Source organism: Aeromonas sp. s7(2024) (assembly GCF_040907825.1).
GTDB classification, from domain to species: Bacteria; Pseudomonadota; Gammaproteobacteria; order Enterobacterales; family Aeromonadaceae; genus Aeromonas; species Aeromonas veronii.
Genome location: NZ_JBFOCM010000041.1, coordinates 1 through 56,099 on the forward strand (window position 1 = coordinate 1; position 56,099 = coordinate 56,099).

54 protein-coding genes and 1 riboswitch (1 of these 55 running past the window's edge) are annotated in these 56,099 nt (G+C 58.9%); of the genes, 15 read left to right on the forward strand and 39 right to left on the reverse strand.

Translation table 11 applies throughout. The features are described 5' to 3' along the window. Positions 1 to 3 precede the first annotated feature (3 nt). Both AB5Y73_RS19770 and AB5Y73_RS19775 read right to left on the reverse strand, forming a co-directional pair. Positions 4 to 966: an IS1595 family transposase gene (locus AB5Y73_RS19770; RefSeq protein WP_279499216.1), complete on the reverse strand. Its 963-nt coding sequence runs from the start codon at positions 964 to 966 to the stop codon at positions 4 to 6. A gap of 147 nt (positions 967 to 1,113) precedes the next feature. Further along, positions 1,114 to 1,602 carry a C40 family peptidase gene (locus AB5Y73_RS19775; RefSeq protein WP_005334331.1) on the reverse strand — a complete coding sequence of 163 codons (489 nt, stop codon included), beginning with the start codon at positions 1,600 to 1,602 and terminating at the stop codon, positions 1,114 to 1,116. A 275-nt stretch (positions 1,603 to 1,877) separates the two neighbouring features. Here AB5Y73_RS19775 and AB5Y73_RS19780 point away from each other — a divergent pair, with 275 nt between their 5' ends. Beyond that, positions 1,878 to 2,600 (forward strand): 4'-phosphopantetheinyl transferase superfamily protein, encoded by a 723-nt coding sequence (locus AB5Y73_RS19780; RefSeq protein ID WP_107685116.1) that lies wholly within the window; start codon positions 1,878 to 1,880, stop codon positions 2,598 to 2,600. Further along, positions 2,597 to 3,445: a tetratricopeptide repeat protein gene (locus AB5Y73_RS19785; RefSeq protein ID WP_107685115.1), complete on the forward strand. Its 849-nt coding sequence runs from the start codon at positions 2,597 to 2,599 to the stop codon at positions 3,443 to 3,445. The genes AB5Y73_RS19780 and AB5Y73_RS19785 overlap by 4 nt, the downstream gene beginning before the upstream one ends. 172 nt (positions 3,446 to 3,617) lie before the next feature. On the opposite strand, the gene AB5Y73_RS19790 is transcribed toward AB5Y73_RS19785, so the two are convergent. Continuing rightward, complete coding sequence (locus tag AB5Y73_RS19790) at positions 3,618 to 3,860, reverse strand: Lpp/OprI family alanine-zipper lipoprotein (RefSeq protein WP_005334342.1); 243 nt, start codon at positions 3,858 to 3,860, stop codon at positions 3,618 to 3,620. A gap of 225 nt (positions 3,861 to 4,085) precedes the next feature. After that, the gene (gene ribB, locus AB5Y73_RS19795) at positions 4,086 to 4,739 is read right to left on the reverse strand and encodes a 3,4-dihydroxy-2-butanone-4-phosphate synthase (RefSeq protein ID WP_107685114.1); all 654 of its coding nucleotides are present in this window, start codon (positions 4,737 to 4,739) and stop codon (positions 4,086 to 4,088) included. 104 nt (positions 4,740 to 4,843) lie between these two features. Next, positions 4,844 to 5,000: riboswitch (FMN riboswitch) on the reverse strand. Positions 5,001 to 5,259: 259 nt separating this feature from the next. Here ribB and purU point away from each other — a divergent pair. Beyond that, a complete protein-coding gene (gene purU, locus AB5Y73_RS19800; RefSeq protein WP_107685113.1) occupies positions 5,260 to 6,096 on the forward strand; it encodes a formyltetrahydrofolate deformylase in 837 nt (278 codons plus the stop codon). 79 nt (positions 6,097 to 6,175) lie between these two features. Here purU and AB5Y73_RS19805 read toward each other — a convergent pair whose 3' ends face one another. Together AB5Y73_RS19805 and cls are read right to left on the reverse strand one after the other, a co-directional pair. Then, on the reverse strand, positions 6,176 to 7,438 hold the full coding sequence (locus AB5Y73_RS19805) for a DUF945 family protein (RefSeq protein WP_076495198.1): 1,263 nt from the start codon (positions 7,436 to 7,438) through the stop codon (positions 6,176 to 6,178). A 107-nt stretch (positions 7,439 to 7,545) separates the two neighbouring features. Then, the gene (gene cls / locus AB5Y73_RS19810; RefSeq protein ID WP_005361740.1) at positions 7,546 to 9,027 is read right to left on the reverse strand and encodes a cardiolipin synthase; all 1,482 of its coding nucleotides are present in this window, start codon (positions 9,025 to 9,027) and stop codon (positions 7,546 to 7,548) included. Positions 9,028 to 9,124: 97 nt separating this feature from the next. On the opposite strand from cls, the gene AB5Y73_RS19815 reads away from it, so the two are divergent. Further along, positions 9,125 to 9,667 carry a DUF1439 domain-containing protein gene (locus AB5Y73_RS19815; protein ID WP_162504396.1) on the forward strand — a complete coding sequence of 181 codons (543 nt, stop codon included), beginning with the start codon at positions 9,125 to 9,127 and terminating at the stop codon, positions 9,665 to 9,667. Between the two features lie 5 nt (positions 9,668 to 9,672). Here AB5Y73_RS19815 and AB5Y73_RS19820 read toward each other — a convergent pair whose 3' ends face one another. Further along, positions 9,673 to 10,113: a GNAT family N-acetyltransferase gene (locus tag AB5Y73_RS19820; RefSeq protein WP_041980377.1), complete on the reverse strand. Its 441-nt coding sequence runs from the start codon at positions 10,111 to 10,113 to the stop codon at positions 9,673 to 9,675. Between the two features lie 340 nt (positions 10,114 to 10,453). Between AB5Y73_RS19820 and AB5Y73_RS19825 the strand changes: the two genes are divergently transcribed. Next, positions 10,454 to 11,191 carry a lytic transglycosylase domain-containing protein gene (locus AB5Y73_RS19825; protein WP_162895463.1) on the forward strand — a complete coding sequence of 246 codons (738 nt, stop codon included), beginning with the start codon at positions 10,454 to 10,456 and terminating at the stop codon, positions 11,189 to 11,191. Between the two features lie 92 nt (positions 11,192 to 11,283). On the opposite strand, the gene aqpZ is transcribed toward AB5Y73_RS19825, so the two are convergent. Continuing rightward, positions 11,284 to 11,973 carry an aquaporin Z gene (gene aqpZ, locus AB5Y73_RS19830; protein ID WP_005361747.1) on the reverse strand — a complete coding sequence of 230 codons (690 nt, stop codon included), beginning with the start codon at positions 11,971 to 11,973 and terminating at the stop codon, positions 11,284 to 11,286. Between the two features lie 270 nt (positions 11,974 to 12,243). Beyond that, entirely contained in the window at positions 12,244 to 12,456 is a 213-nt protein-coding gene (locus AB5Y73_RS19835) for a DUF1653 domain-containing protein (protein ID WP_107685111.1), read from the reverse strand. A 381-nt stretch (positions 12,457 to 12,837) separates the two neighbouring features. On the opposite strand from AB5Y73_RS19835, the gene AB5Y73_RS19840 reads away from it, so the two are divergent. Further along, positions 12,838 to 14,052 (forward strand): pyridoxal phosphate-dependent aminotransferase, encoded by a 1,215-nt coding sequence (locus AB5Y73_RS19840; RefSeq protein ID WP_005334367.1) that lies wholly within the window; start codon positions 12,838 to 12,840, stop codon positions 14,050 to 14,052. Between the two features lie 62 nt (positions 14,053 to 14,114). Here the strand turns inward: AB5Y73_RS19840 and AB5Y73_RS19845 are convergent, their stop codons facing one another. The 7 genes from AB5Y73_RS19845 to AB5Y73_RS19875 all read right to left on the reverse strand — a co-directional run bounded on the left by AB5Y73_RS19845 (position 14,115) and on the right by AB5Y73_RS19875 (position 22,338). Continuing rightward, positions 14,115 to 15,590, reverse strand: a complete 1,476-nt coding sequence (locus tag AB5Y73_RS19845; RefSeq protein ID WP_107685110.1) for a YfcC family protein — start codon at positions 15,588 to 15,590, stop codon at positions 14,115 to 14,117. A 163-nt stretch (positions 15,591 to 15,753) separates the two neighbouring features. Beyond that, positions 15,754 to 16,947: an enoyl-ACP reductase FabV gene (fabV, locus tag AB5Y73_RS19850; RefSeq protein WP_005361765.1), complete on the reverse strand. Its 1,194-nt coding sequence runs from the start codon at positions 16,945 to 16,947 to the stop codon at positions 15,754 to 15,756. Positions 16,948 to 17,234: 287 nt separating this feature from the next. Next, positions 17,235 to 18,860, reverse strand: coding sequence for a methyl-accepting chemotaxis protein (locus AB5Y73_RS19855; protein ID WP_019445953.1), 1,626 nt, complete (start codon positions 18,858 to 18,860; stop codon positions 17,235 to 17,237). Positions 18,861 to 19,183: 323 nt separating this feature from the next. Continuing rightward, a complete protein-coding gene (locus AB5Y73_RS19860) occupies positions 19,184 to 19,771 on the reverse strand; it encodes a histidine phosphatase family protein (RefSeq protein ID WP_107685108.1) in 588 nt (195 codons plus the stop codon). Positions 19,772 to 19,924: 153 nt separating this feature from the next. Next, positions 19,925 to 20,578 (reverse strand): transcriptional regulator, encoded by a 654-nt coding sequence (locus AB5Y73_RS19865; protein WP_005334376.1) that lies wholly within the window; start codon positions 20,576 to 20,578, stop codon positions 19,925 to 19,927. A gap of 64 nt (positions 20,579 to 20,642) precedes the next feature. After that, on the reverse strand, positions 20,643 to 21,932 hold the full coding sequence (locus AB5Y73_RS19870; RefSeq protein ID WP_107685107.1) for a serine dehydratase subunit alpha family protein: 1,290 nt from the start codon (positions 21,930 to 21,932) through the stop codon (positions 20,643 to 20,645). Between the two features lie 22 nt (positions 21,933 to 21,954). Next, positions 21,955 to 22,338, reverse strand: a complete 384-nt coding sequence (locus AB5Y73_RS19875) for a Rid family detoxifying hydrolase (protein WP_005344164.1) — start codon at positions 22,336 to 22,338, stop codon at positions 21,955 to 21,957. A 251-nt stretch (positions 22,339 to 22,589) separates the two neighbouring features. Between AB5Y73_RS19875 and AB5Y73_RS19880 the strand changes: the two genes are divergently transcribed. The 3 genes from AB5Y73_RS19880 to AB5Y73_RS19890 all read left to right on the forward strand — a co-directional run bounded on the left by AB5Y73_RS19880 (position 22,590) and on the right by AB5Y73_RS19890 (position 26,639). Beyond that, positions 22,590 to 23,885 (forward strand): amino acid permease, encoded by a 1,296-nt coding sequence (locus AB5Y73_RS19880; RefSeq protein ID WP_005344163.1) that lies wholly within the window; start codon positions 22,590 to 22,592, stop codon positions 23,883 to 23,885. Between the two features lie 192 nt (positions 23,886 to 24,077). Next, on the forward strand, positions 24,078 to 26,084 hold the full coding sequence (locus tag AB5Y73_RS19885; protein WP_107685106.1) for a methyl-accepting chemotaxis protein: 2,007 nt from the start codon (positions 24,078 to 24,080) through the stop codon (positions 26,082 to 26,084). 267 nt (positions 26,085 to 26,351) lie between these two features. Beyond that, positions 26,352 to 26,639, forward strand: coding sequence for a hypothetical protein (locus AB5Y73_RS19890; RefSeq protein ID WP_107685105.1), 288 nt, complete (start codon positions 26,352 to 26,354; stop codon positions 26,637 to 26,639). A gap of 80 nt (positions 26,640 to 26,719) precedes the next feature. Here AB5Y73_RS19890 and AB5Y73_RS19895 read toward each other — a convergent pair whose 3' ends face one another. Both AB5Y73_RS19895 and speA read right to left on the reverse strand, forming a co-directional pair. After that, complete coding sequence (locus tag AB5Y73_RS19895) at positions 26,720 to 26,908, reverse strand: hypothetical protein (RefSeq protein ID WP_107685104.1); 189 nt, start codon at positions 26,906 to 26,908, stop codon at positions 26,720 to 26,722. Positions 26,909 to 27,179: 271 nt separating this feature from the next. Next, positions 27,180 to 29,081 (reverse strand): biosynthetic arginine decarboxylase, encoded by a 1,902-nt coding sequence (speA, locus tag AB5Y73_RS19900; protein WP_005344160.1) that lies wholly within the window; start codon positions 29,079 to 29,081, stop codon positions 27,180 to 27,182. A 1,014-nt stretch (positions 29,082 to 30,095) separates the two neighbouring features. Between speA and pepT the strand changes: the two genes are divergently transcribed. Together pepT and AB5Y73_RS19910 are read left to right on the forward strand one after the other, a co-directional pair. Next, positions 30,096 to 31,319, forward strand: coding sequence for a peptidase T (gene pepT, locus AB5Y73_RS19905; RefSeq protein WP_107685103.1), 1,224 nt, complete (start codon positions 30,096 to 30,098; stop codon positions 31,317 to 31,319). A 212-nt stretch (positions 31,320 to 31,531) separates the two neighbouring features. Further along, the gene (locus AB5Y73_RS19910) at positions 31,532 to 33,241 is read left to right on the forward strand and encodes a lysophospholipid acyltransferase family protein (RefSeq protein WP_181497175.1); all 1,710 of its coding nucleotides are present in this window, start codon (positions 31,532 to 31,534) and stop codon (positions 33,239 to 33,241) included. Between the two features lie 114 nt (positions 33,242 to 33,355). Here AB5Y73_RS19910 and AB5Y73_RS19915 read toward each other — a convergent pair whose 3' ends face one another. The 4 genes from AB5Y73_RS19915 to AB5Y73_RS19930 form a co-directional block, all read right to left on the reverse strand. Further along, positions 33,356 to 33,664 (reverse strand): SelT/SelW/SelH family protein, encoded by a 309-nt coding sequence (locus tag AB5Y73_RS19915; protein ID WP_106842650.1) that lies wholly within the window; start codon positions 33,662 to 33,664, stop codon positions 33,356 to 33,358. Between the two features lie 76 nt (positions 33,665 to 33,740). Continuing rightward, positions 33,741 to 34,865 (reverse strand): adenosylhomocysteinase, encoded by a 1,125-nt coding sequence (locus tag AB5Y73_RS19920; RefSeq protein ID WP_107685101.1) that lies wholly within the window; start codon positions 34,863 to 34,865, stop codon positions 33,741 to 33,743. A gap of 182 nt (positions 34,866 to 35,047) precedes the next feature. Further along, entirely contained in the window at positions 35,048 to 35,785 is a 738-nt protein-coding gene (locus AB5Y73_RS19925) for a hypothetical protein (RefSeq protein WP_107685100.1), read from the reverse strand. Next, a complete protein-coding gene (locus AB5Y73_RS19930) occupies positions 35,785 to 36,345 on the reverse strand; it encodes a YceI family protein (protein ID WP_107685099.1) in 561 nt (186 codons plus the stop codon). Before AB5Y73_RS19930 ends, AB5Y73_RS19925 begins: the two co-directional genes overlap by 1 nt. Before the next feature lie 109 nt (positions 36,346 to 36,454). Between AB5Y73_RS19930 and AB5Y73_RS19935 the strand changes: the two genes are divergently transcribed. Further along, positions 36,455 to 37,357 carry a LysR family transcriptional regulator gene (locus tag AB5Y73_RS19935; protein WP_107685098.1) on the forward strand — a complete coding sequence of 301 codons (903 nt, stop codon included), beginning with the start codon at positions 36,455 to 36,457 and terminating at the stop codon, positions 37,355 to 37,357. A gap of 55 nt (positions 37,358 to 37,412) precedes the next feature. Here AB5Y73_RS19935 and AB5Y73_RS19940 read toward each other — a convergent pair whose 3' ends face one another. After that, positions 37,413 to 37,841, reverse strand: a complete 429-nt coding sequence (locus AB5Y73_RS19940) for a hypothetical protein (RefSeq protein WP_042054625.1) — start codon at positions 37,839 to 37,841, stop codon at positions 37,413 to 37,415. Positions 37,842 to 37,908: 67 nt separating this feature from the next. Between AB5Y73_RS19940 and AB5Y73_RS19945 the strand changes: the two genes are divergently transcribed. Beyond that, a complete protein-coding gene (locus AB5Y73_RS19945; RefSeq protein ID WP_107685097.1) occupies positions 37,909 to 39,639 on the forward strand; it encodes a formate--tetrahydrofolate ligase in 1,731 nt (576 codons plus the stop codon). A 125-nt stretch (positions 39,640 to 39,764) separates the two neighbouring features. On the opposite strand, the gene AB5Y73_RS19950 is transcribed toward AB5Y73_RS19945, so the two are convergent. The 3 genes from AB5Y73_RS19950 to folE all read right to left on the reverse strand — a co-directional run bounded on the left by AB5Y73_RS19950 (position 39,765) and on the right by folE (position 44,693). After that, the gene (locus AB5Y73_RS19950) at positions 39,765 to 41,420 is read right to left on the reverse strand and encodes a methyl-accepting chemotaxis protein (RefSeq protein WP_107685096.1); all 1,656 of its coding nucleotides are present in this window, start codon (positions 41,418 to 41,420) and stop codon (positions 39,765 to 39,767) included. A 272-nt stretch (positions 41,421 to 41,692) separates the two neighbouring features. Then, the gene (locus AB5Y73_RS19955; protein ID WP_107685095.1) at positions 41,693 to 43,780 is read right to left on the reverse strand and encodes a methyl-accepting chemotaxis protein; all 2,088 of its coding nucleotides are present in this window, start codon (positions 43,778 to 43,780) and stop codon (positions 41,693 to 41,695) included. A 256-nt stretch (positions 43,781 to 44,036) separates the two neighbouring features. Next, complete coding sequence (folE, locus tag AB5Y73_RS19960; protein ID WP_005334419.1) at positions 44,037 to 44,693, reverse strand: GTP cyclohydrolase I FolE; 657 nt, start codon at positions 44,691 to 44,693, stop codon at positions 44,037 to 44,039. A gap of 309 nt (positions 44,694 to 45,002) precedes the next feature. Here folE and moeA point away from each other — a divergent pair, with 309 nt between their 5' ends. Together moeA and moeB are read left to right on the forward strand one after the other, a co-directional pair. Continuing rightward, positions 45,003 to 46,229, forward strand: coding sequence for a molybdopterin molybdotransferase MoeA (gene moeA, locus AB5Y73_RS19965; RefSeq protein ID WP_272955815.1), 1,227 nt, complete (start codon positions 45,003 to 45,005; stop codon positions 46,227 to 46,229). After that, entirely contained in the window at positions 46,226 to 46,981 is a 756-nt protein-coding gene (gene moeB / locus AB5Y73_RS19970) for a molybdopterin-synthase adenylyltransferase MoeB (RefSeq protein ID WP_181497171.1), read from the forward strand. Before moeA ends, moeB begins: the two co-directional genes overlap by 4 nt. 72 nt (positions 46,982 to 47,053) lie before the next feature. Here the strand turns inward: moeB and AB5Y73_RS19975 are convergent, their stop codons facing one another. The 13 genes from AB5Y73_RS19975 to napH form a co-directional block, all read right to left on the reverse strand. After that, positions 47,054 to 47,812 carry a hypothetical protein gene (locus AB5Y73_RS19975; RefSeq protein ID WP_235686274.1) on the reverse strand — a complete coding sequence of 253 codons (759 nt, stop codon included), beginning with the start codon at positions 47,810 to 47,812 and terminating at the stop codon, positions 47,054 to 47,056. Further along, positions 47,805 to 48,848, reverse strand: coding sequence for a plasmid segregation protein ParM domain-containing protein (gene parM, locus AB5Y73_RS19980; RefSeq protein WP_181497170.1), 1,044 nt, complete (start codon positions 48,846 to 48,848; stop codon positions 47,805 to 47,807). The genes AB5Y73_RS19975 and parM overlap by 8 nt, the downstream gene beginning before the upstream one ends. 105 nt (positions 48,849 to 48,953) lie before the next feature. Further along, the gene (locus AB5Y73_RS19985; protein ID WP_181497169.1) at positions 48,954 to 49,730 is read right to left on the reverse strand and encodes an alpha/beta fold hydrolase; all 777 of its coding nucleotides are present in this window, start codon (positions 49,728 to 49,730) and stop codon (positions 48,954 to 48,956) included. A 91-nt stretch (positions 49,731 to 49,821) separates the two neighbouring features. Continuing rightward, complete coding sequence (gene modC / locus AB5Y73_RS19990; RefSeq protein ID WP_181295012.1) at positions 49,822 to 50,904, reverse strand: molybdenum ABC transporter ATP-binding protein; 1,083 nt, start codon at positions 50,902 to 50,904, stop codon at positions 49,822 to 49,824. A 14-nt stretch (positions 50,905 to 50,918) separates the two neighbouring features. After that, positions 50,919 to 51,599, reverse strand: coding sequence for a molybdate ABC transporter permease subunit (gene modB / locus AB5Y73_RS19995; protein ID WP_005361814.1), 681 nt, complete (start codon positions 51,597 to 51,599; stop codon positions 50,919 to 50,921). Between the two features lie 111 nt (positions 51,600 to 51,710). After that, positions 51,711 to 52,439, reverse strand: a complete 729-nt coding sequence (modA, locus tag AB5Y73_RS20000) for a molybdate ABC transporter substrate-binding protein (RefSeq protein ID WP_151287291.1) — start codon at positions 52,437 to 52,439, stop codon at positions 51,711 to 51,713. An 87-nt stretch (positions 52,440 to 52,526) separates the two neighbouring features. Further along, entirely contained in the window at positions 52,527 to 53,000 is a 474-nt protein-coding gene (moaE, locus tag AB5Y73_RS20005; protein WP_110302478.1) for a molybdopterin synthase catalytic subunit MoaE, read from the reverse strand. A 100-nt stretch (positions 53,001 to 53,100) separates the two neighbouring features. Next, positions 53,101 to 53,346 (reverse strand): molybdopterin synthase sulfur carrier subunit, encoded by a 246-nt coding sequence (moaD, locus tag AB5Y73_RS20010; protein ID WP_123172677.1) that lies wholly within the window; start codon positions 53,344 to 53,346, stop codon positions 53,101 to 53,103. Further along, positions 53,343 to 53,867 (reverse strand): cyclic pyranopterin monophosphate synthase MoaC, encoded by a 525-nt coding sequence (gene moaC, locus AB5Y73_RS20015; protein WP_151287292.1) that lies wholly within the window; start codon positions 53,865 to 53,867, stop codon positions 53,343 to 53,345. The genes moaD and moaC overlap by 4 nt, the downstream gene beginning before the upstream one ends. A gap of 9 nt (positions 53,868 to 53,876) precedes the next feature. Further along, positions 53,877 to 54,383, reverse strand: a complete 507-nt coding sequence (moaB, locus tag AB5Y73_RS20020) for a molybdenum cofactor biosynthesis protein B (RefSeq protein ID WP_005344126.1) — start codon at positions 54,381 to 54,383, stop codon at positions 53,877 to 53,879. Between the two features lie 242 nt (positions 54,384 to 54,625). Further along, complete coding sequence (locus tag AB5Y73_RS20025) at positions 54,626 to 55,216, reverse strand: cytochrome c3 family protein (protein ID WP_151287293.1); 591 nt, start codon at positions 55,214 to 55,216, stop codon at positions 54,626 to 54,628. 11 nt (positions 55,217 to 55,227) lie between these two features. Beyond that, entirely contained in the window at positions 55,228 to 55,683 is a 456-nt protein-coding gene (locus AB5Y73_RS20030; RefSeq protein WP_005334452.1) for a nitrate reductase cytochrome c-type subunit, read from the reverse strand. Further along, positions 55,683 to 56,099 carry the final stretch of a quinol dehydrogenase ferredoxin subunit NapH gene (gene napH, locus AB5Y73_RS20035; RefSeq protein ID WP_181497168.1) on the reverse strand. The gene runs 459 nt beyond the window's last position, so the window shows 417 of its 876 coding nt (coding positions 460-876); its start codon lies beyond the right edge, outside the window — the gene reads right to left on this strand; its stop codon occupies positions 55,683 to 55,685. Before napH ends, AB5Y73_RS20030 begins: the two co-directional genes overlap by 1 nt.

The window sequence follows — 56,099 nt, forward strand, 5'->3', positions numbered from 1 at the left end:
AGGTTATGTCCCAATTACGTGTTGCATGGGGCGCCCCAGCGCCTCATGCAAACATGTTTTGATATTTACGCCTTTTCCGTAACGCTCCAGCATCCGGCGCCAACCCAAGTAGTTCTTCAGGTAGTGCGTCGCCACGCCATGGAACCGCTCCATCCACTCTTTCAACCGATGGTGATATCCGTTCACATGCTGGATGTGATACGCACCGACTACCCGTTCGCCTTGACGATTGCGCACCACCTGATGGGTTATACCCTGTTCCTTGCTGAAACAGGCATACACACCCGCCCCATCGCTACACAGCACCGCATCCGGTGACACCAACGGCTTCAACACTGCGATGACCGTATCGGCATTTATTTTCTCCAACTGGAAATCCGCATGGTGGCCTGCACGGTCTTGTACCACCATCACCGGGATGTAATCTGGCCCGGTTCCACGAGTTCGACCTTTACCACCGCGATGACGTGGTGGACGCGGCAGTCCCCGCTGCCCCTTGAACGATTCAAGGAAGAAGGTCTCATCCACCTCAACAATGCCCTCTTCCCGGGTGGCCTGATGGGTTGCCATCGCGCGCAAGAATCGGTGACGCCAGAGGAACGCGGTGTTTTTGCTGACCCCACAGCGCCGCGCGGCCTGGCGGACAGTCAGTCCTTCGATGAGAGCTTGCGCGTAGTCTTCCCAGCACTGTGCTTTACGCAATCTGGCCAAGGGCGTCTTGGTCAGAACGGTGCTGGTGCGCAGACACAGTTTGCAACGGTAGCGGCGCAGTCCCCGACTCCATCCCCAAGGCGCCAGCTGGGTAACATCGGCCTGACAATGGGGGCAGCCACTGCATGCCGGTAACTGAGTATTGAGCGAGGTAATGGTGTGGGGTGCAGTAAGCTCCTGCTGAGCAACACGGCGCTGGCGCAGGGTTAACTGGGGAAAAAGGGACAACAGGTGTTGAAAGGCTGGGGTATCCATGATGGTAGACCTCAAGGTGATGGCCTACTTCAAGATTAGCCTTTCAACACGTAATTGGGACAGAGCCATAAAAAACCGGGCTATCGAGCCCGGTTCAAGTGAGGTTGGAAAAACAGTCCGTACTGCGAGCCGTTTGTCCAGCCTGACTCAGATATCGATCCGGCGAGCTTGCCAGAACTTGTTGCGCCAATATTGGCTATCCAACTTGGAACGCGTCACACCGGCTCGAGTCGAGGCGTGGATGAATTCACCATTGCCAACATAGATACCAACGTGGTTGAGACGACGATTGATTTTGAAGAAGACCAAGTCACCCTCGACCAGATCCTGCTTGGAAACGCGCGTCCCTTCATGGACTTGGGAGCGGGTATCGCGGGGTAATTCGATACCGACGGCATTGCGGAACACTTCACGGGCAAAGGCGGAACAATCGATACCGCGCTGGCTGCTGCCACCCATCCGGTACGGAACACCACGCCACTCTTTATATACAGTCAGGATTTCATTCACATCAGGTGTCTGGGAAGCTTCCGGTTCGATGACAGGTTCAACCATGGAAACTTCGATCTTGCTCGCGACCTCGGGTTGGGGTGCCGAGGCACAACCCACCATTCCGAGCGCGACCAGCAGTAGCATCAGGTGGCGCAATCCTTTATCCCCGCTAAATAGTAAATCTTGTTAAAATACGGCCCCAAAGGGCAATTTATAAGGCAACAGCACCCGACTATATCCAAGAATTCTATCGAGGCAAGTGAAAATCCCTATCAAGCTCACATTTTTGCAAGGAAATGCACGATTTTTCATAATTAATGTGATCATGCCCAAACAATATACAATCGCAAAAAGAGCCTTGGGCCTCCTAGATAACTGGCTTTTATCCCTGCTTCAGCACCTTTTTAAAGTGAAAAATCATGATCGAAACCGATCTTTTTTTGTTAAAACCGGCCAGGGTATGCCAGGAACTGCTTGCTCAATTGCCTGAATGGCTGTCAACCGATGAGCAACATATCTGGCAAGCCATGACCCATCCTGAACGGCGTCAGGAATATCTGGTGAGCCGCGCCCTGCTGCGCCAGCTATTGGCTGAGCGGCTGCAACAACCTGCCGCCAGTCTGCAATTTTGCAACGGCCCCCACGGCAAGCCCGGACTGCATGATGATGCTTGGCAGTTCAATCTGAGCCACAGTGGCAGCTGGCTGGTGTTGGCGCTCTGCCCGCAGGGGCCGCTTGGAGTGGATATCGAACTGGGCAAACGGCGGCATCATCCCCTCCCCCTGGCCCGCCGCTTTTATGCACAGAGTGAATATGAGTGGCTCTGCGCACAGCCTGCTCAAGAGCAGGAGAGCGCCTTCTACCGGCTCTGGTCACGCAAGGAGGCGGTACTGAAAGCCCACGGTGGCGGCATAGCGGCGGGGCTGGAGAAGGTACGATTTATCCCGGAGGAAGGATGGCGACTCGACAACCGGCTCGATGAGACCCCTTATCAGGTACAGGATTGGCCCTTTGCCAGCGGCTGGCTCAGCCTCGCAGCGGCGGCAGCCCCTGTGACCTTTTACCGGCTGGATGAGCGCTTGAATTGCCACTCGCTTAACCCCATGTTACTCAACACCCTTTCTGAAGAGTCCAACTCATGATCGTCGACATTACTCCCCAGAATTTTCACGCTGAACTTATCGATGCGTCCATGAAGAAGCCGGTCGTCATCTATTTCCATGCTCCGCAGATGCCGGAGTGCCAGGGGATGACACCGCTGATCGAATCACTGGTTGGGCCCGCCAATGAGCAGGTCACCCTGGCCAAGGTGGATATGAACGATCCCCAGTTGCAGCCGCTGGCCAGTCAGCTCGGCCTGCGCGCCCTGCCCGCATTGGTGCTGTTCCATCAGGGTCGCCCTGACGAACAGGGGATCATCGAAGGGCCGCAGGATGAAACCACCCTGCGCCAGTATTTCGCCGCCTTCGCCCCCAAAGAAGAGGAAGAGTTGCTGGCCAAGGGGCAACAAGCACTGGCTGACGAGCAGCCCAGCATCGCCTATGCCCATCTGACCAAGGCACACCAGCTGGCTCCTGAACGCCACGACATCAGCCTGTGGCTCATTCAAGCTGCGCTCGACCTCAACCTGCTGGATGAAGCACAGGAGCGCCTCGGCACCATCCCGATGGCGGCGCAGGACAGCCACTTCCATACCCTGAGCTCACGACTGGCGCTGGCCCTGCAAGCAGCAGACAGCCCGGAACTGCGCGCGCTGGAAGCCCGTCATACAGAACAGCCTGATGATTTTGCCCTGACTCAGGAGCTGGCGGTGCAATACAACCAGGCTGGTCGTCAGGAAGAGGCGTTGGGACTGCTGCTGGAGATCCTCAAGCGGGATTTGGCATTCGGCGATGCCAGAAAGACCTATCTCGATATTCTGGCGACCATGGGAAGCACTCCGGCGGCGCAGAGCTACCGTCGCAAACTCTATAGTCTGCTCTACTGAGCGGAATCGAACTGGCTGGTAATGATGGGGGAGTGTCGGGAGACCGGCATGACCTCATGGGTCAAGTACGAAGAAGGTATTGTGGGAATAAGGTGCTGTGGGAATAGTGGAGATACGGTGAATTTCAGGCAAAAAAAAATGGCGCAAAACTGCGCCATTTTTTTCGCATGGATTACTTCTTGTAGGAAGTAGCCATGTTGTCGATGCGCTGGTTAGCACGCATAGCTTCTTGCTTGGCTTCGGCAACATCAGCAGCGATTTTGGACTGATCAGCACGAACTGCGCTAACATCTTGAGCCAGTTGGTCAACTTTGTTAGACAGATTCTGAACGGAAGTTTCCAGTTCGCTGGTGTTTGCACAACCGCCCAGCAGAGCGGACAGACCAACAACACCTACCAACAACAATTTTTTCATTTTTAAAGCTCCCTTGAACTCGCCAGACGTTTAGCAAGCGGCGTGATTATGGCACAAAAAAATCCTACTTTGCATAGTCCCCACCACAGATAAATGCATTAAAACCCTCATTTTTTTTTGAATGAACAGTTTTTGTCCAGATTCGTCTAAAAAATGAGTGCCGTGTGGTGGGGGCACGGACAAAGGTTAACCAAATTTTTGTCTTATTACAATTTCGTATGAGGCTCAGGCTGTACGTTCTGACAACAATTGACGATATTGCACCAGATCCTCGATGGTCAGCACTGGCATACGGTGCTTGCGACCGAACGCAACCAGATCTGGCAGACGCGCCATCGAGCCATCTTCTTTGGTCAATTCACACAACACACCAAACGGTTTGAGGCCGGCCAGCTGCATCAGATCGACCGTCGCTTCGGTATGACCACGGCGGGTAAGCACCCCACCGGTTCGCGCCCGCAGCGGGAAAACATGACCCGGGCGGTGCAGATCTCCCGGTTTGGCACCGTCAGCGATAGCCGCGCGGATGGTGGTGATGCGATCAGCCGCCGAGACACCGGTCGTGACACCCTGCGCCGCTTCGATAGTCACGGTAAAGGCGGTCTGGTAGTGGCTGGAGTTGGCCTCCACCATCATCGGCAGTTCGAGCTGGCGAACCCGCTCGTCGGGCAGGCAGAGGCAGACGATACCGGAGCACTCGCGGATCATCATCGCCATCTGTTCATTGGTCATGGATTCGGCGGCGAAAATGAGGTCGCCCTCGTTCTCCCGATCTTCATCGTCGGCCACCAGCACGCCGCCTCCGGCACGCAAGGCAAACAGAGCCGCTTCGACACGGGCAACGGGATCACCGAATTCACTGAGTAGAGACTGATTCATGGTAAAACTCCTAAACAAGACAAGGACCAGAATCAGGGCATGGAAAGGCAGACAGAGATGGGCATGCAGCGGCCAGCCCACAAGGGCCAACGCGGCAAGGTCTGTCTTATCCTCTTTCATCCGGACTATGACCGTCGGCTCCGGCATCTCACCGGATCTGCTGACCCCGACCTGGCAATCAGCCAAGTCGGGCGCTCGCGGGCTCCCCGAGTCAATCGGGATACCGCCGGTGGGGAATTGCACCCCGCCCTGAGAATAAGCGCAGACAGCCTAAAGAAAAACGGTTGCAGATACCAGCCAAAATCCCCCGCAGGCTGAAAAGCGTTTCAACATTGCGCCCGGGATCCCGCTCTGCGGCCTGCTCGCCAGCGCGAGAGGCTATGACTGGCGAATTTCTTTATGGCGCGGATCGGTTTATGGCATAGTTCCCGAAACCAAAAAACAGGGCCCGAAAAGAGAGCCTGAACAACGCTGCCGGCGCAGACAGCAGCGCCAACACCACAAACGGAAAATGACAGAGATGGAAAAGAAAATACTGCTCACGGATTGCCCGGATGCCAAAGGGCTCATCGCCAAGATCACCAACATCTGCTATAAGCACCAGCTCAACATCATCAAGAACGATGAGTTTGTGGATCACGAGAATGGCCGCTTCTTTATGCGTACCGAGCTGGAGGGACGCTTCAACGACGAGACTCTGCTGGCCGACCTCGATGATGCCCTGCCCACCGGTGCCCAACGCCGTCTGGTCAAGGCGGGCAAGAAGCGCATCGTCATCCTGGTTACCAAGGAGACCCACTGCCTCGGCGATATTCTGATGAAGAACTACGCGGGCGCGCTGGATATGGATATCGTCGCGGTAATCGGTAACTACGACACCCTGGCCGAGCTCACCGGCAAGTTCGATATCCCGTTCCACACCGTCAGTCACGAGGGGCTGAGCCGGACAGAGCATGAGGAACAGGTACGCGCCATCATCGACGGCTATGAGCCTGACTATGTGATCCTGGCCAAGTACATGCGGGTACTGACCCCGAGCTTCGTCGAGGCCTATCCGCGCAAGATCCTCAACATCCACCACTCCTTCCTGCCCGCCTTCATCGGTGCCCGCCCCTACCGGCAGGCGTTCGACCGTGGCGTAAAGCTGATCGGCGCCACCGCCCACTTCGTGACCGACGATCTGGATGAAGGCCCCATCGTCGAACAGGACGTGATCCACGTCGGTCACACCTTCAGTGCGGACGACATGGCCAAGGCGGGTCGGGATGTGGAGAAATCGGTGCTGAGCCGCGCGCTGGAGCTGGTACTGAACGAGCGGGTGTTCGTCTACGGCAACAAAACGGTGGTCTTCAAGTAATCCGCCCACACGACTCGTATGCAAACGCCAGAAACAACAACGGCTCCCGCGGGAGCCGTTGTTGTTTCTGCGCCGAGTGTCAGAGCGGCAGATCGTTTACCGTCACCGCGCCCTTCTCCAGCTTCAGCTCGGAGGTCAGCGCTTGCTTGTCGGCCTTCAGATAACCCATCAGGGTCAGCTGATCGAGCATGGGGGCCAGTTGCGGCACCGCCTTGCCCAACTTGTCGCTGAGGCTGGCATGCAGCACGCCGGAGAGGGCCTGCATTCCCGCGTCGCTGTTGAACAGCTGCTCCAGCGAGGTGGAGGCCAGCTTCACGTCCCCCTTCATGGTCACCGCCTCACCATTGAGCTTGGTGCTGAGATCGGCCAGTTCAAGGGTCGCGCCACGTTTGAGCATCTTGTCCAGCGCCTGCTGGATGGCGGCATCTTCAACTCCCTTGCCACCGGCAGCCTGCAGCCCCTGATACCCTTCCAGATCCAGACCGTTGAGGTTGAGCGCCAACTTGCTGTCGGTCACCGCCAGGGTGTCGGTCTCGTTCTCCAGATCCAGCTTGGCAATTTTCATCTGATAACTGCTGGAGAGGGTCTGGGCATCATCACCAGTCAGCTGAGTCTCGGTAGTCATCCCCTGCAGGGCAACCTTGACGCTGTCAGGAAGTTGTACCGTGAGGGCCGAGAGGGTCATCTCGCTCTGGGGCGAGAGGAGCACACCGCTGATCTCGGCAATGTCGGCACTCCCTTTCAGATCGGCCAGCACCAAGTCCATCTTGCTCTGCTCTTCATGGACCGTCATCCCCTGCCAGGTCATGGTGAGGTGACCATTCCCCTCCAGATTGCCGTGGAACTCGCCGCTCAGAGGCAGGAAGCTGAACTCGTCCAGCCCCTGTTTGATCTTGAATTCATTGGCCCAGAAACGGCTGCTGTTACCCTGGGTCCAGAGACTGGTGACCGACTCCAGACCGAGTTCCCACTGCTCCATACCCAGTGCGGTAAAGACCGGAGCCAAAGTGCCGTTATGGGTATCGAGCAGGAAGTGGCTCTTGATATAGAGCGGCAGGATCTGGCTCTTAACCACAAGTTGCAACTCGATGGGCTGACTGCCCTCCAGCTCGCTGTCGATGGCAGCCAGCTCCTCCGGCGTCACCACGACCTTCAGGATCCCGTCACGGGTGAAGAGGTTGCTGCTGCCCGGCTGCCACTGCATGTCGATGCCAGTCTCTTGCTCTACCTTGGCGATTTGCTCCGCCATGATGTTGTCGAAGCTGTTGCCCGTGTACCAGCACGCAGCCAGACCACCACCTACCAGTGCCGCACCCACGGCGAGGGCCACTATCTTTTTCATATATCCATGTGTCTCCAGGGAGTTGTCACTGCACTCTACGGGGCGGACTCGGGGCTAGGCAAGTCCAATCAGATGGCGAGTCCACTTTCTTGCGGCTCGCCACAACATCACAGCAAGGGGCTGAAGAGATAGAAGATGTTCTCCATCGCCTTCTTGTACCAAGGGCGGGCCTGCCATTGGGCCAGGGTCATCGGGGTGGCTTCCGCCATATAGCCCTGTACCAGCCGGGTCATCTGAGCCACGAACGAGGGGTTGTCCACCAACAGGGTCACCTCGAAGTTGAGCCAGAGGCTGCGCCGATCCAGATTGACCGTCCCCACCAGCGCGAAGTCATCATCCACCAGCACGCTCTTGGTATGGAGCAGACCGGCATCGTAGCGGTAGATCTCCACCCCGGCCGCCAGCAGCTCCTCCATAAAGGCGTTGCAGGCGTAATTGGCCATGATGGAGTCGTTGCGTGCCGGCAACACCAGCTGCACCTGCACCCCGCGCGCCGCTGCCGAACTGAGTGCCGCCGCCAGCGGATCGTCGGGTACAAAGTAAGGGGTCGTCAGCACCAGATGGCTGCGCGCCTGATAGATGGCCAGCAGCAGGCTCTGCTGGATGCAGTCGCCGCCGACGAAGGGGCCGGACGGGATCAGCTGGGCGCGGTAGTTGGTCTGGGGCCAGGCCTCCGGCTCATGCTGCAGACTGTCGAGCAGCCGCTCGCCGGTCTCCATCTCCCAGTCCCAGACAAAGATCGACCACATCAGCGGCACCATGGGCCCCTGCACCCGGATCATGATGTCGACCCACTGGCCGACCCCGGCATCCTGTTTGAAGAAACGGGGATCCACCATGTTCATGGAGCCGGTGTACCCCACCCTGTCATCGATCACCACCAGCTTGCGGTGCATCCGCAGATCCTGACGCTGGAACAGAATGCGCCAGGCGCCGACCGGCAGCACCTCCACCAGCTTGACCCCCGCCTTGCGCAGCTTTTTGGGCCAGTGGGAGCGGAAGAACTGCTTGCTGCCCACCGAATCGAGCAGCAAGCGACAATCCACGCCGCGTTGCGCCACTTCAATCAGCGCCTCGCACACCTCGTCGGCATCGCCGCCCGGATGCCAGATATAGAACTCCAGATAGCAGGAGAGCGTCGAGCGACGGATATCCTGGGCAATCTCGCGCAAGATCCAGTCCGGCTTGTTGAGCAAGGTCATGCGGTTGCCTGAGAGCATCGGCATGGCGAGCCGTCCCTGGATGAGATCGTGCAGCGGTTGCGCCTTGGCGCCCACTTCGCAGCAGTGCTGCGGGAACAGACGGGCCAGTTGCCGGATCCAGATGGCATAAGGGCGATACATGGCCTGGGCGCGCTCGGCACGGCGGCGCCCCAGCTTTATTTCACCAAACAACACATAGAAGCCTACCCCGGCAAACGGAATGGCATAGATCAGCGCCAGCCAGGCCAGCGACACCCCAATGGGACGGCGTTTCATCACCACCCGAAACGACACACCGGTGACAATCACGGTATGAAAAAGCAGTAGCAGCCAACCCAGAAAACGGGAAAACAGCAGTTGAAGATCGTGTTCCAGACCGTTAAACAACGGGGACTCCTTCTAATCGACAAACAGCGCGGTGGGCAGATCCCAACCGGCCGGGATGGTATGCTGTAAGGCAAATCCATTCTATCAGGTCGCACGCATGATCCTGCAATCTATGCTGCTCAGCCTGGCCATGCTAGGCCAAGGCTCATATGACATCAATGAGCAACAGATAAACCAGTACCTGCAATCTCAGGTGCAAGTCGACAAACAGCTGGAGCTGCCGGGCATCATCAAGGCCCATGTGACGCTTGAGCAGAGCGATGTCCAGGTCGGTCGCCAACGCCCCGATACCGCCCGGGTCTATGGCAAGGGCAAGCTCAAAATCGCCCTGCCAGACAATACCGAATATGACGCCCGCCTGCAGATGACCTATGAGGCGAGACCCCGCTATGACAAGAGCCAGAGCGCGCTGTTTCTCGATAACATGAAGCTGGTGGAGTACAAGCTGGAGCCGGAGGCGGCCGAGAAAAAATTCGGGCTGATGCTCAACATGCTGCTGCAGAGCATGGAGAAGCGGCTCGAGACCAAACCGGTCTACAAACTCAATGACAAGGATCCGGATCAGGCGTGGCTGAAGGAGAATCTGCTGGGGCTGGAGCTGTCACCGGGCAAGATCCACCTGCTGACCAAACCCCGCTAAACCGCTCAATTCAGGAGGGGCTGGGTGGTATCCCGTACCAGCAGCTCCACCTGATAACCCTGCTGCTGCTGCCGCTCGTAGAGGGAGAAAAGCGACCCGCTCAATTGATTGAGGGGCATATCGGCAAACCCGGCCTTGAGATAGAAAGGCTTCTCGAAGGGCAGCGCCTGACAGACCACAGGTTTGTCCAACAGACCGTGGCAGGCGTGCTGCAACAGCCGAGATCCCAATCCCAGCGACTGGTAATGGGGCAACAGGCGAAAGCCGCACAGATGGTAAAACTCCTCCTCGTCCCGCAGCCGTACCGCCCCCACCAGCCAGTGAGCATCACGCACGACAAAGATCCGCTCGGCCAGATCCGGCACATAGTGGGAAAACGTCGTCTCGTAATAGTCCCTGATAAGGGAGAGGTCGGCGTCGCAGTACTCTTCGAAAGTGAGTTCCATCGCCAGCTTGCTTGTCACAGACAAATCCTTTGATAATCAGTTATTAGTGCCAGATACGGTGCGCTAATCCGACCACATGACGCCAGCACGATAGCATGCCTTTCGTCAACAAAAAAGCGGACGTCGTGGGCAGCTTGCTTACCCGGTGGAAGAGGCCATGACCCACCGCCCGACTGGCAAAACCGTGCTTTATGATGACAATCCTTTATTGCGGCGGATACTTTGATCCCGGTCACCGAATCGGATCATTTGCCCCCTGTTGGCCGCTTGTTCTGCCCTCGTCATGATGCTTTACTCAACATGGTCATCACAAGAAGGAGTATTAGGGTTGAAAGCATGGATGCTGGCAGGCCATATGTTGTTGATCCCTCTGAGCGGATGGAGCCAGACTCCCCCACCCGCGGAGGTGATTTTCCTGACCGCAGCGCCCTCCCCCTTGCGTCCGAGCAAAGATGCCACTCCAGCCTCACAACCCGACACCGCTCAAACAGCAGCAGTCGCCACCAACGGCAAGAAGCAGATCCAGGTCTATAAATCGGTGCAACAGAACGGGGTGGTTCGCTACTCCGATATGGCACCCGAACAGGGCCATTACGAGCTGCTGCTGTTCAACGACTGCTTCGCCTGCGATCCCAAATCCAGCGTCAACTGGCAGACCACAGGGCTGTTTCTCTATGACTATGCCAGCACCATCAAGGCGGCCGCCAAAACCTATCAGGTTGAGCCTGCGCTGATCCGGGCGCTGATCCATGCGGAATCCGCTTTCAATCCGCTGGCGGTCTCCCGCAAGGGGGCGATGGGGCTGACCCAGCTGATGCCCGCCACGGCGCGGGAGTTGGGGGTCGGCAATGCCTTGCTGGCGGAGCCGAATATCTTCGGCGGGGTGAAATACCTGGCGGGACTGCTCAAGCAGTATGATGGCAACGTGGCGCTGGCGACCGCGGCCTACAACGCCGGCGCGGGCGCCGTACAAAAACATGGCGGTATCCCGCCCTATGCGGAAACCCGTGCCTATGTGGAGCGCGTCCAGCTCCTCCACCTGCGCTACAAAGAGATGCTGCAGGCCAAAGGGCTCTGAGGTTAGCCTCGGTTAATGCTCTTTTCTCGCCCCTCCAGAAACAAAAAACACGCCCGCAGGCGTGTCGATACCACACTTTGTTTCGCAAATGATTACTTCTGCTCAGTCGCCACCAGGCGATAAGCCAGCGCACCCAGAATGGCACCGACAATCGGGGCAACCCAGAACAGCCACAGCTGGCTGATAGCCCAGTCACCGACAAACAGCGCAACACCGGTACTGCGGGCCGGGTTGACCGAGGTATTGGTCACCGGAATGCTGACGAGGTGGATCAGGGTCAGGCACAGACCGATGGCGATCGGCGCGAAACCGGCAGGCGCACGGCTATCGGTGGCGCCCATGATGACGAACAGGAAGAAACCGGTCATCACCACTTCACACACCAGTGCGGCAGTCAGGCTATAACCACCCGGAGAGTGCTCGCCGTAGCCGTTGGAAGCAAAACCGGCAGAGAGATCAAACCCGGCCTGACCGCTGGCAATCACGTAAAGCACGGCAGCGGCGGCAATGCCACCCAACACTTGCGCCACGATATAAGGCAGTACACCGGATGCAGGAAAACGGCCACCCGCCCACAGACCGACGGTCACGGCCGGATTGAGGTGGCAACCGGAGATATGGCCGATGGCAAACGCCATGGTCAGCACGGTCAGACCGAAAGCCAGCGAGACCCCCAGCAGACCAATCCCGACGTGAGGAAAGGCCGCAGCCAGCACGGCGCTGCCGCACCCGCCCAATACCAGCCAGAAAGTGCCCATAAACTCAGCAGCAACAGGTTTCACATTATTTCTCCCATTTGAGATAACACCGAACAAGACCCGAGAAGGGCCCATGCTTGAACAAGCGCAGCATTATGGGAGTGTGAGTCCAGATTGCGAACCCGGCAGGCAGAGCTCACTCAATGTGACGTTCGTCACAATTAGTTGATTAGATAAGGGATTTATCATTAAGACAGCTGGCTGCACATCTCATACCCAAGGGCGTCATGCGACAACTTGTGACACCATTTAGCTCGAGTGCTCATCCCTTGAACGATAAAAACAGAGGCGTGGTCAGTCTCCTACAGGGGCAAAACGGCTGACAACCTGCCCCTGATGCTCAATCCACTCCATAAACATGGCGACGGGACGGGCATAGACCTGACCATCCTGCTCGGATTGATAAATGACCAACTGCTCCTGGGTTTCGGTATGCAAAGCCAGGGCAAGCACTTGATAGTAACCCCCCTTGAAGTGGCGATAGCGGCCTGGAACGGGTGCTTGCATGGGAAAACCTCGCAGAAGTGAACACCGATGAGCGAACCACATAAAGATGACACCATGAGTGCCAGTCAACTCATCGAAAAGGGGGACGAAGACGATTTTTTACACAAGCCAATCGTGCCACAGGATCCGGATATTGCAACACAGTCAGGCAGCTTTGTTAATTCGTTCCCCATGTTTCACTAGTTAACCTTGGTTAGCACCAAAGATTGTGCTGAATTTAACGTTCTAGCAACCCTGTTTTAGGGCTAAAAATCAGGGAATTCTTCTAAAAAGAGGATTGTTCTAGCATTCAATTCTGTGAAGAATAGGGGAAAAGAAATTTGATACTAAAAATCGCCTTTTTCGCCAACGCGTCCCTGTGGGGAAGGAATCACACTCACCATGTTCACAATCGACAAGTCGCACAAGCTCGACGATGTCTGCTATGACATCCGCGGCCCGGTGCATAAAGAGGCTCGCCGTCTCGAAGACGAAGGCCACCGCATTCTCAAGCTCAACATCGGCAACCCGGCCCCGTTCGGCTTTGATGCGCCGGAAGAGATCATCAAGGATGTGATCCTCAACATGCCGCTGAGCCAAGGCTACTGCGACTCCAAGGGGCTCTTCTCTGCCCGTAAAGCGGTGATGCAGTACTACCAGCAAAAAGGGATGCGCAAGGTCGATATCGACGATATCTACATAGGCAATGGCGCCAGCGAGCTGATCGTGATGGCGATGCAGGCGCTGCTCAACAATGGCGACGAGATGCTGGTGCCCTCCCCCGACTACCCGCTCTGGACCGCCGCCGTCACTCTCTCCGGTGGCCATGCGGTGCACTATCGCTGCGACGAAGGGGCTGACTGGTACCCGGATCTCGACGATATCCGCGCCCGCATTACCCCGCGCACCCGCGGCCTGGTGCTGATCAACCCCAACAACCCGACCGGTGCCGTCTACGGCAGCGAGTTCCTGCTGGAAGTGATCGAGATTGCCCGCCAGCACAACCTCATCATTTTCGCCGACGAGATCTACGACAAGATCCTCTACGACGATATCTCCCACACCAGCGTCTGCACCCTGTGTGACGATGTGATGGTGGTGACCTTCAACGGCCTCTCCAAGGCCTACCGTGCCTGCGGCTTCCGTCAGGGCTGGATGGTCATCACCGGTCCAAAAGGCCGTGCCCGCGGTTACATTGAAGGGCTGGAGATGCTGGCCTCCATGCGGCTGTGTGCCAACGTGCCGATGCAGCACGCCATCCAGACAGCCCTTGGCGGCTACCAGAGCATCAACGAGCTGATCCTGCCGGGTGGCCGCCTGCGCAAGCAGCGGGACAAGGCGTGGGAGCTCTTGAACGAGATCCCTGGGGTTTCCTGCGTCAAACCCAAGGGAGCGCTCTACATGTTCCCGCGCCTCGACCCCAAGGTGTATGACATCCGCGATGACCAGAAGATGGTGTTCGACCTGCTGCAGCAGGAGAAGCTGCTGCTGGTACAGGGCACCGGTTTCAACTGGCCGGCGCCGGATCACTTCCGGCTGGTGTTCCTGCCCCGCGAAGAGGAGCTGGAGGATGCCATCGGCCGCCTCGCCCGCTTCCTCAAGGGCTACAAACAGTAAGCAAAGCTCATGAAAAAGGCTCCCGCGGGAGCCTTTTGTTATCTGTGGTTTTATTCGTGCCATCAGCCGTGCAGCAGGGCACCGGCCACCAGCACCGCCATGGTGATGAGGGCTACGCCGATGATAAAGGGCAGCACCCAGCGCACAAAGCGATCGTAGGGGATCTTGGCGAGCGCCAGACCTGCCACCAGATGGGCGGCGGTAGGGGCGAACAGGTTGATCCAGCCGGAGGCGGACTGATAGGCGGTGATCACCAGATCCCGGGAGATGCCGGAGAAGTCCGCCAGCGGCCCCATCAGCGGCATGGAGACGGTCGCCAGCCCCGAGGTGGAGGGGATGAAGAAGCTCAGGATGATGTGCACCAGATAGGCCATCAGGATGAAGACCGACGAGGAGAGTCCGGTCACCAGCCCCTCGGCCCAATGCAAAATGGTGTCGATGATGACGCCCTGCTCCATCACCACATAGATGCCGCGCGCCACCGCCACCACCAGTGCCACCCCGATAAGATCCCGAGCGCCGCTCAGGAAAGTCGCCACATAGTTGGACTCCGGCATCCGGTTGAGCAGCGCAATCAGAATGGAAGCGCTGAAAAACAGGGTCGAGAGCTCGTCAAACCACCAGCCAAAGGTGGGCAGCACGTCGATCCCCAAATCCGACCAGGGCACCACCGCATAGATCATCAGCAGGAAGGTGCCGAAGAAGACCAGCATGGTGAGTTTCTGCTTGCCGGTGAAGGCGAGGTTGCCGCTCTTCATCTGGGAGAACTCGTCGTCATAGACGATGTCGGCCAGCACGGAGCGGGACTTGTCCTGCTGCACCTGCTTGGCGTAGCGCATCACGAACCAGGAGGCGAAGATCACCAGCAGCAGCCACTGGATGACCCGCAAACCGATCCCTTCGCCGATGGGGATACCGGCAAAACCGGAGGCGATGCCGGTAGCAAACGGGTTGACGGTGGAGGCGAGCACCCCGACCCCGGAGCCGAGCAGGATAATGCCCGCCGCCACCATGCGATCGAAGCCGGCCGCCATCATGACCGGCACGATCAGCGCCCAGAAGGCCACCGTCTCCTCTGCCATGCCGAAGGTGGAGCCACCGAGGGCAAAGAGAGCGATCAGCACAGGGATAAGCAGCCGCTCACGGCCGGCAAAGCCGCGCACGATGGCTCCCACCCCGGCATCCAGTGCCCCGCTCTGCATGGTCACCGCGAGAAAACCGCCGATGATGAGCACGAACAGCGCCACATCGGCCGCCTTGTGAAAACCCTGGATGGGCGCCTTGAGCACCTCGAATACCCCTTGCGGGTGGGAGGGGAGTTCGGTGTAGCTGCCGGGCACCGGCAACAGCCGCTCGTCGCCGCTGTAATCGGCCACGGCCGCTGCCGCCACCGGCTGCTGGGTCTTGGCGGTGACATAGTCATATTTGCCCGCTGGCAGCACCCAGGTCAGGGCGGCCATCAGGGCGATGATGATGAAAAGCAGGGTATAAACAGTGGGGAGTTGGCGCTTCTTGGGCGCCTCGTTTGGAGTGGTCATAGCTTCCGTACCTCGGCAATGCCGTCATGTGATCCGATCAGCGCAAGACTAGCGGGTTTGATATGGGAAAAAGGTGATCGATGATAATAAAATTCCGCAAACTAGCGGAATGTTTGCCAAAAAAACAGGGCCCCGCGGGGCCCCGTTTTCACTTGAGTCAGACTCAGAGCTCGACCACGTCGAATTTCACATCCGGATTTACATCCGCATCGTAATCGACCTCATCCAGACCGAAACCGAACAGGCGCAGGAACTCCTGCTTGTAGCCGGTGTAATCGGTCAATTCGGAGAGGTTTTCGCTGGTGATGGATGGCCACAGGTCGCGGCAGGTCTGCTGCACATCTTCACGCAGTTCCCAGTCATCCATGCGGATGCGAGCCTGATCGTCCAGCGCCATGTCGGACGCGTAGAGACGGGTGCGCATCATGCGATCTACCTGCTCCATGCAACCCTCGTGAATGCCCTTCTCCTTCATGATCTTGAAAGCCATGGAGATATAGAGCGGCATCACCGGAATGGCGGAAGAAGCCTGGGTCACCACGGATTTGAGCACGGCCACGTGAGCGGTACCGCCCTTGGCAGCCAGATCGCCACGGATGGCTGCAGCGGCGCGGTCCAGATCTTCCTTGGCGCGGCCCAGAGTGCCATGCCAGTAGATTGGCCAAGTCAGATCGGTACCGATGTAGGAGTAAGCCACGGACTTGGCGCCGTCAGCCAGCACGCCTGCATCACGCAGGGCTGCCATCCACAGCTCCCAATCCTGACCGCCCATGACGGTGATGGTGTTCTGGATCTCTTCCTCGTTCGCCGGCTCGACGGTGGCGGTGATGATCTGATCCTTGTTGGTATCGATGGCGGTGGTGGTGTAGACCTCACCGATGGGCTTGAGGGCAGAGCGCACCACTTCGCCGGTTTCCGGCATCTTGCGCACCGGAGAGGCCAGGGAGTAGACAACCAGATCGATTTGACCCAGATCCTGCTTGATAAGCTCGATCACCTTGGCGCGGCACTCGTTGGAGAAGGCATCGCCGTTGACGCTCTTGGCGTAGAGGCCCGCCTCTTTGGCTGCCTTGTCGAAGGCGGCAGAGTTGTACCAGCCAGCGGTACCGGTCTTGGACTCGGTGCCCGCTTTTTCAAAGAAGACGCCGAGGGTGGCGGCACCGCTACCGAAGGCAGCCGCAATCCGGGAGGCCAGGCCATAACCGGTAGAAGCGCCGATCACCAGCACCTTCTTGGGACCATTCTCGATGGTGCCCTTGGCCTTGGTATAAGCGATCTGGCGACGAACATTGGCTTCACAACCGACCGGATGAGTGGTGGTGCAGATAAAGCCGCGAACCTTGGGTTTGATGATCATATGGGGTCTCGGATCCGTTTAATGGATGAAATCGGGGCATAAGATACCTCATCTTGCCGCGATAAGGTGCTCTGATGTGTTGAACTGCGGCAAAAATGGCCATTCAGGGTGACAGCTGCCGTCAATAATGCACAATTTTTCGGAAAGCCTCACTTCATCAGTCCGGTAATGAATCTTCCCATATCTATGGAAACCGATGACATGTTTCAACACAGGTGCAGTACGACCAACATGATACAAAAAGGCCCCGAACTCTCGGGGCCTGGGGGTAATGTCATCGAACTATATCAAGCGGCATGTGATCGCCATTTAAAATGATTAATCTGTGTTCTCATTGACTTGGCCATCTCATCAAGACGCTGACACTTGGCCGATACATGGGCTGCCGAGTCCGAGGTATGTACTGCGATATCGGCAATATTGACCATGCTGCGCGTCATCTCTTCGGTGACTTTGCTTTGCTCTTCGGCTGCAGCGGCGACCTGCACATTGAGATTATTCAGATCATCCACGGCACTCACAATTTCTTCCAAAGAGACGCCGCAGGTCAGCATCAGGGTATTCGTCTTCTCCACTTCAGATAATCCGATATTCATACTATCAACAGCCATAGTTGCATTCTGTTGCAGGCGATTGACGGTATTCTGGATTTCTCCGGTAGAATTTTGGGTGCGCTGAGCAAGTACCCGGACTTCATCAGCCACCACCGCGAAACCGCGCCCCTGCTCACCCGCTCTGGCGGCTTCAATTGCCGCATTCAGTGCCAGTAAATTGGTTTGTTCGGCAATCGAGCGAATAACCCCCATCACCTGGGTAATGTTATTGCTTTCGATAGCCAGGTTTTGCAGCACAGTGGATGTATTTTGCAATTGACCAGAGAGCAGAGCCATATTCCCAATGGTCTCCTTGACAACCGCTTGCCCCTCTTCTGCCTTGTTTTCAGCCTGACGGGCGGCAATTGCAGCACTATTTGTATTCTGGGCGATTTCGTTAACCGTTGCGCTCATCTCATTCATCGCCGCAGCGCTCTGATCTGTCTCCAGACGCTGCTGGGCCATTTGCTCTGCACTGGTTAGCCCCAGCTCGTTCAGTGCATCGGCGCCTGTCGATAACTGTTCGGCCACGTCATCCATTTCGCCAATCAATCTGCGGAAATGGCTAACCATATCATTCAGCGCCCGTGCGACTTGCCCCAATTCATCTTCCCGAATAACAGGGACGGTGACGGTCAAATCCTGCTCATGCTGCAATTTGTAAAGCGCTCTGCGCAAAGCGGTGAGCGGTTGACTGATCCCGCGAAAAATCCAGATCCCCAGCACGGATAAAGCGAACAGGGCAATCCCGGTAATGGAGAGGAAGGCAAATGAAAAATCAACGGCCAGACTTTCCAAGGTACCAACATGCTCATCTGCAAATCTCAGCTGGAGTTCAACCAGCTTGCCCAGCTCCTCATTAAAAGGATCAACCGTGCTGTATAACTGATGAATTGCCTTATCAAGAGGCGCTTTTAATGAAAGATCACTCTGAATACCATCCAGTGTAATGTCGGCTTTGTTCATCAATACCTGGGCAGACTCCGCAATCGCCCGCTCTTCCGCAGACATCTTCTGGGCCATGTAACGCTTCCATTCCGTTGCTGCTTTTAACTGCGCTTCAGTAACGGAACGTTTTGCCTCTTCACGGGTGATTAATCCAACATGCGCTTTATTGATCGCATCAACGACACTGACCGCATACAAGTCTGAAATCAGCTTCAGTTCGGATAACTGCTGCACCTCCTCTTCATTCACCTGATGGGCAGCCTGATTCATCAGGCGCATCCCCCAAAGGGAGAGAGTGCACAGCAAAATCATACAAAACAGCGGTACCACAACCAGCATCAATAATTTGCTACGAACCGAGATCCCTTTCATGGTGTCGTCCTCATACTCAGGCCACTGGTCGTTTAATATGCAATTGATACACCAAGCATCACGCGACCACTCATTTCAATACAATCACCCGCTTACCTCATTAAAAAGCGCGGTCTGTGCACCATAGTGCAATGCAAGTTGCAACCTGTTCGCAAAACCAGACCTTAAACACATCACCGCAGAAGAAGGGCTAATGCCCTTATTGATAATGCGCTTTTTGAGTCTATTCATCATTTCGTTGATGTCTAATCTTCGCAAAGCAAAATCCGTAGCGCGTTGCAGCCTGCATCGTCCATGCACTGATGGCGGCAACGTCCACGAAACTAGCAAGCAATGCGAGTGATGTGGCCATCCTGCAGCTTATAGAAGGCATCTTGGGGCAACTCCTGTGACCAGGTCGCCTCATAGTCGAGATCGGCATAGACGCCACGCAGCATGGCACCGAGCAGGCCGTGGGAGATAACGATGGCCCGCTCGGCAATGGCAGGATCCTGCAACCACTGGTGTGCCCGGAGCTGAATACTCTCGAAGCTCTCGGCCCCCGGTGCCTGCAGATACCAGTCCCCCTTGCCGGTATCGAGCTCGGGATGAGCGAGCCGCAGCACCGGGATCTGGCAGCTCTCCCACTCCCCCATACCGAGCTCCATCAACCGATCGTCCCAGACGATGCGATCTGCCGTCAGTCCCAACTGCTCGCACACCAGCAGTGCAGTCTGACGGGCGCGACCGAGCGGGCTGGCATAGACGGTCCAGCGGGCGGGATCCGCCAGTTCGGCGGCAAGCCGCCGCCCCATGGCGAGGGCTTGCGCCTCACCCTTGCCGGTCAGATCGGAGTTGCAACGCCCCTGCAGACGCTGCTCGGCATTGAAGCGGGTCTGGCCGTGGCGCAGCAGATAGATGAGTCGAGACATGATTTCTCCAGCACGTTCAGAGAGATAGAAAAATAAAGGGGACGATGATAGCAGATGAGCCCGGTGGATGGCCCAAACAGACGTGTAAACGCAGGCGTAAAAAACGGGTCAGTGCCGACCCGTTTGCTGTCAATTTGGCCAGATTAAACCGGCTCAGCCCTTCTTGATCTCCCGCAAATAGCGGTAGATGGAGTGGACCGAGATCCCGAGCTGGCGCGCCGCAATCTGGGCGCTGTCTTTCAGTTCGAAGATCCCCATGTCGTGCAGCTGGTTGACGATGACCCGGGTCTTCTGGGACGGAGGCACCGCCTCGTTGCCGCGCACCTCGGCACTGACGGTGTCGATGGTGCTGTTGAGCGCTTCGTCGATGTTGCGGGCGAACACCTCCGGGGTGGCATGGCTCTCATGGGGGTGCATGCACTCCGGCATCATGGTGCGCAGCACAGATTGCAGCGGGGCATCCATGTCGCTGTTGATGCAGAGCAACCCGATGGCCCTGTGCTCCCCGTTGCGGATCACGGTCGTGATGGAGCGCAGGGTCTTGCCGGTGGCACACTTGGTCATGTAGGGGCTGGAGATATCCTGCCCGCTCTTGAGCTTCATCATCGCCAGGTTGGTGATGGGGGCGCCGACACTGCGGCCGGTGATATGGCCGTTGGCAATCTTGACGATCGAGGGATTGCGCGCATCCAGACTGTGGAGCAGCACTTCAGTGTGCTGACCATACATGGCGGCGATGCCATCCACTATGTTCTCCATCGACTTGAGGATCTCAAAATCGCTCGGACTCAACTCTTGCAGCTTCACAATGGGACCTTCTTGCAAGGGTTGCTGCCGGACAATGGACGCCGGGCAGCAACCGACAGGGACATCAGGCGGACATGATATCAATAATGGTGCTGTCTGTGGCAGACATGCCCTCCTTCACCATCTGGCCGACGTTGCGGATGGTCTGATCCACGTCACCTGCGACGATCCCCTGCCCCGACACCGAGTGGCTGTTGAGGGCCATCAGGAAACCGCGCACCGCCGCGCCGGAGGAGGTACTGACCTTCATGGCGCAGGAGGCTTTCGCCCCGTCACATACCATACCGGCACTGTCGCTCAGTACGTTCTGGATGGCGAAGCAGGATTGCTCGAAGCTGCCGCCCGCCAGATAGACCATGGCCATGGAGGCGGCCGCGCTGGTCACGGTATTGCCACAGAAGGCCGACAGCGGCGGATAGTGGGACTTGATATAGATGGCGCCCAGATGGCTCATGATGAGGGCGCGAGCCAGCTGCTCTTCGCTGGCCGCAAAACGCTCGGCAATCACCATCACCGGAATAGTGGCAGCAATGCCCTGGTTGCCACTGCCGAAGTTGCTCATGGCTGGCAGGGTCGCCCCCCCCATGCGGGCATCGGAGGCAGCCGCCGTCATCATCACGATGCGGTTCATCACATCCTCGCCGATAAGACCGGCATTGATGTTCTGCTGCATGGTGCGGCCAATCTCGAGGCCATAGGGGTTGTTCATCCCCTCGGCAGAGAGCTTGCCGTTGAGCTCGGAGGCTTTGAGGATGAACCTGATCTGCTCGAACTCCACCTGAGTGGCGAACTCGTAGATGGCGGCGATGCTGATATCGACGCCGTCGCAGATGGAACCGGTGGCACCGCCCTGGCTCTGATCAGCGGTGAAGGTCACCTCGCCATCGCGGCGCTGCTCGACGATGCGGGTATGACCGCCGCAGAGGGTCACTTCGGCACTGTGCTCTTCACCCTTTTCATCAGTGCCATAAACGGTCACGCGGCAGAAGATAAACTCGGGGGCGGCGGTGCGGCTCACGTGCACCTTGCCAGCATCGATCAGCTGCTGGGCACGATCCACCTGTTCTGGCTGGATCGCGGCCAGCACCTCCAGCCCGGCATCGGCGTTGCCACCGATGGCTCCGGCCGCAGCCGCAATAGCCAGACCGATCTTGCCGGTGCCCGGCACATAGACACCCATCGAGTTTTTATAGAGATTGTCCGACACTGCAACCTCGAGGCGACCGGGCTCACAGCCCAGTTGCAGGGTGGCGACAGCCGCGGCATAGGCGGCGGCGATTGGCTCGGTACAACCCAGAGCTGGTTTGACAACCTGTTGAATAATCTGCAGATACTGCTGCCACGCTTGTTTCATCACTTGAACCTTTTTATCAGCATTAACGAGCGATATGGGCGATCGCTTCCACTTCAACCTTGACGCCCATCGGCAGATCCTTCACTGCGAAGCAGCTGCGCGCCGGACAATCTTTCTGGAAATAGGCTTTATAGACCTCGTTGAACGCGGCAAAATCGCTGATCTCGGCAAGGTAGCAGGTGGTTTTGAGCACGGTATCCAGCGAGCCGCCAGCGGCTTCCAGCACGGATTTCAGGTTTTCCAGTGACTGGCGGGTCTGGGCGGCAATCCCCCCTTCCACCACACCACCCTGCTGCTTGCAGACCGGCAACTGACCGGAGGTAAAGATAAGGTCGCCATAGGCAGTGCCGTGGCTGTAGGGACCGATAGCGTCAGGTGCCGCTGCTGCCGTGATGATGCGTTTCATATAGCCACTCCTGTTTGTGCAATTTTTTTTGCAATCATGAATCTCATTCCGCTCAACATTATTTGCTTTTTATTTTATCCATTCAACAAAAAGATACAGAAATGGCGTTTAAAGGCACCTTTCGGCCTCAATATAAACCGTGATCACCATCCTGATTTGAACAAAAGTACTCTTATGGGCATTGTTTATGACAGTTTCATTCAACTATATTTGCGCCGCTTTCCCACACCCCTACAAAAAAGAAGGTTTTAATGGACGCGCATAGCACTACACTCGCCAGCCCCGTGATGGGCACGCTGGAATGGAAAGAAGCGGTTCGCTTCGACAGCACCGACTGGGGCTGGATCATCATGAGCATCGGCATGGCCATCGGCGCAGGGATCGTCTTCCTGCCGGTACAGGTGGGGCTGATGGGCTTGTGGGTTTTTCTGCTCTCGGCGGTGATCGGCTACCCCGCCATGTACATGTTCCAGCGCCTCTTTATCAACACCCTGGCCACCTCGCCGGAGTGCAAGGATTACCCCAGCGTCATCACCGGCTACCTTGGCAAGAACTGGGGTGTGCTGCTCGGCGCACTCTACTTCGTGATGCTGGTGATCTGGGTCTTCGTCTACTCCACCGCCATCACCAATGACAGCGCCTCCTTCCTGCAGAGCTTCGGTGTCACCGACGGCCTGCTCTCCGAAAACCCGCTCTACGGTCTGGTGCTGATATGCGGTCTGGTGGCTCTGGCCTCGCGCGGCGAGAACCTGCTGTTCAAGATCTCCACCTTTATGGTGCTGACCAAGATCAGCGTGGTCGCAGTGCTCGGCCTTATGATGGTGGACAAGTGGGATGCGGCCAACATCACCGCCATGCCCGCTGCCGGTGACTGGATGAAGGATGCCATCATCATGCTGCCCTTTACTCTCACCTCCATCCTCTTTATCCAGAGCCTGAGCCCCATGGTGATCTCCTACCGCTCGCGGGAAAAGTCGCTGGAAGTGGCCCGCTTCAAGGCGATGCGCGCCATGAATATCGCCTTTGGCATCCTGTTCGTGGTGGTGTTCTTCTACGCGATCTCCTTCACTCTGGCCATGGGCCACGATCAGGCGGTTAAAGCCTCTGAAGAGAATATCTCCGCGCTGGCGATGGTAGCCCAGGGGATGCCCGGCCAGACCCTCAAGCTCCTGAGCCTCACCCTCAACATCTTCGCGGTGATGACCGCCTACTTCGGCGTTTATCTGGGCTTTCGTGAAGCCTGTCAGGGGCTGGCAATGAACCTGCTGCGCCGCGTCATGCCGGAAAACCGCATCAACAAAGGATTGGTGGGCAAAGGGATCATGGTGTTTACCGTCATGCTCTCCTGGGGTGCCATCGTGCTCAACGCACCGGTACTGAGCTTCACCTCCATCTGCAGCCCCATCTTCGGCATGGTGGGCTGTCTCATCCCGGCCTATCTGGTCTATCAGGTGCCGGCGCTGCACAAGTACAAGGGCACCTCCCTCTACATCATCATCGTCACTGGCCTGCTGCTTTGTGTCTCGCCCTTCCTGGCGTTCAACTGATCGGTTTCCCCTTATCGACCGCGGGTCACCTTCGGGTGGCCCGTTTTCTATTGGTGCGGCTGACCGCGCCCCGCCCGGAAGTAAAAAGCCAAGGGGATCACAACTTGCAACCGGCCATCACCCAAGGGAGGCCGCTCGGAGTACTATTCAGGCAACACGACTCACGCCCGCACTCAGGTATCGAGGCTTAACATGAAATGGATTTTCAACCCCGCCATCCGGCTGGGCAATCAGCTCTCCTTCAAATACAAATTCCTGCTCTGGTCCTGCCTGATGCTGCTGCCACTGGCCTACAGCATGACCAATCTGCTGGGGCGGCTGCAGGATGACAACGTCCAGGCCAACCGCGAGCTGGCGGGAGTGGTCAATCTCAACCCCGTGCCCGCTATCGAACAGGCCCTGCTCACCCATCGCAATCTGGTGACCCGTCACGCCTATGAGGTGGATCCGGTCGGTGATGATCAGGTCAAGGCAGCCGCACAAATAGTTGCTCAGAGCCTGCAAGCCTTTGCCGACACCCGCCAGAACAACCCCTCCTTTGAGGTGATCCAGCAGGGCTGGGCCGCCCTGCAGAGTGAAACAGGCAAGCTGGAAGTGGAGCAGAGCAACCTGCGCCACGACAAGCTGCTGACTGAGGTGCGCCACCTCTACAAGCACATTACCGCCAGTAGCAGCCTGATCCAGGATCCGGCGCTCGGTACCTACTACATGGTGATCCTCGCCAGTGAGCGGTTGCCGCAACTGCGCGACCTGCTGGCTCAGGTGCGGGATCGCGCCGCCACCATCGCCGATTTCGGCCTGTTTCAGGCAGAGGGCTACAGCGGCCTGCGTTTTCGTCTCGACCTGATCAGCGCCACTCTGCAGGAGTTGGAGGCCGATCTGACCCTGCTCTACCAGATTGAACCGGCCTACCGCGCCGAGCTGGGTCAGCAGACCGATGCTCTGATACAGCTGGTACGTCAGGGGGTCGAGACCATGGAAAACAAGATGATGAAGGATCAGCTGGTGCAGCTCTCCACGAAGGAGGTGCAAGCGCTGGGGGATAAAATGGACGAGGCCATCACCGTATTGGCAGGCCAGGTACGCCAGCGGCTGGAGGCCGACTTGCATCAGCGGCTGGCCGCCAACCAGCGCCATTTCTGGTGGGTCACCGCGCCGCTGACCGCCAGCTTGCTGCTCTACCTCTACCTGATGATCGGCGCCTATCTCTCCCTGCGCGACACCGTAGGGCGGGTGCGTGATATTGCCGCCCGGGTCAACGCCCAGGATCTCAGCCAGCACATCGAGATCGTCGGTCAGGACGAGCTGGCCGCCATCAGCCGGGATTACAACGTGACCCTGGAGACCCTGCGCACCCTGATGCTGCGAGTGCGGGAAAATGGCGTCACAGTAGTGGAGAGCGCTACCGAGATCGAAGCGCGCACCTGCCGCTCGCAGGAGGTGATTGCCGATCAGCAAGGGGAGACCCATCAGGTCGCTACCGCCATCAAGGAGCTGGCCGCCACCTCACAAGACATGGCGGGCAACGCCCTGCAAGCCGCCCGCATGACCCAGGAGGCGCAGAACGTGGTCGGTCAGGGCGAGGATGTGGTGGAACGAACCATCAAGGCCATCGACCATATCAACCGCGAGGTGCTGCGTACCGCCGGCACCATAGGCCAGCTGGAACAACAGTGCAGCCAGATTGGCGGCGTCATCAGCGTGATCCGCGGCATCGCCGAACAGACCAACCTGCTGGCCCTCAACGCTGCCATCGAAGCGGCCCGGGCCGGTGAGCAGGGTCGCGGCTTTGCAGTGGTGGCCGACGAGGTGCGCTCTCTTGCCAACCGCACCCAGGGGGCTACCGTCGAGATCCAGCAGATGATTGAACAGCTGCAATCCGGCGCCCGCGCCTCGGTCACCGCCATGTCGGCGGCCAGCCATGAAGCGCAGGAGGGGGTCGGGCTGGCGCAGGAGGCGAAACAGGCTTTCGGCGCCATCACCGAGAAGGTGGATCGGATGGTCGATACCAACGCCATCATCGCCAGCGCCATCGAGCAGCAGGGCGCAGTGGTCAACGAGATCGAACGCAACGTGGTGCGCATCTCCGATGGCAGTGACGAGGCGCTGCAAGTGGCCAACACCGCCCGCGATGCCGCCCGCCAGATCCACCAGCTCACCGAACAGCTGCGCGCCATGGTACAGAGCTTCGTGCTGTAACAGAGCGCTGACAAGCCGGGCTCAACGTGAGCCCGGCATTATCCCGGTCTCGCCCCTGCCCACAACATCTCGGTTGCTCGGATCATCCAGAAAATCTCTGCGACCCACTTGCCGGGCAGATGCCAACAAAGTAGCCTCGAACGAAAACAAAATGCGGCGTTCCCGACACGCACGGTCTGCGACGTCGAGGCAAGCAAGCCGCCTGCGAGCCACAGATTAAACCCAGCGTCACGTCATCTATCACCCGCTTCAAGCGAGGATTTACCTATGGCCAGATACCAGTTTTTTACCATTCCGGCGTCCAATCGGCAGCAATACACCTTTATCGACATGGCATCTCCGACTTTTCTGAGTGAAAAGGCGGCACTGCTGACCCAAGGATTCGAGGTGGAGGAGGACTTTATTGACGCAACCAGCCCGCGAGAGGCCGTCGAGAAGTACCAATCCAATTTTCTCTATATAGCGGATGAGATAGGCAAGTCCGATAGCAGCTACGCCGCGGCCGTCGCCATGCTGGAGATTGGCAAGGGGTTATTGGGCAATAAAAACCGCTGAGATAAGGTACAGCGGTGAAGAGTGGTGGCCATCGTGGCAACGCGCCCGATGGCCATATGGCAAGATATCAATTCGGTAAGTCAGAAGCGCCCCAGCTGCTGGAGCATCTCGATCAGCTCCTCTTCGCTGCTCGGCTCATAGGCTAGCTGAAGGCTCGGCGCGGCGCCTCCCATCAGCATATAGACGTTGGTGCTGCAGTGGTCGTAGTGATACCACTTACCGTCGATACAGACGTCGGTATAGCATCTCGGGTCCCTTTTCAGATCCATATGCATATCCTTTTGTTACATTCCATCAACATCACTCCTGACCGTAAAATAACCACCGAGGTTCACGCTTGATGCAGATCAAGGGAAGCGGCTGAAAGGGACAGATATCAGCCAGATCTGTGGTCTGAGGATGCCCCGAGCCACCATAGATTATCCGAATGAAGATGGACCAAGCACACCGTCAAATCGCCGGATGTTCCCCGGTAACAAAAACGGCGCCCGCAGGCGCCGTTTTTCATTTTCCCTCAAAAGCGAGGGGCAAACAGAAGGCTTATTCGTCTTCCAGATAGGCGTAGCCTTGCAGGCCCAGCTCCAGCTCGTCGAGCAGGGCTTTGCGAGTGGCATCGTCCAGCGCCGGGTGAGCAGCGATCCGCTGGTAGTTTTCGCGGATCACGGACGGGTCGATGTTGACGTAACGCAGCAGCTGGTCGACGGTGTCGCCACGCACCACGTTGCGAATGTCCATCTTGCCCTCTTCGTCCAGCCACACTTCCGCGCAGTGGGTGTCACCGAACAGGTTGTGCAGATCGCCGAGGATCTCCTGATAGGCGCCGACCAGGAAGAAGCCGACGTGGCACTCTTCGTTCTCGCCGTAGACCGGCATCGGCAGGGTGCTCTCGACCCCCAGACCGTCGACATAGTGCTCGACCTGACCGTCGGAGTCACAGGTGATATCCATCAGGATACCGCGACGGCTAAGCGGACGATCGAGACCGGCCAGCGGCATCACCGGGAATACCTGACCGATACCCCAGGCATCCGGCAGGGACTGGAACAGGGAGAAGTTGGCAAAGCACTTGTCCGCCAGCTTTTCACTCAGCTCGTCAGCCAGCGCACGGTGGTTGCGGTTGACCGGGTTGAGCATCTCTTTGAGTGCCAGACAGGTGTTCTGGTGCAGCATCTCGGCCCAGGCACGCTGTTCAAGGTTCAAGAGGCCCATGGTGTACTGGGTATTCACGTCACCCAGATCGGCTACCGAGTCATGGAAGATTTCCAGCAGGGAGGGATCTTCGCTGCGCAGATCCAGCCAGCCTTTCCACATGTTCTGCAGAATGGTCGGCGCATCTTCGTCCGGCGCGCTGATGTCGTTCATCTCCACCCCTTCGGCACCAATGATATTGGTGACCAGCACGGCGTGGTGGGCGGTCAGGGCACGGCCAGACTCGCTGATGATGGTCGGGTGCGGCAGATCGAACTCGCGGCAGACATCGCCGATACCCCACACCACGTTGTTGGCGTACTCGGAGAGGCTGTAGTTGGCGGAGCAGTGGCTCTGGGAACGGGTTCCCTCGTAGTCCACACCCAGGCCGCCACCGACGTCCACGACTTCGATGTTGGCACCGAGGCGACGCAGTTCAGCGTAGAAACGGCCGCACTCGCGGATGCCGCCCTGAATGTCGCGGATATTGGCGATCTGGGAGCCCAGATGGAAGTGCAGCAGTTGCAGGCAATCCAGCTTGCCCAGCCCGCGCAGACGCTCGATCAGCGCCAGGATCTGGGAGGCGGAGAGACCAAATTTGGACATGGAGCCGCCGCTCGATTCCCACATGCCGGAGCCGGTGGAAGCGAGCTTGGCACGCACCCCGATGTTGGGCTTGATATTGAGACGAGCTGACTCGTCCAGCACCATTTCCAGTTCGGAGGGCTTCTCCACCACGATGTAGACCTTGTGGCCCATCAGGTTGCCCAAGAGGGCGTGGCGGATATATTCGCGGTCTTTGTAACCGTTGCAGACGATCACCGAGCCTTGCTCATGGTGATGGGACAGCACGGCCAGCAGTTCCGGTTTGGAACCAGCTTCCAGGCCAAGCCGGGGCTTGTCGCTGTAGGACTGGCTGATGGTCTCGATGACACGACGCTGCTGGTTTACCTTGATCGGATAAACGCAGAGGTAGTCCCCTTCATAGCCTGACTTCTCGATGGCCTGACCAAAGGCGTTGAACAGCGCATCGACCCGACTCTTGAGAATGTCGGGGAAGCGCAGCAACACGGGGGTGGTCAGCCCGGACTGACGCAACTGTTCGATGGCGTCAGAGAGCACGATATGCGCGTCAGGGCGTGATTTGTCGGGGGCGACGGTCACATGACCGGCGTCATTGATATTGAAAAAACCCGCACCCCAGTAGGGAACGTTGTAGACCTTCAAGGAGTCCTTGCTGGACCAGTTAGTCATGGGCTATGCCTCGCAAATGAGCGACGGGAAGTCGCCTTCGTTACCCTCAATCACATCCAGACCATCTAGTGCAGAGTACGGCGAGCGCTGCCATCACGAGACGCAGCCACCCAAACCAACCCTTTGCACATCGCGGCAAGCCAGAGGCTGCCTGGTGGATCTTGGGGAAGTAACGAGTCTTGATGTGGGGCTGGTGGCTTTACATCAAGCTCAACGGTATGCGGTGCCACTATGCCGTAGCGCCGCGGTACTTTGATGACAGACGACATCAGCCACGCCGTCAGTTCATCATTCGGCAGCGATCCCGACAGAAGGAGAGGGTTCCAAGGAAGAGAAGCGAAGGCGCCAGCACGCATGCGTGTTGATAGACGACAACAACCACAGCCCACCTCACCGTCAGTGACCGCCCATGACAAGGGAAGATGATGAGCCGGTGGCCCACTCGGTCAAATGAAGGATGAGAGTCTGTTGTTCTCCCTGATACCGGAGCCTAACCGGTATTAAAGAAACCATTCCCCAGCAGTGTCTGTCGTTTCTGCGTGCCTCGCCCTATAGGCGTATGATCGGTCGGGTTTCTGGCGGCTCTGCCTGCTTCAGGGTTGCCCTTGGATCGGCGCGGAGTGTACACACTTACCGCGGGCAGTGACAATAAAAAATAGTGTTCAAAATCCCCTTTTAATAAGTCGATCAAATCTTGCTGGCGGGCAGGCAGGCTCTGGGATGGCGCAGGTTATGCGACAGCCCGGTTTCCCCTTGAAAAGTGTGCGAAAACGCCATGGTTGGGCTGACGCCTTGCTGTGCGGTCTCTGAGGGGAATTTGGTCGCCACCGCCAGCGCCTAAATATTGTAATAAATGCCACATTTATGCGATCTCCCTCCCGGACGTTGCCCCGCGCGCCGCACATTCGCCGCTCTTCCCTTGCGTCAAAAAATGTGAAAAACCTGCGCTGACGCAATGAGTGCCCCGCACGGATTGGCCACAATGACCGCTCACAATCGGTTAGAGGCTGACTAATGGATACCCTGCTTGAGCGTTTTCTGCGTTACGTAACTTTTCATACCCGCTCCGATGAGACCAATCCAGCCTGCCCCAGCAGCGAAGGCCAGCTGATCTTTGCCCGCGCCCTGCAAGAAGAGATGAAGGCGTTGGGGCTAACCCGGGTCACTCTGGATGAGCACGGCTACCTCACCGGCTGCCTGCCAGGCAACCAGCCGGACGCCCCCGCCATCGGCCTGATTGCCCACATGGACACCGCCGACTACGAGGCGGAGCACGTAGTACCGCAAATCATCGAAAACTATCAGGGCGGCGACATCTGCCTTGGCAAGGGTGACGAGGTGCTCGCCATCCGTGACTACCGCTTCCTGAAAAACTACCTGGGTCAGGATCTCATCACCACCGACGGCACCACCTTGCTTGGCGCCGACGACAAGGCGGGTATCGCCGAGATCCTCACTGCCATCGACCACCTGCAGGCCCATCCCGAGATCCCCCGTGGCGATATCTGGGTCGGCTTTACCCCGGATGAAGAGATCGGCCGCGGCGCCAACCTGTTCCCGCTGGAGAGATTCCCGGCCAAGTGGGCCTATACCGTGGATGGTGGCGAACTGGGCGAGCTGGAGTATGAAAATTTCAACGCCGCCAGCGCCACAGTTCGTTTTATCGGCAATAACGTCCACCCCGGCACCGCCAAGGGGAGCATGATCAACAGCCAAACCCTGGCCGCCCGCTTCCACGCCGCCATGCCTGCCGAGCAGACCCCGGAGTGCACCGACGAGTATGAGGGCTTCTTCCATCTGGCCCAGATGAGCGGCACCGTGGAGGAGAGCACCCTGCACTACATCATCCGTGACTTCGACGACGAGCACTTCGCCGCACGCAAAGCCGAGATGCAGAACCGGGTGGCCGCCCTGCAGGCCGAGTATCCGAAGGCCCGCATCGAGCTGACCCTGACCGACAGCTATCGCAACATGCGCAGCCAGATCGAGCCGCACATGCATATCGTCGAGCTGGCCAAGGCTGCCATGGAGGCCGCCGACGTGGTGCCGAAAATCAAGCCCATTCGCGGCGGTACCGATGGCGCCCGCCTCTCCTTTATGGGCCTGCCCTGCCCCAACCTCTTCACCGGTGGCCACAACTTCCACGGCAAGCACGAGTTCATCCCGCTGCAATCGATGGAGAAATCGGTCGCCACCCTGGTGGAGCTGGTGCGCCTCACCGCAGCCTGGCGCGGTTAATCGGGTCGCTATCTTTACCGCGACAACCAAGGGGGAGCCGGTTTACCGGTTCCTCCCTTGCTATCTGGCCATCCCCCATCAGGAAAGGGAAACCGGGGGAGGGTCGCTCAGGAGCTACTGGCTGCCGCTGCCATCAAACTGTCATCCCGCTGACATGTCGCGGGAACAGTGCCAGATCATGCTGGGAGCAACGGATCGCCGGAGCCCTCCAGATGTTCACTATCGATACCCTGCTGACCCAGCACTTCCCCCGCCTGCTTGGCTACCCCCTGCTCACCCCGCTGTTAAAGCGGCTGTTGGGCTGGCTGCTCAACGAACGTGCCTTTGCCGACTTTGCCACCCGCTACCCGCACCTGCGCGGCCTCGACTTTGTCGAGCAGGCGCTGACACAGCTCGATTTCGACTATCGGGTCAGCGAGGCGCAGCTGGAGCATATTCCCGCCAGCGGCCGGGTCATTCTTGTCGCCAACCACCCCATCGGCTCGCTGGACGGACTGGCGCTGCTGCAACTGCTCGGTCGCATCCGCCCCGATGTGAAGATCGTCGCCAACCAGCTGCTGGCCCAGCTCGCGCCGCTGCGCCCTCTGCTATTACCGGTAGACAATATGGAGGGCAAGACCGATCGACAGGCCATCCTCGCCATGAACGAGCACCTCGCCCATGAAGGGGCGCTGGTGATCTTCCCCGCAGGCGAAGTATCCCGGCTTGGCCTCAAGGGGGTGAAAGATGGCCCCTGGCAGGCAGGCTTTATCAAGCTGGCCCAGCGCACCCGTACCCCGCTGGTGCCCATCCATCTGGGGGGACGCAACAGCCTCTGGTTCTATCTCGCCTCCTGGCTCAACAAGCCCGCCTCCGCCCTGTTGCTTGTGCGCCAGCTGTTTCGCCAGCAGGGGCAGACCCTGCCGGTGACCATAGGAGCGCGCATTCCGCTCGGCAGCTTTCAGGAGCTGCCCGCCAAGACGGCGGCGCGGCTGGTGCGCAACCACCTCTACCGGATTGGCCATGGCAAGGCGGGACGGCTGCAGACCGAGGCCCCCATCGCCCTGCCGGAGGATCGCCGCCAACTCAAACAGGCCATCGAAAGCTGCGAACAGCTCGGCACCACCCCGGATGGTCAGGAGATCTACCTCTACCGCCGCCATGAACTGAGTCACTCGGTGATCCTGCGCGAGCTGGGGCGACTGCGGGAGATCGCCTTTCGCGCGGTGGGGGAAGGGTCTGGCAAGCGGCGGGATCTCGATGGTTTTGACAACGACTATCACCACCTGATCCTCTGGGATCCGGCCCGACTCGACATTATCGGTGCCTACCGGTTCGCCCCGGTGGCGGAGCTGCTGGCCAGCAAGGGGAAGGATGGCCTCTACAGCCACACCCTGTTTGGTTTCGAGGATAAGCTGCTGCCCCGGCTGGAGCAGGCCATCGAGCTTGGCCGCAGCTTTATCCAGCCCGCCTACTGGGGCAAGCGGGGGCTAGATTATCTCTGGTTCGGCATCGGTGCCTATCTGGCCCGCTATCCGCGCTACCGCTACCTGTTTGGCCCGGTGTCGCTCTCCGGTAGCCTGCCGCCGGCGGCCAAGGATCTGCTGGTGAGCTTCTACCGCCAGCACTTTGCCCCCGAGCTGGCGCTGGCCCCCTCCCGCCGTCCCTACCCCGAGACGCAGCCTCTGTTCGAGGGGTTGGATTACGGCGCCGATCTCAAAGCACTCAAGGCCCGTCTCGACAATCTGGGCTGCGCCATCCCCACCCTCTACAAGCAGTATTCCGAGCTGTGCGAGCCGGGCGGGGTGCAGTTTATGGATTTTGGCATCGACCCCGACTTCAACCACTGCATCGACGGGCTGGTGTGGGTCGATGTGAGCCGCATCAAGTCCCACAAGCGGGCCCGCTATATCGGCAGTCATCTGGCCGAGCCGCGCTTATAACCCTGCAGGCGCCAGGCAAACAGCCAAATGCAAAAAAGGAGAGAGAGGCCATCGCCTCCCTCTCCTTTCGCTCTCATGCTCAGCACCTTTTCGAGGCGCTCGGCCCATCTGGCGTTACTCGGCCGCCTTGCGATCCGAGTGGCCGAGATCCCGCTCAGGGGCGATAATATCGCGCACCCGCTGCTTGATCTCCTTGGCCTCGGGGAAGCCGTCATCGACCACCCGATCCCACACCTGCACCCCACCCACCAGAATGCGGAACTCCCCCTTGCTGGCCGGCACCAGCGCCACCTCCCCCAGATCGCTGTCGAAGGTGGAGAGCAGCTCCTGCGCCAGCCAGGCGGCGCGCAGCATCCAGCGGCAGAGGGTGCAGTAGCGGATTTCGATGCGGGGTTTGCTGATCAGGGTTTCAGACTCGGTCATGAGTGACTCCATAAAAAAGCGACAATGGCGGGAAGTGGCGTACTTCCGCCCAATGGCCGATCCCGGTTTGGTCAAATCAGTGCTGATCAACCCCATGAAAATCGGCCAGCCAATGGCGGGCAATGGTACGCATCGCCGATTCTGGCAGCTCGAACAGGCCGGGTGCAAGAGGGCCTGCCGCCAGCATCCGGATCCCTTCCATGATCTCCGCCAGCACCAGATAGACATATTCACCAATCACGGCGCCATGGACGAAGTTGACCGCCTCACCCCGGTTGAGCAGGTAGATCTGGGTACCATCCGGCCGGTTGAGGGCCAGCACATGGGGGCACACCTCTTCGCTCGGCCACGGCAACTGGGCCAGCGAGAAGGCAAACTCGTCGTCGGCCGAGGTGACCGAGGCGACCATGGTGCCGGGGCGCAGCGCCTGCAGATCCGCCAAATCCAGCGAGCCGTTGCCGGTAGAGCAGATCACCAGCTCGGCACGGCTCAAGGCTTCAGCCTTGGTGATCAAGCGAAAACCGTGAGAGAGCGCTTCGACCTGTCGCAGCACATCGGTCTCCACCAGCCCGAGATGGAGGTTGCGACAGCGCAGGTCGCGGGCGATGCTGCGCCCCACCTTGCCATAGCCAAACAGCACGGCTTCGCAGACGTTGAAGGTACGGTTGAGATTACGAGCCAGCGACTCCGCGGAGTAGACCACGCTCAAACCAATCTGGATATCCTCGGCCTGCTTGAGGGGACTGCGTGCCACCGACACCACGGGGGTCGCCAGCACCTCCTGCTCATAGCGCTGATGGCCGTTCTCGGTCATCTCCACCACCCCGAGGAAACGGGGGCCGAAGTATTCACTCAAGATCACCTGGGTTTTGGCAAAGTAACCGCCAATATCGAGGATCAGCAACCGCTCGTGGGGGGCCACCAGCGGCGCAATCTGCTGGATGATACTGTCGGGATCATTGGTCCAGCGCCGGTTGAGGGGCAGCACCGGATAGTGTTGTGATACCCACTCCAGGGTCGGGCCATGTACCGATTTCGGTTTGGGCAAAATGGCGCCAATCCGTCCAATCCGGGAAAGCGCTTCGATAAAACGGGGGCGATCGGGAAGCAGGTGAGTGACCAGCAGAATACAGAGACCGTCGATGCGTCCCTGTCCGGTGAAATGGCGAAAAAACAGATGCTCAGATCCTTGACTGCGCAACTGTGGCCTCCTTATGTGCCGCAAAGCAGGCAAACAGAACCCGGCGCGGCCGGGTTCTGTGTGTGTCCAAATAAAATGAAAAACCTTTTTATCTGAAACACATAGGTGGCTCAATCATTATCTGCCAAGAGTATGAGCGGGTATGCAAAAATGACTGTAATTGCCTGTTTTTCATGCAAAAATCAGTACAAAGAAGCAGCAGGCCACACCCACCATAGGCTGAGCCCGGTTCCCGCCGCGGCGAGCAAGATCAGCCCACCCCAACGCACTGGCAACGACTTGTCACGCAAAAACCACTCCAGTAGCGGCAACAACCAGACCGGCAGCAACACCACCAGCGGCACCTCCACATATTGCCAGGCCAGCATCTGGACGAAGGCGAGGGCCAGCGCCAGACCGGCGGGTGCTACCTTGATGCCAACAAAGGTGGCAAGCAGGGCGCGAAAACCGGCTAAAGCGGCCAGCGCACCGGCCAGCTGGGCAATCAGCAGACTGCCATCGATGCCAATCACCAGCGCCAACCAGATAAAGCCGAGGGCAAACCCGAGCCCTTCGCGGCTGTCACCGCGCAGACCGCTCCAACCAAACCAGAGGATGGCGGGCAATAGCGCCAGCCAGATCCCGGGTTCGCTCGCCAGTACCGAGGCCAATCCCTGCCACCACACCAGCGCACTGAACACCGCAAAGAGCAGCAGTGAACCGCGCAGATCGTTCACCTGAGCCGCAATGGCGGGCACCAGCAGGGTCAGCGGCAGCCACTGCCACGCCTTGGCCGGAATACCATAGAGACCGCCGAGCAAGGAGCCCACCAGCCAGAGCGCCAGCGCGCCCCACAGATAACCCAGTCGCGGCCAGCGCCACGATAGCAAAGCGGCTCCCAGAGGAGCCGCCAGGGTTTGCAGCAGAAGTTCCGCGCCCATTACTTGCGCACGCCTTCGACAAACAGGTTGATGTTCATCTCGTCCGGGATGTCGGGCAGCATGTAGCTCACGCCAAAGTCACTGCGCTTGATGGTGGTGGAGGCGTTGAAACCGCTGCGGTAGCCGCCCCAGGGATCCTTGCCCTCGCCAATTTTGACCAGATCGAAGGCCACTTCCTTGGAAACGCCGTGCAGGGTCAGAGTCCCTTTCAGCACGCCTTTATCCTTGGTGCCCTCGTAAGCGGAGCTGACGAAGGTCATCTTGGGATATTGTTTCACGTCGAGGAAGTCCGGGCTGCGCAGGTGCTTGTCGCGGGCCTCGTGATTGGAGTCGACGCTGGCGGCATCCACTTCAAAGCTCGCCTTGGCGACCGCCGGGTTGGCGTCATCCATGCTGAAGGTGCCGCTGAAGGTGTTGAAGCGACCCACCAGCTCGGAGAAGCCCAGGTGCCCCACCTTGAACTGCACTGTGGTGTGCGCCGCATCCACATCGTAATCCGCCGCCATCAGAGGGGTAGCCATAAACAGGCAGGAGGCCAGCAGAGCCTTGGTCATTTTCATCCGTTCGTTCCTTCATCTTGGGGTTCACATCAGTGGTTAAAATGCTAACCTCGTTCTGAAGATGAATAATCAGTGATTTATTAAATTCATTATTTACTGAGGATGGAAAATGGACCAGATCGCCGCCATGCGCACCTTTATCAAGGTGGTGGAGTGCCAGAGCTTTACCAGGGCCGCCAACCAGCTCGGCATCTCGGTCGCCATGGCCTCCAAACTGATGCAGCAGCTGGAGGAGTCCCTCGCCACCCGGCTGCTGTCGCGTACTACCCGTCAGGTCAATCCCACTGAGGCGGGCCAGTTCTACTACCAGCGATCCCTCGCCCTGCTGGCGGAGCTGGAAGAGACCCACAGCCAGCTGACCCACCACAACCAGCAGCCGAACGGCACCCTCAAGCTCTCGGTGCCGATGGATTTTGGCTATCTGCACCTCTCCCCCGCCCTGCCGCTGTTTCGCCAGCGCTTTCCCGATCTCAAGCTCGATATCGAGTACAGCGACCGGCGAGTGGCCCTGGTGGAAGAGGGGTTCGATCTGGCGCTGCGGATCGGCCACCTCAGCGACTCCTCGCTGGTGGCGCGCCAGCTTGCCACCATTCGGGTCGAGCTTTGCGCCAGCCCCGGCTATCTGGCACGCAAGGGCAGACCGGAAAAACCCGAGGATCTCAAACAGCACGACTGTCTGATCTACACCCTGACCCAGCCGGAGTGGCACTTCAAACGGGGAAGTGAGCAGCAGAGCATCCGGCCACAGGGGCCGCTGCGGGCCAACAACGGGGTGGCGCTGACCCGCGCCGCTTGTGATGATCAGGGCATCATATTGCAGCCCACCTTTATCGTGGGGGAGGCCCTGCGGTCAGGGCAGCTGGTCAGCCTGCTGCCAGAGTGGGACAAGGGAGATGTGGGACTTTATGCTGTCTATCCGCACCGCCGCTTCGTCTCGGCCAAGGTGCGCTGCTTTATCGAGTTCGTGCAGGAGCGCTATCTCGCCCCGCAACAGTGGGATAAGCTGGCATGATTGCCAGAGCAGAGGATACGGCCTGACTGTCCGGCCTGCTGGTCCGGCTTGAAACCTAACGCTGGTCGGGTGCGGTGGTGGATGCGGCAACAGGGGTGAGCTTGGCTAGCAGACGCTCCTGCTCGGGGTGCAACTGCCAGCGTGGCAGTCGGGTGCGGACAACTGACAACTGCTGCTCACTGAGGGCATAGGGGAGCGCCACTTCAATCTCGGGGCAGTCAAACATGGCGGCCAGCTGCAGGATCAAAATGAGGTTTGCCTCGTCGGTCTTGTGCTTGTTGACCCGTTTACGGATCTCGTGGCGCAGCTGGGTTTCGGGGTCCTGGGTCATCGCCTGCCAGCCGAAACCGAACAACGGCACCAGCGCGCTGACAATCCCCAGCGCCGTCATCGGCTGCTTGGGGGGATGATAGAGTGCGTTGAGATCCAGCCGAACAGGATTCTGACGAACCTCACCCTCACCAAATAAAATCGTTTTCGTCATTGGATTACCCGTTATATTCCACTAGACTGCGCCGCATATTTTACCCCGATATGCCAACGAGGTGCTGATGCTAAGCGATATCGAGATCTCCCGCCAGTCCCCCCGTCTCTCCATTCACGCGCTGGCCGAACGCCTCGCCATCCCCCAGCACCTGCTCAGCCCTCATGGCCACTACAAAGGCAAGCTCAGCCTCGACCTGCTCAAGTCTCAGCCCACACAGAGCGGCAAGCTGGTACTGGTGAGCGCCATCACCCCTACCCCGCTCGGTGAAGGGAAAACGGTGACCACCCTTGGCCTCTCCATGGGGCTCAACCATATCGGCCAGCCCAGCATCGCCACTATCCGCCAGCCGAGCCTCGGCCCGGTATTCGGGGTCAAGGGGGGCGCTGCCGGTGGCGGCCACGCTCAGGTGGTGCCGATGGAGGAGATGAACCTCCACCTTACCGGCGATTTTCACGCTCTGACGGCGGCTCACAATCTGGCGGCAGCAGCCCTCGATGCCCGCCTGTTCCATGAGCGCAAACTCGGCGACCAGTTCAGCGCCAAAACCGGCCTGCCGCGGCTCGATATCGATGCTGACAACATTCTCTGGCCACGCACCCTCGACATGAATGACCGCGCCCTGCGCCACCTCACGATTGGGCAGGGGGGCGCTGCCGATGGTGTGGAGCGTAGCGATCGCTTCGTCATTACCGCCGCCTCCGAGCTGATGGCCATTCTGGCGCTGGCAAGCGATCTCAAGGATCTTCGCGCTCGTATTGGCCGCATCCAGCTGGCCCGCGATATCCACGGCAAGCCCATCACCGCCGAACAGTTGGAAGTAGCGGGCGCTATGACGGTACTGCTCAAAGATGCGCTGCAGCCGACCCTGATGCAGACCACCGAGCAGACGCCGGTGCTGGTGCACGCCGGCCCCTTTGCCAACATCGCCCACGGCAACTCCTCGGTGATCGCCGATCGCATCGCCCTTGGCCTGACCGACTATGTGGTGACCGAAGCAGGTTTTGGCTCAGACATGGGGCTGGAGAAATTCTTCAACATCAAGAGCCGCCAATCCGGTATTACCCCCGCCTGCGTGGTGCTGGTGGCCACGGTGCGCGGCCTCAAGGCCAACAGCGGCCTGCTCGATATCCGTCCGGGCCAGCCGCTGCCAGCCAGCCTGCAGGGGGAAGATCTGTCGACCCTCAAGCAGGGCTGCGCCAACCTCGCCTGGCATATCCGGAACGCCCGCCGCTACGGGGTGCCGGTGGTAGTCGCCATCAACCGCTTCCCCACCGACAGCGAGGCAGAACTGGCGCTGCTGGCCCATGAAGCCCAGCAAGCCGGTGCCTGTGGCGCAGCCATCTCCAACGCCTTCACCCAGGGTGGTGCCGGTGCCAGCGAGCTGGCCCGCGCCGTAGTCGCCGCCTGCGAGCAACCCGGCAAGGTGAAACTGCTCTACCCCGACGAGGCTAGCCTCGACGCCAAACTGGCGACCCTGGTGGAGTGCGGCTACGGCGGCCGCGGAGTGCAGCTCTCCGACAGAGCGCGCCAGCAGCTGGCCCAGCTCTCCGCCGAAGGATGGGATCACTTGCCCATCTGCGTGGCCAAGACGCCGCTCTCCATCAGCCATGACCCCGCCCTCAAAGGGGTGCCGACCGATTTCGAGGTGCCCATCGACGAGGTGAAGCTCTGCGCCGGTGCCGGGTTCGTCTATGCGCTGGCGGGCCCCATCATGACCATGCCGGGGCTGGGCAGTCTGCCTGCCTATCGCCATATCGATATTGATGAAGATGGCGAGATCATTGGACTTAGCTAAAGGTCGGTAAGGGGGCTGGCATCGGCCGATTACGCTTCGCTAATCGACCCTACGCTCAACAAACCAGCCAGAAACAACAAGGCCCCGCCAATTGGCGGGGCCTTCTGTTATCCATGCATCAACCCTTAGAGGGTGAAGCGCTGGGTCATATGGTGCAGGGTGTTGGCCAGCTTGCTCAGCTCGCCACAAGCCTGGGCGATCTGATGAGCGCCCTGGGCATTCTCGTCAGCGGCATTGTGAATATTGACGATGCTGCGGTTGAGCTCTTCGGTCACCGCATTCTGCTCTTCGGTGGCGGTGGCGATCAGGGTGTTCATGTCGGTGATGCGCACCACGGCACCATTGATGGTCTCGATACTGGTACCGGCATCCCGTGCCAGACCGACACTCTCCTGCATCTGGTGACGACTCAGCTGCATGGCGTTGCCCGCCTCGGCGGCGCGGCTCTGCAACAGCTCGATCATCTTGCTGATCTCGGCGGTGGAGTCCTGGGTCCGCTGGGCCAATGAACGCACTTCATCCGCAACGACCGCAAAACCACGCCCCTGCTCACCGGCACGGGCCGCTTCGATGGCCGCGTTAAGGGCCAGCAGGTTGGTCTGACCGGCGATATCGCGGATCACATCCAGCACCACGCTGATGTTGGCGCTGTCGGCCTCCAGCTGCTGCACTACTGTGCCAGCCTGCTCAATCTTGACCGACACCTCTTCGATGCTGGCGATGGAGCTGCGAACCACTTCGCTGCCAGCAGCGGAGGTGCGGGAGGCATCCTTGGCGGCGCTCATGGCATCCGTGGTGTTGCGGGCCACTTCATTGACGGTGGACTGCATCTCGTTCATGGCGGTCGCCACCTGAGAGACTTCGTTCTGCTGGATAGCCATGCCGCTGGCGGACTGGCTGGAGATGGCGCTCACCTCCTCCACTGCGCTGCTGAGTTGGCTCACGGAGCCGGCGATCTCGCTCACCAGATCGGAGAGGGAGCCCTGCATCCGGTTGATGGCGGAGCCCAGCTGACCCAGCTCATCGCGGTTGAAGCGGCTGTCACAGATCCACTGCTGCAGTTCGCCCTGACCCAGATCGCCATTGGCAATACGCTGGGCCTGACGGGCCAGCATGATCAGCGGGTCGCGGATCTGGCGGGTCAATACAACGGAGAGCACCACCACAAGGATCAAACCGATCACCAGCGCGATGGTGACACTCAGATTGGCGGATTGATAAGAGTCGACAATGTCGCTGCGGGATTCAGACGCATAACCATGGTTAATCTGGATAAGGGAGGCCACTGACTTGCTCAGCGCGGTATAAAGGGGAACCCCCTCCTCAAGGAAGATGCGTTGGGCTTCGGCAAGCTGATCGCTGTCTTGCAGCTGTTTGACTCGCTGGTGCAGGGCGACGTAACGATCCCAGTCAGATTTCACCGTATCGAAGGTACGGCGCTCCGCCACATCCTCAGGCCAGATCGTCTTGTCATGGGCAATCAGCTGCTGCGCGATCGAGTTAAGCTGCTGACTGGCAATATTCCGATATTCAGCCCTTTTCAGCGGCTCGGCGGCCACCACGAAATAACCCAGCTCATAACGACGCAACTCACCGAGAGAATCCCCGATCGCGCTGGTACGATTGACCGCTGGCAAGATGCTGTCTGTAAACCGGATGGCAACATCATTCATGTTGCCAAACTGGACAAGGGAAAAACCGCCGATAAAGGCGACCATCAAACCGAGCACGGCAAAGCCGGCGGTGAGTTTTTTGCCTATGGTCATGGAACTGGTATTCATGGGATATCCTGGTGGTCGTTAAATTCGTAGCACTCGTCCGGTTCACGCCCTCCTGGCATGAACTATCTGGCCACCTGTTCAGTGGCGCACCATCCAACCTTGATGAATATCTCTGAATTCCATGAGCGGCAGCGAGAGCCGTGAGGGGCGGTAGAATAGCCGGATTATTGCGGTTCGGAAAGAGTCTTGTGATTAAAATTAAAGCAACTCAAATGACCCCGTTCAAAACAGGGGTCATTTGGATGAAAGATCAACTATAAGGGGGTGAAAACTTAATAGCGGAAGCGCCCAATCTTGTCCATCACATCGCTGGCTAACTTATGCATTTGCTGACTTTGTTCATCCTGCTGGTTAGCCAAACGGGTCGATGCGGTTGCCGCTTCATGAATGTTGCTGACATTTCGACTGATATCATCGGTGACCTTGGACTGCTCCTCTGCCGCACTGGCGATCTGGGTCGCCATATCCTGGATCCGGTCTGCCGACATAACTATCGTCGCAAGCTCGGTCACGGCAAGCTCTGCATCCTGCAATGCCAGCTCACTCAAGTTTTTTCCCTCTCCCATGGTACTCACAGCTTCTGCCGTGGTCTGACGAAGGCGTTCGATCATGCCCTGGATCTCTTTGGTTGAAGCCTGGGTTTTGGACGCCAATCCCCTGACCTCATCCGCAACCACCGCAAACCCCCGACCATGCTCCCCAGCACGAGCGGCCTCAATAGCTGCATTCAGAGCCAACAAATTGGTCTGTTCCGAAATGGTACGGATCACATCGAGAATCGAACCGATCTGTTGACCCTGTTGCTGCAACTCGGCAATCCGCTGTGCAACCACATCTACTTGCACACTCAGCTCACGGATCCCGCCAGCTGAATTGCTCACAACATGCTGACCTCTATGTACCGCTTTGCGGGTCTCATCTACAGCATCAGCGGTAATCTGTGCACTGCTGGAGACGGAATCCGCCGTCGAGGCCATTTCGTGTATGGCAGCTGCAACCAGTTCAATCTCTTCCAATTGCCGATGGCTATTGGACAATCCTTGCTGAGCCAGCTCGGCAGATTGGTGGGCAGCTAGCTGCAGGTCACGGCCACTTTGTGCCGTATCACTCACAATATGATGAATAGTGCTGACAAACCGGTTGATCCCCTCAGCCAACTCGCCAGTCTCATCTTTACGCATCACATTGAGGCGTTGGGTCAAGTCCCCTCCGGCGGCAGAAAGACGTCCCACCATGCTGGCGGTCTGTTGTACCGGACGCGAGATGGATCCGGCAGCCCAAGCCAACCCGACAAGACCAAGGCATGCCACCACGATCCCAACCAGCAGTTGTATCCATAAACTCTCGCTGAAATCAGCGGCTCTCGCCTGTTCAGCCTGATCAGCATCTGCAAACAGCGCCGTATCAGCCACCTCAATGATGATCCCCCAGGCTTTAGTGACCCCTTTAAGATGGATTGGCACCAGCACGCGCAACTGACCCGAAACTTGCTGACTACTGGCCTCCCCCTTGTTGAGCAGATCCATCAAGCCAGACTCTTCAAGCCGCCCCCCGATCACATCAGGTTGCGCCGAATCCGCGGCGATGATGCCGTGTGGACTGATGATCCTGACCCGACTCTGGCCAGAGAACACCTGGCCACTTACCTGCTTGGCCAACTGTTGCAGGTAATTGAGGGAATAGTCGACCCCGACCATCCCCAGATAGCGGCCCTGATCCAAAACGGGCACAACAAAAGAGGTCAACAGTGTCGGTTGGCCATTCACGGTATAAACGGAAGGGTCGACAGCACAGGCTGCCTTGCTCTCCATCGGACAGAGATACCATTCCGATGCCCGGATACCGGTCTTGCTCAAACTCTTGCTGTAGTAGTCGCCCAGCGGTTTGATGGTGAACCCGGCCGGACCACGACTCCAGTAGGGGGCAAAGTTGCCAGTGGCCTGGCTATGTACCCCGTCAGTCAAATACGTACTGTCCTGACCATCAAAGGTATTTGGCTCCCAACCACTGTAGATACTGAGAAAGTCGCTGTTCCGTTCAGCAACATCCTTGAGCAAGGCTGTCACGGTAGCCCGATCCAATGGCTTGGGTTGATGAACATTGCCAGCCAGCATGGCGGCAAGTGTCTCTGCTGTATTAAGGGCTTGTTCAAAGGTGCCTGCGATCTCGCCGGCTTGTTGACCAGCCAGAGCCACCAGCCATCGTCCGGCATCCTGACGAGTTGTCTCGCGCATTTCGCCCTGAATACCACCTTGCATAGTCGCAAGAGACAGATAGCTATACCCGACCACACTCAACACGGTAGCCAGTAAAATACAGCCACCAAAAAACATGACCTGATGTTTGATTGAACGAAACACGGCTACTCCAACCTGTAAATGATGCCCTGCTGGTAATGGCAAGCATCTTAAGATGGGGACAGGTTGGTTCCGAAGAGCTACCAGTCAGGATTTTCACACTTTGAGCGTTCGATCACGAACATGAAATATTCGCTTACGAAAATAGAGAAAGTGGTCGATACAGGCTCGCCATCTCTGGTTATCGTCCATAAAAACGCCAGCAATGGCTGCTGGCGTCTCGTTTATTCAGCAAGGCGGTTACAAAACAACCGCCATCTTATCCACGCAGGCCGCCCAGAAATTCGGCCCGGGTATCGGGCTGGGTCTTGAACACCCCGCCGAGGGAGGTGGTGGTGGTATAAGAAGTGGAGTCCATCACTCCGCGCGCCTTGACGCAGTAGTGAGTCGCCTTGATGCTGATGGCCACGTCCTTGGTACCGAGCAAGGTCTGCAACGCCAGCAGGATCTGCTGGGTCAGCCGCTCCTGCACCTGGGGACGACGGGCAAAGAACTGCACGATACGGTTGATCTTCGACAGACCAATCACCTTGCCGCGAGGGATATAGGCCACATGGGCCATGCCGTCGATGGTGACGAAGTGGTGTTCACAGGTGCTGGTGAGGCTGATGTCCCGCACCATGATCATCTCGTCCACCTGCATCTTGTTCTCGATCACCGTCACCTTGGGGAAGGTGGAATAATCGAGGCCGGAGAAGATCTCGTTGACGTACATCTTGGCGATGCGGTGCGGCGTTTCGGCCAGACTGTCATCGGTCAGATCCAGCCCCAGCGTCTCCATGATGGAACGCATATGGCCTTCGATCTTCTCCCGCTTCTGCTGGCTGTTCAGCTCGTTGGTGACCAGGGGGGTTTCCAGTCCCTGGGCTTCGAGGGCAGCCCTGACCAGCAAGGCTTCCGGACTTAAGGTTGTCATTATCTTCTCTCCCACGCTCAGGGACTGTGAGGGCAGCTCAAGGAGCAACCCCTTATGTTAAGGCGGCGTACAGGGCCGACGGTATCGCTGGAATGGTCGCCACACGGGATGTGACAGCAATCTGTTATGGCGGCATAGTAAACGGCCATTGCCGCCAAGATTCAAGTCAACTTGTGCGTCACCTCATACTTTATGGCCATCTCACCCCGTTTCAGCGCCGATTACCCCGAGATTCCCTTGAGATAACCTGCCCATCCCCGGGGATTTTTGTGATAATCCCGCCCTCAATCATAGAAAGAGGTCATGACGATGGGATTTGATACCAGCGGACTACTCCCCTTAAGCGATGCCCTGCAAGGGATGCTGGAACAACTCGCCTGCTGCTGCGACAACGAGCAACTGCCCCTGCCAGAGGCCCTTGGCCGGGTTCTTGCCAGCGACATCGCCTCTCCCCTCGCCGTGCCCCCCTTCGACAACTCCGCCATGGACGGTTATGCCGTACGCCTTTCGGATCTCGCCAGCGGTACCCCGCTCATCATGGCGGGCAAGGCCTTTGCCGGTCAGCCCTATCAGGGCGAGTGGCCCGCTGGCCACTGCGTGCGGATCATGACCGGTGCTCCGGTCCCCCCAGGCACAGATGCGGTGGTGATGCAGGAAGAAACGCAGGCCGACGGCGATCGGATCACTTTTCTGGCACAACCCGAACCGGGCCAGAATATCCGCCGCGCCGGCAGCGATATAGGCAAGGGCGCCTGCGTGCTGCCAGCCGGTACTCGCCTCACCCCAAGAGAGATGCCACTGCTGGCCTCCCTCGGCGTGGCAACCGTCGCGGTGCGCCGCCCGCTGAAAGTGGCCATCTTCAGCACTGGCGATGAGCTCAAGCCGGTTGGCACCCCGCTGGCCCACGGCGACATCTACGACTCCAACCGCTACGGCGTGCGGGCCATGCTGGCGCGGCTGGGCTGCGACTGTCTCGACCTTGGCATCATCCCGGACGATCCCGCCCAACTGCGCGCCGCCTTTATCCGTGCCGATGAAGAGGCCGATGTGCTCATCACCACCGGCGGCGTTTCGGTAGGGGAAGCGGACTTCACCAAACAGCTGCTGGACGAGCTCGGCGAGATCGGCTTCTGGAAGCTGGCCATCAAGCCGGGCAAGCCATTTGCCTTCGGCCGCCTGCCCTGCGCCTGGTTCTTCGGCCTGCCGGGCAACCCAGTCTCCGCCATGGTCACCTTCGATCAGCTGGTGCAACCGGCGCTGGCCAAGCTGGCGGGCCAACGCTTCGAACGCCCGCTTCAGTTGCAGGCCGTCACCACCGAGCCTCTCAAGAAGAGCCCGGGCCGACTCGACTTCCAGCGCGGCATCCTGAGTCAGGGGCCAAACGGCCTGGAGGTACGCAGTACCGGCTCGCAGGACTCCGCCGTGTTCAGCTCACTGTCGCGAGCCAACTGCTACATCGTTCTTGAACGGGAACGGGGCCGCGTCGCCGCGGGCGAGACGGTGACCGTGGAGCCATTCGGGGGATTGCTGCTGTGAGCGAGATCCTGAGCGACGCCGAACTGCTGCGCTACAACCGCCAGATCATCCTCAAATCCTTCGACTTCGAGGGACAGGAGGCGCTCAAGCAGGCCCGTGTGCTGGTGATCGGCGCCGGTGGCCTTGGCTGTGCTGCTGGCCAGTATCTGGCCGTGGCCGGGGTTGGCCAGCTCACCCTGGTCGATTTCGACAAGGTGGAGCTCTCCAACCTGCAGCGTCAGGTGCTACACAACGATGAGCGCATCGGTCACTACAAGGTGGACTCAGCAGCGCAGTCGCTTCGTGCCCTCAATCCCTGGCTCAACGTCGAGACCCACGCTACCGTGGCCGATGAGGCGCTGCTCGATACCCTGCTGCCACGGCATCAGCTGGTGCTCGATTGCACCGACAACCTGGCCATTCGCAACCTGCTGAATCAAAAGGCACGCCAGCACAAAATACCGCTGGTCAGTGGCGCCGCCATCCGGCTGGAGGGTCAGCTCTGCAGCTTCACCTGGCAGGAAGATGAGCCCTGCTACGCCTGCCTCAGCGCCCTGTTTGGCGAGCAGGCCCTCACCTGCGTCGAGGCGGGAGTGCTCGCCCCCGTAGTGGGATTGGTGGGCAGCCTGCAAGCGCTGGAAGCTATCAAACTCTTGGCAGGCATGGGCAAAAGCTACAGCGGCCGCCTGCTGATGATTGACGGCCTGAGCGGCACTTTCCGCGAGATGAAGCTGCCCAAGCGCCCCGACTGCCCCGTCTGCTCCCATCCTTGACGCAAACGGGATCAAAAAAGCCGAACCCTGTGGTTCGGCTTTTGTATTCCGATTTAGCAACGGTATCGGGGATCAGAAGATCCCCTTGGCTTTGACCTTTTTCATATTGGCCACCTGACTCGAGAGATCCTCTATCAAAGGTTCTGCCTCTGTGCCGACAACACTCTGTCGAGCGGGGGCACTGGCCAGTCGCTGGATCAATCTGTACTGCTCGCGGATCAGCCGGGATTGCTCTTCCAGTTGGCGAGAGAGCAGCTGGATACTGCTGGCAAGGGGAGCCAGATCCTGCTCGGCCCCTGCTAATGGCAGCTTGCCAGCGATGGCTTCGGCCAGCTGGTCATGATCCAGTGCGGCAGGCAGCCCCTGTCTGAGTTCATCCCACATCTCGGCGGGTTGTTGCTCGCCAAGCCGGCTGACGATCTCGTCTACCAGTGAAGTGGTATCACTCTGTCCCAGCTGTGGGGCCAATCTGGCCACTATCTCGTCGATCATCACATCTGCGGCAGGCTGCGCCTCGCCAGCGACCTCACCCAAATTGAAACCACAGCTGGCAAAGGCATGGCGCAACGTCGTCATGCTCACCTGCTCCGGCCCCAGCGCATTGGCAATCGCTTTGCAGAGGTTGGGCGCCAGCACGTACATGAACATACCGGAGAGGTAGATATCCTTGTGGAAACGGCTCTTGGAGAAGTCAAACTCCTCGGTGCCCTCCTGGATCTTTCGCGCCCGTTGATACCAGTTCTGCAATACCCCGACCGCATAGCGATCAGACTCCAGCGCACCCGGATCCATGTAGATGGAGAAGGTCATGCGCTTGAGTTGACTACTCATCGTCAACCTCGGCCATCACAGGCGCTTCGCGATAGACTTCATCCTCTTCCGTGGTGTAGAGGCAGATTTCACGAGCCAGCGCGGACTGAGCATCGTCCAGCAGCTCGACACGGTCACCCAGGGTGGGATAGGCCGCCTTGATCGCGTCATAAATCAGTGACGCACCGCCACCGACCAGATAGACACGATTCGGGTTCTTGGCGAACTTCTTCGCTTCATGTGCAACCTGGGAGCCCAGCTCGTCGATCTTGTTTTGCATCTTCTCGAGGATCTTGGGGATCTGGCTCTCGTCGTTGACCACATCGCGCACAAAGCTCATGTCGTGGCGACGCTTGATAAACTCGTTGGCCACCAGATAGCTCGAATCGCTGTCTGCTGCGGCCAGCGCCTTGCGGGTAGCGTCGGTCACCATGGAGACACCGATCTCGTTGTTACCGTAGACATCGGAGACATCATCAAACTCACCGACGATGATCCCCATATCCAGAGTGGTGCCGCCACAGTCGATCACCAGAGTCTTGGTGAACTCGTTGCAGCCTGAACCAATCAGACGGGAGAGCGCAGCAGGCAGACTCTCCGGCATCACTTCGACACTGACGATATTGAACAGCTCGCCCTTGTTAAGGGTGATCGGACGCATCAGGTTGCGCCGTTTCTTCTCGATCTTCTCTTCGTTGCGCTGGCAATCGTCCGGGTTGTAAAACTCGGTGATGGGCAGGGTCACGGTAATGGCGACATCGCACGGCGTCACACCAGTCTGCAACAGGGCATGATGCACGGAGAGCAGGTTGAGATCGTCATACTGGTACTCCACATGAGTGGTGGCCAAAGACTTGTCGGAGGTCGCGTCGTAGGTGTACTTGGTGTTGCCTATCTCGTAGTTGTAGATCTTCTTGTCTTTACGCAATGCGGCGCTCTTCCAGTCCTTGCGAAAGGAGTTGGGAGAGATGATGGTCTTGAGCACCTTGTTCTCAATCCAGCTCACCTTGACGTTGGTCGAGCCATCATCGATGGCCATTTTCATTACTTCAGACATGAGGAAACACCTGTTAATAGATCAGAAATGGGTCCGATTGCCTTGCCTTATGCCTTTGGCAAGGCGATCGAACCAATACATACACGGGGTAAAAGGGCGACAAGTTTAATGGGTTTCTAAAATCCGGTGAAGCAAATGATTAAATCCGGAAGGATCTTCCGCGGGCCAGGCGTGGTGGCCGTTGGGGGTGTGGATGGTAGCGTTGGGAAGGGCGGCAAACTGCTCTACCCGTTTGGCGAGCGGCAGGTAGTCGTGACTGGTGGAGATGATGGCCACCGGCTGCCAGATGGCGCCGAGCCGGGCACGTACCGACCAGCCCGGTAGCGCCTCCAGCAGCGCCTTGTAGGTTTTCTTTTTATTGCGCACGAAACGCAGTCGGAAGGTATGGCGCACCTGTGCCAGATCCGGGCCTGGGAAGAGCTCGCGTCCCAACCACCAGGCGAGCGGGCGCATGCCAAACCAGCGCAGCCACTTGAGGCGCTGGGCGTAACGCTCCTGCTCTTTGGGTGTTTCCAGCAGAAACTCGCTAAAACCGTTGACCAACACCAGCCCCTGCACTTTGTGGGGCAGTTGCAGCGCCAGCTCCAGCGCCACCATGGCCCCCAACGACAATCCCACCACCCAGGCGGGTTCTTGCTGTGCATCGAGCCAGCTCACCACATCGGCTGCCAGGGTCGCCACATCGAACGGCCCCTCCTGCATGCTCTGGCCGTGGCCGCGCAAGTCCAGCGCCACCACCCGGTAGTGTTCGGAAAACCGTTCGATCTGCGCCTGCCAGTCGAGGCTGGAGGAGCCCAGCCCGTGCAGTAGCAAAAGCAAGGGGCCCTCCCCCGCACTGCGCAGGGCAAGACCGTTGAATTTCATCACCTGATTGCGGCGCATCAGTGTATTGCCTCTCGACTCATCACCTGAACCATCTCTTGTTGTTATGTTGCCCGTGGCCATCCTGCCACGTTATCAGCACGGCGCCCAATCAGCCTTCGCTGACCAGACTCACCGCCTTGATATAAGCGTAGATCTGCTGCTCCGGCGCCAGCGCCAGCCGCCTGGCGGAGCGGCTGGTGATCCGGGCCAGCAGTATCTGCTCACCTAGCGCCAACTGCAACAGGGTCTGGCCGGGGCGCACCTCGCGCACCGCCAGCAGACGGGTGACGAGACAGTTGGAGAGGCTGGAGTGCTCGATGGGGGCCGTGGCGATCACCACATCGCGCCCCGCCACCTTGATCTGCAAGGGGCCGCTCTCATCCGGCACCTGGGTCATGGTGACCCGCAGTTGCTGCTCACCAAGCTGCAGGGTCGCCATCTGCTCCTCTTCATCGTAGTGAGAGAGGGTCGCCGCCAGCATCACCCCGGCATCGTCACGGCTGGCGAGTGACAGGTCAGTACGGGCGAAAATCTCGCTCGGCCGGCCTTGCGCCTCCACCCTGCCACCTTCCAGCAGCACCAGCTGATCGCAGAGCAGGCTCACCTCCTCCATGGCGTGGCTGACGAAGATCATCGGGATGCCGCTCTCCTGCTGCAAGCCCTTTAGCACATGGGCCTGATGGATGCGGCTGCGCCGATCGAGCGCAGAAAAAGGCTCATCGAGCAGCAGCAGATCAGGCTCGGCCAGCAGCGCCCGCCCCAGCGCTACCCGCTGGCGTTGGCCGCCAGAGAGGGCATGGGCAGGCTGCCCCAGCAGATCGACAAAACCGAGCCGAGCCGCCAGCGCTTCGGGCTGCCAGCGCCCTCGCCCCTTGCGGGCCGCCAGTTGCAGATTGCCGAGCACCGTCAGATGGGGGAAGAGGCGCGAGTCCTGAAACACCAGTCCGATCCGGCGCGCTTCGGGCAGAAGTTGAGCATACTCCCGATCGCGCCACCGCAAGCGATCCCCGCTTCGGCAATCGAGCCCGGCGATGATGCGCAGCAGTGTGCTCTTGCCACAGCCCGAGGGGCCGAACAGGCCGAGGATCCCCCCCAGCTCGAGGGTCAGAGCGCAATCGAGGGTAAAGGAGCCAAACTCGCGCCGGACATTGAGGTTCAGGGCATGGCGGTGCGGCTCGTTCACTGGCGGCATAGTGGCGGGCTGGTTCATCCAAACACTCTCCGCTGTCTGCGCTGCAACACACCATAGACCAGCACCAGCATCACCAGCGAGAAGGCCATCAAACCACCCGCCAGAATATGGGCGTTCTGATAATCCATCGCCTCCACATGATCAAACAGGGCTATCGAAAGCACCTGGGTCTCGCCAGGGATATTGCCGCCAATCATCAGCACCACGCCAAACTCCCCCAGGGTGTGGGCAAAGCCCAGCGCTGCCGCCATCACGAAGCTGGGCAGGGTCATCGGCAAAATGATGTGGAAGAAGCGCTCCAGCGGGCCGAGCCCCAGGGTCGCAGCGGCCTCCAGCTCCTTGTTACCCATGTTGACAAAGGCGGAGGTGAGCGGCTGCACCACGAACGGCAGCGAATAGAGGATAGAGGCAAACAGCAGGCCGAGAAAGCTGAAGGCGAGCGGGGCGCCAAAGGTGTCGCGCCACCAGGCGCCGAAACCATATTCGGGGGAGAAAGCGAGCAGCAGATAAAAACCCAGCACTGTGGGAGGGAGCACCAGCGGCAGCGCCACCAGCGCCTCCACCAGCGGCCGCAGCCGGTTCTGACTGCGCGACAGCCACCAGGCCAGCGGCGGTGCCAGCAACAGCAAAATCGCTGTGGTGCAGGCCGCAAGCTTCAGGGTGAGCCAGACCGCCAGCAGATCCCCTTCACTCATTACCGACCTCCCGGTTGATAAATGCCCCCAACGGCATGGTATCCATCCTTATTGCAAAGAGTGGCCGACTCGAAGGCAGACCACTCAGGGTATCGCATCAGGCCCATCCCCTTATTGGGGCAGGGCATAACCCGCCGCCTTGATCTGCGCCTGACCCGGCCCCTTGAGCCAGGCCACCAGCGCCTCGACCGCGGCGCCTTTCTTCAATACCAGCCCCTGCTGCTCGATAGGGGGATAGAAGCTCGCAGGCACTGCCCAGGCTTCGCCAGTCTTGCCCGCTTCCACCAGATTGGCCCAGGCGACAAAGCCCAGCTCGGCATTGCCGGTGTCGACAAATTGCCAGGTCTGGCCGATGTTGGCGCCGGTCAGCAACCGGTACTGCTTGGGATCGATTTTGAGATGGGTGAGGGTCGCCATGGCGGCAGCACCATAGGGAGCTGTGCGGGCATTGGCGATGGCGAGGTTGCCCTTCCAATTGCGCAGGGTCGCCTCGTCAGGGGCTGGCCCCCCCTTCTTCCACAGCCCCAGCTGGCCGATGGCGTAGGTGAAGCGATCGCTCCCCTTGCCCTCTTTTTCCAGCTTCTCGGGGGTCGCCACATCGGCGGAGAGGAAGAGATCGAACGGTGCGCCGTGACTGATCTGGGTGTAGAGCACCCCGGTGGCGGCAGACGAGATGGCCAGGGTGTGGCCTGTCTTGGCGGTAAACTCCTTGCCGATACGCTCGATGGTTCCCTTGAAGTTGGCGGCCACGGCCACTTTCACTTCATCGGCCTGCACGGCACCGGTATGCAAGGTGGCGGCGCAGACGCCTACGATGACAACAGATAACAGCGGTTTCATTCCCTTTCTCCTGATGGGGCCCGCATATCCGCGCCCCGAAGCGGGGCCGTGGTTCCCGTTGAACCTGCGCCCCTCGTGATGAACAGGTCAGGCTTGCCAGCGGGCAGCGGCCGCGTTGTCGCGATCAAGCGCCTCGACCCAGCGTTGCACTCCCTCGGCGGTCAGCTCTTTTTTCCAGAACGGCGCCCGGGTTTTCAAGAAATCCATGATGAAGTGACAGGCGTCAAAGGCGGCGTCGCGGTGGGCACTGCTCACCGCCACCAGCACAATCTGATCGCCAAGCCACAGCTCGCCGATACGATGAATGAGGGTACACTCCTGCAGCGGCCAGCGGCGGCGGGCCTCCTGCACGATATCGGCCAGCGCCTTCTCGGTCATACCGGGGTAGTGCTCGAGGGCCAGCCCCTTCACCTCCTCCCCCTGATTGAAGTCGCGCACCTTGCCAACGAAAGTGACAATGGCGCCACTGTCGGGGCGGGTGGCGAGACGGGCATATTCGTCCGCCAGCGAGAAATCCTCCCGCTGGACCAGAATGCGATCGGTCATGGTTGCCTCGCTCATCCTTAACCTCCGGTCGTTACTGGAGGGGCAGGGAAGAAGGCCACCTCATCGCCACCACACAGCTCAGTGGTGCGATCCACGGTCATTATTTCACTCATCATCAACCTCCGGTAACCGGCGGGAAGAAGGCCACCTCATCGCCATCATTGATGGGGGTATCGAGGGGCACCAGGGTCTGGTTGACCGCCACTAGCAGTTTGCCCGACTCGAGGGCGAGTGCCCACTTGTCGCCGCGCTCACAGAGCGCCGCGCGCAGTTGTTCGGCGGTGGCGTAGTCGCAGGGCAGGTTCAGCTCGTCACACGCTACCAGCTCTCTTACTTGCGCAAAAAACAGTACCTTGATCATGCTTGTTCCCCGCTCGTTAACCCCAACTGAAAATGGCCAGACTTGCCGCCCTTTTTCTCTACCAGCCGCACCTGTTCGATCACCATGTCCTTTTGCACTGCCTTGCACATGTCGTAGATGGTCAGCGCCGCCACCGATGCCGCCGTCAGCGCCTCCATCTCTACCCCGGTCTTGCCGGAGAGCTTGCAGAGGGTGCGGATATGCACCTTGTGCTGCTCGGCCAGCGGCACTATCTCCACCTCGACTTTGGTCAAGGCCAGCGGATGACAGAGGGGGATAAGATCGGAGGTCTTCTTGGCGGCCATGATGCCGGCGATGCGGGCGGTGGCGAATACATCCCCCTTGTGGTGCTGGCCGCTCAGGATCAGCGCCAGCGTCTCGGGGGCCATGGCAACAAACGCCTCGGCGCGGGCTTCACGCTCGGTTACCTGCTTGTCGGTCACATCCACCATATGGGCTTCGCCGCTCTGGTTCAGATGCGTCAGGTTGGGCTGGGTCTGCTTGGTATCTGTCTGGTTCATCGTTTGCTCTCAGAGGTGGGAGACAAAGTTGCACGGCTTGGTGCGGGCATCGAGCTGATCGCGGATCAGTTGCTCCCAACCCAGCTGACAAGCGCCGGTGGAGCCGGGCAGACAGCAGATCAGGGTGCGATTGGCGAGTCCCGCCAGCGCACGGCTCTGCATGGCGGAGCCTTTTATCTCGGCAAAAGAGAGTTGACGGAACATCTCGCCAAAACCCTGTACGGTGCGCTCGAACAGCACACCGACCGCTTCCGGTACCCGGTTCTGTTCATTGAAGCCGGTACCGCCGTTAATCAGTACCACCTGCACCCCCTCATCGGCGATCCACTCGCTCACCCGCGCCCGGATGCGAAACAGGTTGTCCGGGCAGAGTGCCCGATCGGCCAGCTGATGGCCCGCGTCGGTAAGGGCCGAGACCAGATAGTCGCCCGAGCTGTCATCGGCGGCGGTGCGGCTGTCGGAAACCGTCAGCACGGCGATCTTGAGGGGAATAAATGCGTTGTGTTTCTGTCCCATCGGGCAGCTCCTTGTGGCTATGGGCCGTCAACGAGGCAGGAAGAGAAGGGGTATGAGAGGCCAGCTGTCAGGGCGCAAAAACTGACGCAGACAGAGATGACCAACTTGCTCAAGCGTGTGACGGCGGGCTGATTCTATCAAAGGTTTCACGAGATATGGGATTTAAAAGACACACAAATCTGATGCTTGTCCCATATATGAGTAAAACGCAGGCCGGGCAAACCCGGCCTGTCGTCGCAGGATCAGAATCCTTTCACCCCGGTCATGTCGGGCAGCTGGTGAGCTATCCCCTTGTGACAGTCGATGCAGGTACTTTCACCACTGGCCAGATTGGTAGAGTGCATCTTGGCGGCACGCTGCCCCTGCAGGGAGAAGTCCATGTACTCGAAGTTGTGGCAGTTGCGACACTCGCGCGAATCGGTCTCTTTCATCCGCTGCCACTCCCGCTCCGCCATCTCGCGCCGGTGTGCCTCGAACTTCTCGCGGGTATCCACCTTGCCGGTGATCATGCCCCACAGCTCCTTTGAAGCCTGCACTTTGCGGATGATCTTGTAGGTCCACTCATGGGGTACATGGCAATCTGGGCAGCTGGCCCGCACGCCGGAGCGGTTGGCGTAGTGGATGGTGTCGCGGTACTCCTCGTACACGTTGTCCTTCATCTCGTGACAGCTGGTGCAGAAGGCCTCGGTGTTGGATGCTTCCATGGCGGTGTTGAAGCCACCCCAGAAAATCACGCCACCGAAGAAGCCCATCAGCAGGATGACCCAGAGAGCCGCCTTCGATGGTGACTTGAAGGTGGTCCACAGACGCTGGATAAAGCCGGGTAATTTCATCTATGGATTCCTCAGTTCAGCGCTTCAACCGGTTTAAAGGTATTTTCCACCAGCGGCTTGGCATCCGCTTGCGGCACATGGCACTGCAGGCAGAAGTAGCGACGCGGCGACACTTCACCCAGGGTCAGGCCGTCGCGGGTCTCGAAGTGAGTCGGACTGATCTTGGGAGCCTTCATGGCACTGGCATTCTTGAAGCTGTGGCAAGCCAGGCACTTGTTGACCTTGGTATCCACCTCATAGTTGCGAATGTCGTGGGGGATCAGCGGTGGCTGATGCATGTACTGGCGATCATAGGGCGCGCCATCCTTGCGGAAGTTTTTCAGGGGCGCGGCGGTGGCATCGGTCACCAGATCGGTGGCGCCACGCTCGGACTTGAGGCCACCGGTACTGTTGGTGATCTCGGGGGCCGCTGCCATCAAGGATCCCGCCATCAGGCAGGCCAGCATTGCTCCAATCAGCTTTTTCATTATTTGTTCTCCGACGTTTTTTCTGCCTTGACGGCAAAACCTACAGTGATTTCAAAAACTTGTTCCGCGCAGACATCGATGCAGCGGCCACAGTTGGTACACTCCTGAGCCGCAATCAAGGGCCCGTGACCGCGCTTGGCACCGTGAACAGGCCCGCGCAGGATGGGACGCTCCGGGCAGACCGCATAACAATCCATGCAGTTGTTGCACCGCTCGCGCCCCTTGGCAGAAATCTTGATAAACCCGACCCGGTTGAGCAGGGCATAGAAGGCCCCCACCGGACAGAGATGACCGCACCAGCCCCGCTCAACTACGAAGAGATCGAACAGGAACAGCGCTGCAAGCAGGGCCCAGCCCGCCCCCATGCCAAACAGCAGACCGCGCATGGCGAGTGACACCGGATTGACCAGCTCCCA

Excerpts from the sequence above, each read along its gene's own strand:
- AB5Y73_RS19770 (WP_279499216.1), bottom strand. The coding sequence starts at position 966 with ATGGATACCCCAGCCTTTCAACACCTGTTGTCCCTTTTTCCCCAGTTA.
- AB5Y73_RS19775 (WP_005334331.1), bottom strand. The coding sequence starts at position 1,602 with ATGCTACTGCTGGTCGCGCTCGGAATGGTGGGTTGTGCCTCGGCACCC.
- AB5Y73_RS19780 (WP_107685116.1), top strand. The coding sequence starts at position 1,878 with ATGATCGAAACCGATCTTTTTTTGTTAAAACCGGCCAGGGTATGCCAG.
- AB5Y73_RS19785 (WP_107685115.1), top strand. The coding sequence starts at position 2,597 with ATGATCGTCGACATTACTCCCCAGAATTTTCACGCTGAACTTATCGAT.
- AB5Y73_RS19790 (WP_005334342.1), bottom strand. The coding sequence starts at position 3,860 with ATGAAAAAATTGTTGTTGGTAGGTGTTGTTGGTCTGTCCGCTCTGCTG.
- ribB (WP_107685114.1), bottom strand. The coding sequence starts at position 4,739 with ATGAATCAGTCTCTACTCAGTGAATTCGGTGATCCCGTTGCCCGTGTC.
- purU (WP_107685113.1), top strand. The coding sequence starts at position 5,260 with ATGGAAAAGAAAATACTGCTCACGGATTGCCCGGATGCCAAAGGGCTC.
- AB5Y73_RS19805 (WP_076495198.1), bottom strand. The coding sequence starts at position 7,438 with ATGAAAAAGATAGTGGCCCTCGCCGTGGGTGCGGCACTGGTAGGTGGT.
- AB5Y73_RS19815 (WP_162504396.1), top strand. The coding sequence starts at position 9,125 with ATGATCCTGCAATCTATGCTGCTCAGCCTGGCCATGCTAGGCCAAGGC.
- AB5Y73_RS19820 (WP_041980377.1), bottom strand. The coding sequence starts at position 10,113 with ATGGAACTCACTTTCGAAGAGTACTGCGACGCCGACCTCTCCCTTATC.
- AB5Y73_RS19825 (WP_162895463.1), top strand. The coding sequence starts at position 10,454 with ATGCTGGCAGGCCATATGTTGTTGATCCCTCTGAGCGGATGGAGCCAG.
- AB5Y73_RS19835 (WP_107685111.1), bottom strand. The coding sequence starts at position 12,456 with ATGCAAGCACCCGTTCCAGGCCGCTATCGCCACTTCAAGGGGGGTTAC.
- AB5Y73_RS19840 (WP_005334367.1), top strand. The coding sequence starts at position 12,838 with ATGTTCACAATCGACAAGTCGCACAAGCTCGACGATGTCTGCTATGAC.
- AB5Y73_RS19845 (WP_107685110.1), bottom strand. The coding sequence starts at position 15,590 with ATGACCACTCCAAACGAGGCGCCCAAGAAGCGCCAACTCCCCACTGTT.
- fabV (WP_005361765.1), bottom strand. The coding sequence starts at position 16,947 with ATGATCATCAAACCCAAGGTTCGCGGCTTTATCTGCACCACCACTCAT.
- AB5Y73_RS19855 (WP_019445953.1), bottom strand. The coding sequence starts at position 18,860 with ATGAAAGGGATCTCGGTTCGTAGCAAATTATTGATGCTGGTTGTGGTA.
- AB5Y73_RS19860 (WP_107685108.1), bottom strand. The coding sequence starts at position 19,771 with ATGTCTCGACTCATCTATCTGCTGCGCCACGGCCAGACCCGCTTCAAT.
- AB5Y73_RS19870 (WP_107685107.1), bottom strand. The coding sequence starts at position 21,932 with ATGAAACAAGCGTGGCAGCAGTATCTGCAGATTATTCAACAGGTTGTC.
- AB5Y73_RS19875 (WP_005344164.1), bottom strand. The coding sequence starts at position 22,338 with ATGAAACGCATCATCACGGCAGCAGCGGCACCTGACGCTATCGGTCCC.
- AB5Y73_RS19880 (WP_005344163.1), top strand. The coding sequence starts at position 22,590 with ATGGACGCGCATAGCACTACACTCGCCAGCCCCGTGATGGGCACGCTG.
- AB5Y73_RS19885 (WP_107685106.1), top strand. The coding sequence starts at position 24,078 with ATGAAATGGATTTTCAACCCCGCCATCCGGCTGGGCAATCAGCTCTCC.
- AB5Y73_RS19890 (WP_107685105.1), top strand. The coding sequence starts at position 26,352 with ATGGCCAGATACCAGTTTTTTACCATTCCGGCGTCCAATCGGCAGCAA.
- AB5Y73_RS19895 (WP_107685104.1), bottom strand. The coding sequence starts at position 26,908 with ATGGATCTGAAAAGGGACCCGAGATGCTATACCGACGTCTGTATCGAC.
- speA (WP_005344160.1), bottom strand. The coding sequence starts at position 29,081 with ATGACTAACTGGTCCAGCAAGGACTCCTTGAAGGTCTACAACGTTCCC.
- pepT (WP_107685103.1), top strand. The coding sequence starts at position 30,096 with ATGGATACCCTGCTTGAGCGTTTTCTGCGTTACGTAACTTTTCATACC.
- AB5Y73_RS19910 (WP_181497175.1), top strand. The coding sequence starts at position 31,532 with ATGTTCACTATCGATACCCTGCTGACCCAGCACTTCCCCCGCCTGCTT.
- AB5Y73_RS19915 (WP_106842650.1), bottom strand. The coding sequence starts at position 33,664 with ATGACCGAGTCTGAAACCCTGATCAGCAAACCCCGCATCGAAATCCGC.
- AB5Y73_RS19925 (WP_107685100.1), bottom strand. The coding sequence starts at position 35,785 with ATGGGCGCGGAACTTCTGCTGCAAACCCTGGCGGCTCCTCTGGGAGCC.
- AB5Y73_RS19930 (WP_107685099.1), bottom strand. The coding sequence starts at position 36,345 with ATGAAAATGACCAAGGCTCTGCTGGCCTCCTGCCTGTTTATGGCTACC.
- AB5Y73_RS19935 (WP_107685098.1), top strand. The coding sequence starts at position 36,455 with ATGGACCAGATCGCCGCCATGCGCACCTTTATCAAGGTGGTGGAGTGC.
- AB5Y73_RS19940 (WP_042054625.1), bottom strand. The coding sequence starts at position 37,841 with ATGACGAAAACGATTTTATTTGGTGAGGGTGAGGTTCGTCAGAATCCT.
- AB5Y73_RS19945 (WP_107685097.1), top strand. The coding sequence starts at position 37,909 with ATGCTAAGCGATATCGAGATCTCCCGCCAGTCCCCCCGTCTCTCCATT.
- AB5Y73_RS19950 (WP_107685096.1), bottom strand. The coding sequence starts at position 41,420 with ATGAATACCAGTTCCATGACCATAGGCAAAAAACTCACCGCCGGCTTT.
- folE (WP_005334419.1), bottom strand. The coding sequence starts at position 44,693 with ATGACAACCTTAAGTCCGGAAGCCTTGCTGGTCAGGGCTGCCCTCGAA.
- moeA (WP_272955815.1), top strand. The coding sequence starts at position 45,003 with ATGGGATTTGATACCAGCGGACTACTCCCCTTAAGCGATGCCCTGCAA.
- AB5Y73_RS19975 (WP_235686274.1), bottom strand. The coding sequence starts at position 47,812 with ATGAGTAGTCAACTCAAGCGCATGACCTTCTCCATCTACATGGATCCG.
- parM (WP_181497170.1), bottom strand. The coding sequence starts at position 48,848 with ATGTCTGAAGTAATGAAAATGGCCATCGATGATGGCTCGACCAACGTC.
- AB5Y73_RS19985 (WP_181497169.1), bottom strand. The coding sequence starts at position 49,730 with ATGCGCCGCAATCAGGTGATGAAATTCAACGGTCTTGCCCTGCGCAGT.
- modC (WP_181295012.1), bottom strand. The coding sequence starts at position 50,904 with ATGCCGCCAGTGAACGAGCCGCACCGCCATGCCCTGAACCTCAATGTC.
- modB (WP_005361814.1), bottom strand. The coding sequence starts at position 51,599 with ATGAGTGAAGGGGATCTGCTGGCGGTCTGGCTCACCCTGAAGCTTGCG.
- modA (WP_151287291.1), bottom strand. The coding sequence starts at position 52,439 with ATGAAACCGCTGTTATCTGTTGTCATCGTAGGCGTCTGCGCCGCCACC.
- moaE (WP_110302478.1), bottom strand. The coding sequence starts at position 53,000 with ATGAGCGAGGCAACCATGACCGATCGCATTCTGGTCCAGCGGGAGGAT.
- moaD (WP_123172677.1), bottom strand. The coding sequence starts at position 53,346 with ATGATCAAGGTACTGTTTTTTGCGCAAGTAAGAGAGCTGGTAGCGTGT.
- moaC (WP_151287292.1), bottom strand. The coding sequence starts at position 53,867 with ATGAACCAGACAGATACCAAGCAGACCCAGCCCAACCTGACGCATCTG.
- moaB (WP_005344126.1), bottom strand. The coding sequence starts at position 54,383 with ATGGGACAGAAACACAACGCATTTATTCCCCTCAAGATCGCCGTGCTG.
- AB5Y73_RS20025 (WP_151287293.1), bottom strand. The coding sequence starts at position 55,216 with ATGAAATTACCCGGCTTTATCCAGCGTCTGTGGACCACCTTCAAGTCA.
- AB5Y73_RS20030 (WP_005334452.1), bottom strand. The coding sequence starts at position 55,683 with ATGAAAAAGCTGATTGGAGCAATGCTGGCCTGCCTGATGGCGGGATCC.